44 protein-coding genes and 1 pseudogene (1 of these 45 cut by a window edge) are annotated in these 44,952 nt (G+C 56.5%); 11 read left to right on the top strand and 34 right to left on the bottom strand.

Annotated elements, in window-relative coordinates:
• The 7 genes and pseudogenes from DOU50_RS23590 to DOU50_RS23560 all read right to left on the bottom strand — a co-directional run.
• Positions 1–320, bottom strand: a pseudogene (locus tag DOU50_RS23590) (o-succinylbenzoate synthase); the annotation flags it as partial.
• Positions 320–1,177 (bottom strand): 1,4-dihydroxy-2-naphthoyl-CoA synthase, encoded by an 858-nt coding sequence (menB, locus tag DOU50_RS23585; protein ID WP_148770491.1) that lies wholly within the window; start codon positions 1,175–1,177, stop codon positions 320–322. The gene menB and the pseudogene DOU50_RS23590, both read right to left, overlap by 1 nt.
• Positions 1,174–1,950 carry a 2-succinyl-6-hydroxy-2,4-cyclohexadiene-1-carboxylate synthase gene (menH, locus tag DOU50_RS23580; RefSeq protein WP_148770489.1) on the bottom strand — a complete coding sequence of 259 codons (777 nt, stop codon included), beginning with the start codon at positions 1,948–1,950 and terminating at the stop codon, positions 1,174–1,176. Before menH ends, menB begins: the two co-directional genes overlap by 4 nt.
• Positions 1,947–3,617 carry a 2-succinyl-5-enolpyruvyl-6-hydroxy-3-cyclohexene-1-carboxylic-acid synthase gene (gene menD, locus DOU50_RS23575; RefSeq protein WP_148770486.1) on the bottom strand — a complete coding sequence of 557 codons (1,671 nt, stop codon included), beginning with the start codon at positions 3,615–3,617 and terminating at the stop codon, positions 1,947–1,949. The genes menH and menD overlap by 4 nt, the downstream gene beginning before the upstream one ends.
• A gap of 88 nt (positions 3,618–3,705) precedes the next feature.
• A complete protein-coding gene (gene menF, locus DOU50_RS23570) occupies positions 3,706–5,001 on the bottom strand; it encodes an isochorismate synthase MenF (protein ID WP_148770484.1) in 1,296 nt (431 codons plus the stop codon).
• A gap of 86 nt (positions 5,002–5,087) precedes the next feature.
• Positions 5,088–5,393 carry a stress response protein ElaB gene (gene elaB, locus DOU50_RS23565; RefSeq protein WP_008500219.1) on the bottom strand — a complete coding sequence of 102 codons (306 nt, stop codon included), beginning with the start codon at positions 5,391–5,393 and terminating at the stop codon, positions 5,088–5,090.
• 53 nt (positions 5,394–5,446) lie between these two features.
• On the bottom strand, positions 5,447–5,908 hold the full coding sequence (locus DOU50_RS23560) for a GNAT family N-acetyltransferase (RefSeq protein WP_148770482.1): 462 nt from the start codon (positions 5,906–5,908) through the stop codon (positions 5,447–5,449).
• Positions 5,909–5,979: 71 nt separating this feature from the next.
• Here DOU50_RS23560 and rbn point away from each other — a divergent pair, with 71 nt between their 5' ends.
• Together rbn and DOU50_RS23550 are read left to right on the top strand one after the other, a co-directional pair.
• Positions 5,980–6,897 carry a ribonuclease BN gene (gene rbn, locus DOU50_RS23555; protein ID WP_148770480.1) on the top strand — a complete coding sequence of 306 codons (918 nt, stop codon included), beginning with the start codon at positions 5,980–5,982 and terminating at the stop codon, positions 6,895–6,897.
• 64 nt (positions 6,898–6,961) lie between these two features.
• Entirely contained in the window at positions 6,962–7,966 is a 1,005-nt protein-coding gene (locus DOU50_RS23550) for a chemotaxis protein (RefSeq protein ID WP_024908219.1), read from the top strand.
• A gap of 92 nt (positions 7,967–8,058) precedes the next feature.
• On the opposite strand, the gene nuoN is transcribed toward DOU50_RS23550, so the two are convergent.
• From nuoN to lrhA, 14 genes are all read right to left on the bottom strand, one after another.
• Positions 8,059–9,516, bottom strand: coding sequence for an NADH-quinone oxidoreductase subunit NuoN (gene nuoN / locus DOU50_RS23545; RefSeq protein WP_061714719.1), 1,458 nt, complete (start codon positions 9,514–9,516; stop codon positions 8,059–8,061).
• A 6-nt stretch (positions 9,517–9,522) separates the two neighbouring features.
• Positions 9,523–11,052: an NADH-quinone oxidoreductase subunit M gene (gene nuoM / locus DOU50_RS23540; RefSeq protein ID WP_024908970.1), complete on the bottom strand. Its 1,530-nt coding sequence runs from the start codon at positions 11,050–11,052 to the stop codon at positions 9,523–9,525.
• A gap of 76 nt (positions 11,053–11,128) precedes the next feature.
• Positions 11,129–12,970: an NADH-quinone oxidoreductase subunit L gene (nuoL, locus tag DOU50_RS23535; protein WP_148770478.1), complete on the bottom strand. Its 1,842-nt coding sequence runs from the start codon at positions 12,968–12,970 to the stop codon at positions 11,129–11,131.
• Positions 12,967–13,269 carry an NADH-quinone oxidoreductase subunit NuoK gene (nuoK, locus tag DOU50_RS23530; RefSeq protein WP_003861496.1) on the bottom strand — a complete coding sequence of 101 codons (303 nt, stop codon included), beginning with the start codon at positions 13,267–13,269 and terminating at the stop codon, positions 12,967–12,969. The genes nuoL and nuoK overlap by 4 nt, the downstream gene beginning before the upstream one ends.
• Positions 13,266–13,820, bottom strand: coding sequence for an NADH-quinone oxidoreductase subunit J (nuoJ, locus tag DOU50_RS23525; protein ID WP_008500212.1), 555 nt, complete (start codon positions 13,818–13,820; stop codon positions 13,266–13,268). Before nuoJ ends, nuoK begins: the two co-directional genes overlap by 4 nt.
• A gap of 10 nt (positions 13,821–13,830) precedes the next feature.
• Positions 13,831–14,373: an NADH-quinone oxidoreductase subunit NuoI gene (gene nuoI / locus DOU50_RS23520; protein ID WP_003861491.1), complete on the bottom strand. Its 543-nt coding sequence runs from the start codon at positions 14,371–14,373 to the stop codon at positions 13,831–13,833.
• A gap of 13 nt (positions 14,374–14,386) precedes the next feature.
• Positions 14,387–15,364: an NADH-quinone oxidoreductase subunit NuoH gene (nuoH, locus tag DOU50_RS23515; protein WP_008500211.1), complete on the bottom strand. Its 978-nt coding sequence runs from the start codon at positions 15,362–15,364 to the stop codon at positions 14,387–14,389.
• Positions 15,361–18,084, bottom strand: coding sequence for an NADH-quinone oxidoreductase subunit NuoG (gene nuoG, locus DOU50_RS23510; RefSeq protein ID WP_148770476.1), 2,724 nt, complete (start codon positions 18,082–18,084; stop codon positions 15,361–15,363). The genes nuoH and nuoG overlap by 4 nt, the downstream gene beginning before the upstream one ends.
• A 55-nt stretch (positions 18,085–18,139) precedes the next feature.
• Positions 18,140–19,477: an NADH-quinone oxidoreductase subunit NuoF gene (gene nuoF / locus DOU50_RS23505; protein WP_148770474.1), complete on the bottom strand. Its 1,338-nt coding sequence runs from the start codon at positions 19,475–19,477 to the stop codon at positions 18,140–18,142.
• Entirely contained in the window at positions 19,474–19,974 is a 501-nt protein-coding gene (gene nuoE / locus DOU50_RS23500) for an NADH-quinone oxidoreductase subunit NuoE (RefSeq protein WP_006176513.1), read from the bottom strand. Before nuoE ends, nuoF begins: the two co-directional genes overlap by 4 nt.
• Before the next feature lie 2 nt (positions 19,975–19,976).
• On the bottom strand, positions 19,977–21,779 hold the full coding sequence (gene nuoC, locus DOU50_RS23495) for an NADH-quinone oxidoreductase subunit C/D (protein WP_023312537.1): 1,803 nt from the start codon (positions 21,777–21,779) through the stop codon (positions 19,977–19,979).
• An 89-nt stretch (positions 21,780–21,868) separates the two neighbouring features.
• Positions 21,869–22,543, bottom strand: a complete 675-nt coding sequence (gene nuoB, locus DOU50_RS23490) for an NADH-quinone oxidoreductase subunit NuoB (RefSeq protein WP_003861482.1) — start codon at positions 22,541–22,543, stop codon at positions 21,869–21,871.
• Positions 22,544–22,558: 15 nt separating this feature from the next.
• Positions 22,559–22,999, bottom strand: coding sequence for an NADH-quinone oxidoreductase subunit NuoA (gene nuoA, locus DOU50_RS23485; protein WP_006176516.1), 441 nt, complete (start codon positions 22,997–22,999; stop codon positions 22,559–22,561).
• Positions 23,000–23,628: 629 nt separating this feature from the next.
• Positions 23,629–24,567 (bottom strand): transcriptional regulator LrhA, encoded by a 939-nt coding sequence (gene lrhA, locus DOU50_RS23480; protein WP_021241557.1) that lies wholly within the window; start codon positions 24,565–24,567, stop codon positions 23,629–23,631.
• Between the two features lie 938 nt (positions 24,568–25,505).
• Between lrhA and alaA the strand changes: the two genes are divergently transcribed.
• Positions 25,506–26,720, top strand: a complete 1,215-nt coding sequence (alaA, locus tag DOU50_RS23475) for an alanine transaminase AlaA (RefSeq protein ID WP_008500204.1) — start codon at positions 25,506–25,508, stop codon at positions 26,718–26,720.
• A 94-nt stretch (positions 26,721–26,814) separates the two neighbouring features.
• Positions 26,815–27,414: a 5'-deoxynucleotidase gene (gene yfbR / locus DOU50_RS23470; protein WP_024908967.1), complete on the top strand. Its 600-nt coding sequence runs from the start codon at positions 26,815–26,817 to the stop codon at positions 27,412–27,414.
• A gap of 80 nt (positions 27,415–27,494) precedes the next feature.
• Here the strand turns inward: yfbR and DOU50_RS23465 are convergent, their stop codons facing one another.
• The 4 genes from DOU50_RS23465 to yfbV all read right to left on the bottom strand — a co-directional run bounded on the left by DOU50_RS23465 (position 27,495) and on the right by yfbV (position 31,115).
• Positions 27,495–29,327, bottom strand: a complete 1,833-nt coding sequence (locus DOU50_RS23465) for an SLC13 family permease (protein WP_061714714.1) — start codon at positions 29,325–29,327, stop codon at positions 27,495–27,497.
• Positions 29,328–29,402: 75 nt separating this feature from the next.
• Positions 29,403–30,062, bottom strand: a complete 660-nt coding sequence (locus tag DOU50_RS23460; RefSeq protein ID WP_148770472.1) for a sugar phosphatase — start codon at positions 30,060–30,062, stop codon at positions 29,403–29,405.
• Between the two features lie 11 nt (positions 30,063–30,073).
• Positions 30,074–30,568 carry a YfbU family protein gene (locus tag DOU50_RS23455; RefSeq protein WP_008502874.1) on the bottom strand — a complete coding sequence of 165 codons (495 nt, stop codon included), beginning with the start codon at positions 30,566–30,568 and terminating at the stop codon, positions 30,074–30,076.
• Positions 30,569–30,659: 91 nt separating this feature from the next.
• Entirely contained in the window at positions 30,660–31,115 is a 456-nt protein-coding gene (yfbV, locus tag DOU50_RS23450) for a terminus macrodomain insulation protein YfbV (protein ID WP_008502875.1), read from the bottom strand.
• A 337-nt stretch (positions 31,116–31,452) separates the two neighbouring features.
• Here yfbV and ackA point away from each other — a divergent pair, with 337 nt between their 5' ends.
• Both ackA and pta read left to right on the top strand, forming a co-directional pair.
• Positions 31,453–32,655: an acetate kinase gene (ackA, locus tag DOU50_RS23445; RefSeq protein ID WP_024908964.1), complete on the top strand. Its 1,203-nt coding sequence runs from the start codon at positions 31,453–31,455 to the stop codon at positions 32,653–32,655.
• 76 nt (positions 32,656–32,731) lie between these two features.
• Positions 32,732–34,873, top strand: a complete 2,142-nt coding sequence (gene pta, locus DOU50_RS23440) for a phosphate acetyltransferase (protein WP_032646614.1) — start codon at positions 32,732–32,734, stop codon at positions 34,871–34,873.
• A gap of 111 nt (positions 34,874–34,984) precedes the next feature.
• Here pta and DOU50_RS23435 read toward each other — a convergent pair whose 3' ends face one another.
• The 5 genes from DOU50_RS23435 to DOU50_RS23415 form a co-directional block, all read right to left on the bottom strand.
• Positions 34,985–35,938 carry a transketolase family protein gene (locus tag DOU50_RS23435; RefSeq protein WP_090419965.1) on the bottom strand — a complete coding sequence of 318 codons (954 nt, stop codon included), beginning with the start codon at positions 35,936–35,938 and terminating at the stop codon, positions 34,985–34,987.
• Positions 35,931–36,761 carry a transketolase gene (locus DOU50_RS23430; protein ID WP_048992664.1) on the bottom strand — a complete coding sequence of 277 codons (831 nt, stop codon included), beginning with the start codon at positions 36,759–36,761 and terminating at the stop codon, positions 35,931–35,933. Before DOU50_RS23430 ends, DOU50_RS23435 begins: the two co-directional genes overlap by 8 nt.
• The gene (locus DOU50_RS23425) at positions 36,758–38,149 is read right to left on the bottom strand and encodes a PTS ascorbate transporter subunit IIC (RefSeq protein WP_023312548.1); all 1,392 of its coding nucleotides are present in this window, start codon (positions 38,147–38,149) and stop codon (positions 36,758–36,760) included. Before DOU50_RS23425 ends, DOU50_RS23430 begins: the two co-directional genes overlap by 4 nt.
• A gap of 21 nt (positions 38,150–38,170) precedes the next feature.
• The gene (locus DOU50_RS23420; protein ID WP_148770470.1) at positions 38,171–38,443 is read right to left on the bottom strand and encodes a PTS sugar transporter subunit IIB; all 273 of its coding nucleotides are present in this window, start codon (positions 38,441–38,443) and stop codon (positions 38,171–38,173) included.
• 80 nt (positions 38,444–38,523) lie between these two features.
• Positions 38,524–38,967, bottom strand: a complete 444-nt coding sequence (locus DOU50_RS23415) for a PTS sugar transporter subunit IIA (protein ID WP_024908959.1) — start codon at positions 38,965–38,967, stop codon at positions 38,524–38,526.
• 234 nt (positions 38,968–39,201) lie between these two features.
• On the opposite strand from DOU50_RS23415, the gene DOU50_RS23410 reads away from it, so the two are divergent.
• Positions 39,202–40,221 (top strand): LacI family DNA-binding transcriptional regulator, encoded by a 1,020-nt coding sequence (locus DOU50_RS23410; RefSeq protein WP_024908958.1) that lies wholly within the window; start codon positions 39,202–39,204, stop codon positions 40,219–40,221.
• 3 nt (positions 40,222–40,224) lie between these two features.
• On the opposite strand, the gene yfcD is transcribed toward DOU50_RS23410, so the two are convergent.
• From yfcD to yfcF, 3 genes are read right to left on the bottom strand one after another with little or no spacing between them, the layout of a single operon-like run.
• Positions 40,225–40,779: an NUDIX hydrolase YfcD gene (yfcD, locus tag DOU50_RS23405; protein WP_148770468.1), complete on the bottom strand. Its 555-nt coding sequence runs from the start codon at positions 40,777–40,779 to the stop codon at positions 40,225–40,227.
• Between the two features lie 55 nt (positions 40,780–40,834).
• Positions 40,835–41,386 carry a phosphodiesterase gene (gene yfcE, locus DOU50_RS23400; RefSeq protein ID WP_148770466.1) on the bottom strand — a complete coding sequence of 184 codons (552 nt, stop codon included), beginning with the start codon at positions 41,384–41,386 and terminating at the stop codon, positions 40,835–40,837.
• A gap of 56 nt (positions 41,387–41,442) precedes the next feature.
• Positions 41,443–42,087: a glutathione transferase gene (gene yfcF / locus DOU50_RS23395; protein WP_032646620.1), complete on the bottom strand. Its 645-nt coding sequence runs from the start codon at positions 42,085–42,087 to the stop codon at positions 41,443–41,445.
• Between the two features lie 140 nt (positions 42,088–42,227).
• Between yfcF and yfcG the strand changes: the two genes are divergently transcribed.
• From yfcG to DOU50_RS23375, 4 genes are all read left to right on the top strand, one after another.
• Complete coding sequence (gene yfcG / locus DOU50_RS23390) at positions 42,228–42,857, top strand: GSH-dependent disulfide bond oxidoreductase (RefSeq protein WP_032646621.1); 630 nt, start codon at positions 42,228–42,230, stop codon at positions 42,855–42,857.
• A 75-nt stretch (positions 42,858–42,932) separates the two neighbouring features.
• Complete coding sequence (gene folX, locus DOU50_RS23385; RefSeq protein WP_023312555.1) at positions 42,933–43,301, top strand: dihydroneopterin triphosphate 2'-epimerase; 369 nt, start codon at positions 42,933–42,935, stop codon at positions 43,299–43,301.
• 13 nt (positions 43,302–43,314) lie between these two features.
• Positions 43,315–44,208: a TIGR01777 family oxidoreductase gene (locus DOU50_RS23380; RefSeq protein ID WP_045908733.1), complete on the top strand. Its 894-nt coding sequence runs from the start codon at positions 43,315–43,317 to the stop codon at positions 44,206–44,208.
• A 44-nt stretch (positions 44,209–44,252) separates the two neighbouring features.
• On the top strand, positions 44,253–44,771 hold the full coding sequence (locus tag DOU50_RS23375; protein ID WP_048992660.1) for a GNAT family N-acetyltransferase: 519 nt from the start codon (positions 44,253–44,255) through the stop codon (positions 44,769–44,771).
• Between the two features lie 97 nt (positions 44,772–44,868).
• Here DOU50_RS23375 and hisP read toward each other — a convergent pair whose 3' ends face one another.
• On the bottom strand, positions 44,869–44,952 hold the end of the coding sequence (gene hisP, locus DOU50_RS23370; protein WP_010433274.1) for a histidine ABC transporter ATP-binding protein HisP. 690 nt of this gene lie beyond the right edge of the window; the window shows 84 of its 774 coding nt (coding positions 691–774); its start codon lies beyond the right edge, outside the window — the gene reads right to left on this strand; it ends in the stop codon at positions 44,869–44,871.

The following is a 44,952-nucleotide window of genomic DNA, read 5'->3' as shown; positions in this document are numbered from 1 at the left end:
GCGCGGTAATTCCCCGCTTCCGGCAGGCTGCCGTCCAGCTCCGCCAGCGCGCAGCTGATACCAAAGGCCGCGGAAGGCACCTCCGGCAGCACCGGATCCGCCCCCCCGCGCCACGCGTCCGCCCAAGCCAGCAAGGCCGTCTGCGCGTCATCCAGTGACTCCTGGCTAAAGCCCGGCAGAGGCGAAATCTCGCCCCAGCCTTCCCGCTCGCCCTGCTGCAGATGCACGAAGAAGCCGTCACGGGTTTTTAACCGCCGTTCACGCAGCACCACGCCCGCGTCCATCGGTATCTGCCAGCGGTAAACCTGCGCGCGACGCATTACGGATTCCGTTTGTATTTGCTGAAGTCTGGCTGGCGTTTTTCGTTAAACGCGTTGCGCCCTTCCTGACCCTCTTCGGTCATGTAGAACAGCATGGTGGCGTTGCCCGCCAGCTCCTGCAGACCCGCCTGACCGTCGCAGTCGGCATTGAGCGCGGCCTTCAGGCAGCGCAGCGCCATCGGGCTGTTTTGCAGCATTTCACGGCACCAGCGAACGGTCTCTTTTTCGAGATCGGCAATCGGTACCACGGTATTCACCAGGCCCATATCCAGCGCTTCCTGCGCATTGTACTGACGGCACAGGAACCAGATTTCGCGGGCTTTTTTCTGCCCGACGATGCGCGCCATGTAGGAGGCACCCCAGCCGCCGTCGAAGGATCCTACTTTCGGGCCGGTCTGGCCGAAGATGGCGTTATCGGCGGCAATGGTCAGGTCACACATCATGTGCAGGACGTGGCCGCCGCCGATAGAGTAGCCCGCCACCATCGCCACCACCGGTTTTGGACAGGTGCGGATCTGACGCTGGAAATCGAGGACGTTCAGGTGATGCGTACCCGCGTCGTCCTGGTATCCGCCGTAGTCACCGCGCACTTTCTGATCGCCACCGGAGCAGAACGCTTTCTCGCCTTCGCCGGTCAGGACAATCACGCCGATGTTATCGTCGTAGCGCGCATCCGCCAGGGCCTGAATCATCTCTTTCACGGTCAGCGGGCGGAAGGCGTTACGCACCTGCGGGCGGTTGATGGTGATTTTGGCAATGCCGTCGGTGGATTTGTGGTAACGAATGTCGGTGTAGCCTTCGGAGCAGTCCTGCCATTCAACCGGGGCGTAAAGCATGTTTTCATCAGGGTAGATCATAGAGTGTCCTTTATTCGAAGACGCAGTATCTGAGCCAGACTTGCCGCAACCGCATCGGGATTTTCCCGGTGGGCGTTGTGTCCGGCGTTGGGAATTGCATGGCGAACGGCGTTCACTTCCGCGGCAAGGGCCGCGAACTTCTCATCACGTTCACCATAGAGATAATCAAAAGAGAAATCGCGCGCGCTCAGGGCAGTACGCAGGTCGGGCTGCACGGCCAGCGAGGTTGCCTCGAGCATCATCGCCAGCATCGCGCCGTCGTTCTGGCTGCGCAGGGTAATCAGCGCCTCGCGCTGGGCGTCAGTCAGGGAGGCAAACACAGGCTGTTGGTACCAGTCAGCGAATACGTTATCCAGCGGTTCGCTGCGAAAACGTGCTGCCCAGCGGCGGTCGGATGCCAGCCGCGCCTGTCGCGCATCGGCATCCTGCAGGCCCGGATGTCCCCCTTCTACCGTCAGGCCCAACAGCCCCTTTGGCTGCTGGCAGGCATGGAACATCGCAATGCGGCCGCCGAGGGAGTACCCGACGAGCCAGAATTTCAGTATGTTGTAACTAATCAGAGTTCGGGTGAGCAACGCGCTCATCTCGTCGAAGCCCTCGACGCCCAGGTGCCGGGATCCACCGTGACCCGGCAGATCCAGATACAGCCGGGGGTAGTCACGGAGTCGCTCCCCAACACCCTGCCACTCGCGACAATCGCCGGAAAAACCGTGCAAAAAGACCAGCCAGGGATAGCCTGGTTTTCCGGCCTGCTGCACGCCCGAGAGGATCACAGCTGGCTCACCTGCGCCAGCAGGCTTTGCAGGGCCTGCGCACCGTCAGCATCGTTTACCACCAGCTCAATCAGCGTCGCACCCGGCTGCTTCCAGGCGCTGCTTAACGCCGCGTCCAGCTGTTCCCAGCTTTCCGGGCGATGGTATTTCAGGCTAAACATCGCCGCGGCGTGTTCGAACTGCACGTTCTGCGGCATCAGATAGAAACGCTCGCGCTCGCTCTGCGGCGTAGGCAGCAGGGAGAAAATCTGCCCACCGTTGTTGTTGACCACAATCAGCACAAACGGGGCTGACGCCTGACGCAGCAGCGCCAGCGCGTTGAGATCGTAGAGCGCGGAGAGATCGCCCACGATCGCCAGCGTTGATTTCGCGCTGGCGCGCTGCACGCCCGCCGCCGTGGAGATCAGCCCGTCGATACCGCTGGCGCCACGGTTGCTGTACACCGGGTAGCCCGCGGGCAGCTTCGAAAAAGCGTCAATCAGGCGAACCACCAGGCTGTTGCCGACAAACAATTGCCCCTGTTCAGGCAGGCACTGGCGAATACGGTGCGCCAGCCCGGCCTCGCTAAACGCCTCACAGTGCGCTTTGGTCAGTTCCCACGCCTGGCGCGAAAGGTCCGGGATGGCCACCGCCCAGGGCTTGCGTTTTTCAGCCGGATGAAGCGTGAGCCAGGCGTCGATACGGCTGACCAGACGACGTCCGCGGTGGTGCGCCGGGTCAAGCCGCCCTTCCAGCGCGTCCACCAGCCAGTACTCTTCCGGCGTGCAGGTGGCCTGCCACTGCAGTAACCGTTTGCCGGTCAAACTCGATCCAAGCTGAACCACAATCTGCGCCTGCGCCAGCTCGGTGACCGCTTTGGCATTACCCAGCCAGAGGTCGGCGCACGGCAGCGGCTGACCGGTCTGGGAAAGCACGTCGCCTATCAGCGGCCAGCCCAGGGTTTGCGCCCATTCGGCGACCAGCTTGCCTTCGGCGGCGCTCATGCGCCCGGCAATCACCACGCCGCGCTTCTGCCGCCAGAAGAACCAGTCGCGCTGCTTCGCGCTCTCAAGGTGCGTCTGCTCGCGAAGCCACGGTTTTTCACTCTCCCACCAGTCGCCAAGGGATTGCTGCCAGTCAAGACCCGTATCGTCCAGCTCGCCGTACAGCGGCTCGGCAAACGGGCAGTTAATATGCAGCGCCCCGCTGCGCAACGTTTCCATGGCATGATCGATGGTGGAGACCAGCCAGCTTGCCGGAATATCCTGGGTGGGACGGGGCAGCGAAATCGTCTGCGAAGGATGCGAAGCAAAGAGCCCCGGCTGACGGATGGCCTGATTGGCGCCGCAGTCGATAAGCTCAGGGGGGCGGTCGGCCGTCAGTAAGATCAGTTTTTCACCGGTTAACCCGGCTTCAATCAGAGCCGGATAGAGGTTCGCCACGGCGGTACCGGAAGTGACAATCACCGCCACGGGCTCTTTGCTGACCTTCGCCAGACCCAGCGCGAGATGCCCGAGGCCACGCTCATCAAAGTGGGTGTGGTGAATCAACGCCCGGTTTTCAGCGGCCGCCAGCGTAAGCGGCGTTGAGCGAGAGCCCGGTGCAATACACACGTGCCTGACGCCATGGCGCGTCAGGGCTTCAAGGATCACCGCCGCCCAGCGTCGGTTAAAAGAACTTACTGACATGAGATTGTCCGGTATCAAGAATGCGACACAGTATAAATAATAGAAAAAATTGGAATTTTGATATGAATCGGGATTGCGCGATTCAGTATTAATCCCTTAGGAGCAGAGAGCGCAATCCGGCGGCTTTGTTTTCGATCTCCTGCCACTCCTGTTCCGGGTCAGACCCGCTGACAATGCCGGCACCGGCATAGAGCCGCAGGGAGTCATCCTGGACGCGCGCGGAGCGCAACGCCACGCAGAACTCACTCTGATCGGGGGATAAATACCCGGCAGAACCGGCGTACCACTCGCGGTTAAAGGGCTCAACCTTCTGGATAAACTCGCGCGCAGGCTGTCGGGGTAATCCGGCTACGGCCGCGGTCGGCTGTAGCATGAGCAGACACTGCTCATCATCGGCCTGTTTGAGCTCGGTCCAGATACAGCGGCGCAAATGCTGTACTTTACGCAGGCGCACCACCTGAGGGGGCAGTACCTCAAGCGTCTGCGTGTAGTGCTGAAGACGCTGGCAGATATCTTCCACGACCAGCATATTTTCGCGCTGGTTTTTATCGTCGTTAAGCAACCACTCGCCGAGACGCTGCGCCTGGCTATCATCGGTATGGCTGGCAACGGTGCCCGCCAGCGCTTCCGTGCGCAGCAGCGTGCCGCGCCGCCGCCAGAGACGCTCGGGCGTCGAGCCAAGAAACGCGTTGCTGGCGTTGAATACCATGCAGAAATGGTAGCAGTGTAAATTCAGGGCGCGGCTGGCCGCCATCAGCGCGACAGGGTTAACGCGCTGTGTAACCTGAATATCGGTTGCCCGGGCGAGAACCACTTTTTCAAAATCACCGCGCGCGATGGTCTCTGTCGCCATGCGGATAAGCGTCATCCATTCGGCCTGCTGCGGCTGATGGGTTTCGTGCTCAACCTGAACGGACAGCGGACGGATAGATCTCGCAGGACGGAGCTGCTGTAAAAAATCCAGCGCGGCGCGGGCATCTTCCTGAAGTGAATAATCACTCCACAGCTGCAGACGCAGCGTAGCGGTGCCGGCGGTACGTCGCCAGAGCAGCCGCGGTAAAAAGAGGCTGCCCTGCTCCGGAGTAAAGGCGTTCAGGCCGCAGATACGGGTATCACCTGCTGCGTTTTGCTCGCGCAAAAACTGCGAGGCTAACGCCAGAGAGGAAAAAGGGATAACTGCTCCCAGCGCAGCCAGCTCTTCATCGCCGTTACGCTGCTGCCAGTAAAACTGCGGATAACACTGCTGCTCGCCCAGCCAGGCGAGGGGATCGAAGGCGTCGTTTAACGGGAAAGATACGTCGAAATGACGTATGCCGGGTGCTGCGGGTAACGCTTGCGATAGCTGGGTACGCAGTTGCTCCAGCGCGAGGAAAATCGAATTCACGCGAACCTCTCCCTGTTAAAGCCTCGTATTATACGGGGTACTGACCATAAATAGCAGTACCCACGTATAGGGAGTGGTTAAACGGCTTAACGACGGGCTAACAGCAGCCCCAGCACCAGGCCTACGGCAGCACCCACTCCAATGCCCTGCCACGGTTTTTCATGCACGTAATCATCGGCACGGTACACCGCTTTTTTGGCACGATAGTAGTAGGTATCAGACGCATGGCTGACGCGGTTTTTCACTTCATGCAGCGCCTGCTCGGCGCGGGCTTTTAGCTCAATATATTTCTGATCGGCAGGGTCGCCCGAGGAACGTAACACCTCTTCCAGCGTTTCGCTCAGTAAGGCCAGGTCGTCGTCGATACGGGTATCCCAGGATTGAAATGACATATTTTTCTCCATGTTAGTACACCAGTGCGCTAACTATAGCCAACGACTCGTCATTACGCCTGCTTCGCTTCCCGCGCCATGCCGATGTGGGGAATGCCGTCTTCATCGTACACCTCGGTGACGGGCACGAAACCAAAGTGGCCGTAGAAGGGCTGCAGGTGCGCCTGCGCACCCAGGTATAACGCCTTGTTCGGCCACTGTTTCTGGCACGCCTCCAGCGTTTTTTCCATCAGCTGATAGCCGAGTTTTTCACCACGCGCTTTGCCGCTGATGATGACGCGGCCAATGACGACAGGCTCAAAATCGTCTTCGCTTTTCAGAATCCTCGCATACGCCACCAGCTCGTTATTCCGCCAGCCGAGGATATGGCGGTTCTCGCCGACGAGGTCATCGCCGTCGATGTCCTGATACGGGCAGGTCTGTTCAACCACGAACACTTCGCAGCGCAGTTTCAGCACAGCGTAAAGTGAATGAACGGTGAGGTCACTATGGTGTAAATCTTGCCACTGGATCATGTCAGTCTCCTTCCTGGGGTTCATCACGTTATACTAAACCCCTCCCCGTTCGGCAAAGGGCTGATTGCGTTATGGAACTGATTTTTCTGGGTACGTCCGCTGGCGTGCCAACCCGCTCACGGAACGTGACGGCGATCCTGCTGGATCTTAAACACCCCACCCGCGGCGGGCTGTGGCTGTTTGACTGTGGTGAAGGGACGCAGCATCAGCTGTTACACACCGCTTATCACCCCGGCAAGCTGGATAAAATTTTTATCACCCATCTGCATGGCGACCATCTGTTTGGCCTTCCCGGCCTGCTGTGCAGCCGCTCGATGGCCGGTAACGCCAACCCGCTGACGATTTACGGGCCTGCGGGTATTCGTGAATTTATTGAAACCACGCTGCGCCTGAGCGGGTCATGGACCGATTATCCGCTGGAGGTCGTTGAGATTACCAAAGGCCTGGTATTCGATGACGGGGATTATCGGGTTACTGCTCAACCACTTAATCATCCAGTGGAATGCTATGGCTACCGTATTGAAGCGCATGACAAACCCGGCGCGTTGGACGCCGCCGCACTGATGGCCGATGGCGTAAAACCTGGACCGCTGTTCCAGCGCCTGAAGCACGGTGAGACCGTCACGCTGGAGGACGGGCGCGTCATCAACGGTCAGGATTATCTCGCCGCACCGCAGCCGGGCAAAAAAATAGCTATTTTTGGCGATACGGCCCCGTGCCCGGCGGCGCTCACGCTGGCCCAGGGCGTGGACGTGATGGTGCATGAAGCGACGCTTGAAACGGCGATGGAAGAGAAAGCCAACAGTCGGGGCCATAGCTCCACGCGTCAGGCGGCGCAGCTTGCCCGTGATGCGGGCGTCGGGAGGCTCATCGTCACCCACGTCAGCTCGCGCTACGACGCGCGGGGATGCGCAAGCCTGCTAGCAGAGTGCCGCACGCTGTTTCCGGAATGTGAGCTGGCCGAAGATTTCGCTCAGGTCAGCGTTTAGTCCTTCATTTTTCCCTCAGGATGCCGATAACGATTAAAAGGTCAGCATTTCTCTCGAGGGTAGAATGGATAATTTCCAGAAAGATATTGATGACAGGGCGAATCTGACCCTGTCGAACCGTTTTGAACTGTTGCTGTTCCGTCTTGGCACCTCTCTGAACGAAAATAAATCTGAGCTGTTTGGCATTAACGTCTTTAAGCTGCGTGAAATTGTGCCGATGCCGGAGTTCACGAAACCCGCCGGGATGAAGTCACCGCTGATGGGAATGGTCAATATTCGCGATCAGGTGATCCCGGTGATTGACCTGGCCGCCGTGGCGGGCTGTAAGCCCACCACCGGGCTGAACATTCTGCTGATCACCGAATATGCGCGCAGCGTGCAGGCGTTTGCCGTGGAATCGGTTGAGAACATCATGCGTCTGGACTGGAAGCAGGTGCACGCGGCGGAAACCGCCGTCAGCGGCCGCTACATCACCAGTATCGCGTGTCTTGACGAGAAGACCGATACCAACGATCTGGCGATGGTGCTGGACGTTGAGCAGATCCTGTATGACATCACCCCGGCCAATCACGATCTGCACGCCACGAACCTGAAGACCACCAAATTCCATATCAAGCCAGGCGCTGTCGCCATCGTCGCGGAAGACTCCAAAGTGGCGCGCTCGATGCTGGAGAAAGGTCTGCAGGCAATGGAGATCCCGGCCCAGCTGCATATCACCGGCAAAGAAGCGTGGGAGAAAATTGGCGTGCTGGCGGCACAGGCCCAGGCTGAAGGGGTTCCCATCACCGATAAGATCGCGCTGGTGCTGACCGACCTCGAAATGCCAGAAATGGACGGCTTTACGCTGACGCGCAAAATCAAAACCGACCCGGTACTGAAAGATATTCCGGTGGTGATCCACTCTTCCCTTTCCGGCAACGCCAACGAAGACCATATTCGTAAGGTGAAAGCGGACGGGTATGTGGCGAAGTTTGAGCTGAACGAGCTGTCGTCAGTGATTGAGGAAGTGCTGGACCGCTCGATGAAGAAGATTGACGGGCCGTTGATTAGCCGGAAGCAGCTGGCTTAAGCATGGTGCGGGCTGGTGCCCTCACCCCGGCCCTCTCCCACGGGGAGAGGGAGAAAACCATAAAAAAACCCGCCGAGGCGGGTTTTTTGTCTTTACATTAATGGCATTGCTCGCTGCACGATCTCAATCAGCGGTTGCGGATAGATACCGAAGATGAGCACCAGCAGCGCGGAGATAAGCACTACGATACCACCGGCGCTGTACTGCCAGTTGGTTGGGGCATCGCGGTTGAGCTGCTGAGGCGCGCTCAGGTACAGGCTCACGGCCACGCGCAGGTAGTAGTAGAGACCAATCGCGGAGCCGATCACCACGCCCGCAGTCAGCCACCACAGGTGCGCCTGCACACCGACGGCCAGCACGTAGAACTTACCGATAAAGCCGAGCGTCATCGGAATACCTGCCAGAGAGAGCATCATCACCGTCATCACTGCGGACAGGATCGGACGGTGCCAGAACAGACCACGGTAGGAGAACAGTGAATCGGCATCCGGACCACGATACGGGCTGGACATCAGGCTCACCACGCCGAAGGCGCCGAGGCTGCTGAACAGGTAGCCGGCCAGATAGACGCCCACGGCTTCCATCGACATCTCACCGCTCTGCAGCGCAATCAGCGCCACCATCAGGTAGCCCAGATGAGAGATAGACGAGTAGCCCAGCAGACGCTTGATGTTGGTCTGGCTCAGCGCCATCAGGTTACCGAAGATGATGGAGACGAACGCGATAATGCCCAGCACCACGCGAACCGCTTCGCTGTCACCTACCGGTGCGTACAGGAACAGACGCATGACCACACCGAAGATAGCGATTTTGCTCGCCGTCGCCAGGAAGGTCGACACCGGAGCCGGAGCGCCCTGGTAGACGTCTGGCGTCCACAGGTGGAACGGCACCAGAGAGAGTTTAAAGCCGAGACCAACGATCATCATGCCCAGACCCGCCAGCAGCAGCGGCTCATGCAGCATGCCGTCACCGAGGCTCTTGCCGAGCGCCATGAAGGAGAGGTTACCGGACTGTGCATACACCAGCGCAATACCAAACAGCAGGAACGAGGACGCCGCCGCAGACAGGATGGTGTACTTGATGCTTGCTTCCAGGGAGCGCTTCTGGCGGAAGGCGTAACCAATCAGACCGAACAGCGGCAGAGAGATCAGCTCAATGCCGAGGAACAGCGCGGCCAGGTGGTTCGCATTCGCCAGCAGAATGCCGCCCAGCGCGGCAATCAGAACCAGCAGGTAAAACTCTTCTTTGTTGTCGTTGTAGCCTTCGAGCCACGGGTACGCAAAGGTACAGGTTGCCAGGCTCGCCAGCAGCACCAGACCGGTATACAGCATGGCGTAACCGTCAACGCGCATCAGCGGGGTGACGTCCATCGCCCCACCCTGGCCAACAAACCAGAGGGAGACTAACGCGGCGTTCAGGCCGATGACCGACAGCGTGGCATTCAGGAAGTGATTGCGTCGCCACGCAATGGAGAGCATCACAACCACCACCGTCAATCCGACGATCAGCAGCGGTAACAGCGCGATCAGTTGTTGTGGAGTTATTGTCATGGCGAATTACGGCCTTGTAGTAGAAACAGAATTAACAAACCACTGCTGGATATTGCCCATCGCGCTGTGCGAGGTATCCAGAATCGGCTGCGGGAAGAAGCCCAGCAGCACCAGCAGTACGACCAGCAGCAGGATGATGAACAGCTCACGCAGCGACATCCCCGGCAGTTCTTGTGCAGCAATTTCGCTCTTCGCTTTACCGAAGTACGCGCGGTGCAGCATCGCCAGCGAGTAGACGGAAGCGAACACCAGACCAAAGGTGGAGATCACGGTAATCACCGGTACCACTTTGAAGCTGCCGAACAGAATCATAAATTCGCCGACGAAGTTACCGGTGCCAGGCATCCCCAGAGTCGCCACCGCGAAGAACATGGAGAGCGCTGGCAGCCACTTAATTTTGCTCCACAGGCCGCCCATCATGCGCATGTCGCGGGTGTGCAGACGTTCATACAGCTGGCCGCACAGGATGAAGAGGCCGGCTGCGGACAGACCGTGCGCAATCATCTGGATCACCGCCCCCTGGTACGCCAGCTGGCTGCCGGTGTAGATAGCAATCAGCACGAAGCCCATGTGGGAAACGGAGGTGTAGGCAATCAGACGCTTGATGTCGTACTGCGTGAAGGCCATCCAGGCACCGTAGAAGATACCGATCACACCCAGCCACATGGCAATCGGTGCGAATTCTGCGGAGGCGTTCGGGAACAGCGGCAGAGCGAAACGCAGCAGACCGTAGGCCGCCGTTTTCAGCAAGATGCCCGCCAGGTCAACGGAACCCGCCGTTGGTGCCTGAGAGTGCGCGTCTGGCAGCCAGCCGTGCAGCGGAACCACCGGCATTTTCACCGCGAAGGCGATGAAGAAGCCCAGCATCAGCAGGTATTCAACGCCGTGGGACATTGGCGTCTTCAACAGTTCTTCGTAGTTGAAGGTCCAGGTTCCGGTCGCGTTATGGTGAACAAACACCAGCGCCAGAATGGCAATCAACATCACCAGACCACTCGCCTGGGTATAGATGAAGAACTTGGTTGCCGCCGTGATACGCGTTTTACCGTCGGACGCCTTGTGGCCCCACAGCGCGATCAGGAAGTACATCGGCACCAGCATCATCTCCCAGAAGAAGAAGAACAGGAACATGTCGATGGCAAGGAACACGCCGATCACGCCGCCCAGGATCCACATTAGGTTCAGGTGGAAGAAGCCCTGGTATTTTTCGATTTCTCGCCAGGAGCAAAGTACCGCCAGAACGCCGAGCAGACCGGTCAGCACCACCATCAGCAGCGACAGACCGTCAATCGCCAGGTGGATCGTAATGCCGAAACGCGGGATCCACGGCAGGATGAACTCAGACTGCCACTGCGGAATGCCCGCAGACTGGGTCAGTGAGTAACCGCCCTGCAACCACAGTTGCAGGCCAAGCGCGAGCGTCAATCCCATGGTGATCAGCGCAATCCAGCGCGGCATCTTCACGCCAAAGCGTTCAGTCTGCCAGCACAGGAAGCCGCCGATGAAGGGAATTAATATTAGCCAGGGTAGTAACATGGCGATTTACATTCCTTTTTAAGGCCCCCAGCAGGGGCCTGATTTTCAACGAATTCGAATAAAATTCACTTAACGATCAACGCAACACCATCAGCAGCGCCAGCACGACAACCGCACCGATGCTCATGGACGCCACATACCAGCGCAGGTAACCGTTCTCGCTGTACAGCAGGCCTTTACCTGCAAAGCGGGAGAGGATCGCCGGGATATTCATCAGGCTGTTCAGTGGGTCGCGCTTCACCAGCCACGCAATGCCCAGGAACGGCTTAACGAAGATCATGTCGTACAGCCAGTCGAAGCCCCACGCGTTGTACCACCAGGTGCCCAGCAGGCGGCCTGGCGCACTGTTGGCAACGGCAGTCACCAGCGTACGTTTGCCCAGCCACAGCCATGCAGCGATCAGGATGCCCGCGATAGCGACCACACCGGAGGTGATTTCAAGCGTCAGAACGCGACCGTGCTCAAGCTCAGTGGTGTCTGGCAGTACGCCCTGCAGCGGCGGCACAATCATCGCGCCAACGAAGGTGGACAGTACCAGCAGCACAATCAGCGGCAGGTGATGGGTAATCCCCTTCCCTGCGTGAGCGTGAATTTGTTCTTTACCGTGGAATACGATGAAAATCATACGGAAGGTATACAGGGAGGTCATGAACGCACCGACCAGACCCGCAACCATCAGATTGATATGACCATTCGCCATGGCACCCGCAAGGATTTCGTCCTTACTGAAGAAGCCCGCGGTGATCAGCGGCAGTGCCGCCAGCGCCGCGCCGCCCACCAGGAAGCAGACATAAACCAGCGGAATGGACTTACGCAGTCCGCCCATTTTGAAGATGTTCTGCTCGTGGTGGCAGGCCAGGATCACCGAACCGGATGAGAGGAACAGCAGCGCTTTAAAGAACGCGTGCGTCATCAGGTGGAAAATGGCCGCGTCCCACGCCTGAACGCCCAGAGCGAGGAACATGTAACCAATCTGGCTCATGGTTGAGTACGCGAGAACGCGTTTGATGTCGGTCTGCACCAGCGCGGCAAAGCCTGCCAGCACCAGCGTGACCGCACCGACGATACCCACCAGATGCAGAATTTCCGGGGTCATCAGGAACAGGCCATGGGTACGCGCAATCAGGTAGACACCGGCGGTGACCATGGTCGCAGCGTGGATCAGCGCGGAGACAGGGGTTGGACCCGCCATCGCGTCGGCCAGCCATGTCTGCAACGGCAGCTGTGCGGATTTACCCACGGCACCACCCAGCAGCATCAGCGTTGCCCACCACAGCATGTTGTTGCCTGCGGCGAAGTGCGCTGGCGCCAGTTCCACCATTTCGCGGAAGTTCAGCGTGCCCAGTTCGTTGTAAAGAATGAACAGCGCGAAAGCGAGGAAGACATCACCCACGCGGGTCACGACGAAGGCTTTCATGGCCGCTGCGCCATTCTTCGGATCGGTATAGTAGAAACCGATCAGCAGGTAAGAACACAGACCCACGCCTTCCCAGCCCAGATACATCAGCAGCAGGTTATCGGCCAGGACCAGAACCACCATGCTGGCGATAAACAGGTTGGTGTAGGCGAAGAAGCGGGAGTAACCCTCTTCACCGCGCATATACCAGGAGGCGAACATGTGGATCAGGAAGCCGACGCCGGTGACCACGGAGAGCATGGTCAGAGAGAGACCATCCAGCACCAGGTTGAAACCGATGTTGAAATCACCGACCGACATCCAGGTCCACAGCGGCACGCTGAAAGGCTGACGCCCGTTGTTAAAGAAGTCGATACCCGCATACGCTGTCACCAGCGCGGCCAGGCCAACAGAGCCCATGCCGACGGTTGCAGACAGATTCTCAGACCAGCGGCCGCGAGAAAACGCCAGCAGCACGAAGCCAATCAGCGGAAAAATAATGGTTAAGGCAAGCATGTTCATCCACGCAACTCACTTACTGAATCGATGTTCAGATTCTGGCGGCGACGATGGAGCTGCAGCAACAGCGCCAGGCCAATACTCGCTTCGGCAGCCGCGAGGCTGATGGCGAGAATGTACATCACCTGACCATCGGTCTGGCCCCAGTAGCTTCCGGCGACCACGAAGGCCAGCGCGGAGGCGTTAATCATGATTTCCAGCCCGATCAGCATAAACAGCAGATTGCGGCGGATAACCAGACCGGTCAGACCCAGAACGAATAAAATCGCAGCGAGGATCAGTCCATGTGTTAAGGGGATCATGCGCGCTCCTCCGTTTTTCTTTTCGCGCGGTCGTCAGTGCGGTTGCTCAGCACCTCGCCAGCACGCTCTTCGCGGCCAACGTGGAAAGCCACAACCAGACCTGCCAGCAGCAGCATTGAGGCCAGTTCCACTGCCAGAACGTATGGGCCAAAGAGCGTGATACCCACCTCTTTCGCGCCAATCGGCGTACCGTCGATGCCCTGATCGTTAACACCCAGAATGGCGTAAACGATCACCACCAGCATGATGGCCGACAAAATTGCCGGGCCGATCCACACCTGCGGTTTTAACCACTGACGTTCCTGCTCAATTTCAGAGCCGCCCAGGTTCAGCATCATCACCACGAACACGAACAGCACCATGATGGCCCCGGCGTAGACGATGATTTCCAGCGCACCGGCGAAGTGCGCGCCCAGTGCGAAGAACACCCCGGAAATGGCCAGCAGCGAGATGATTAAGTACAGCAGCGCATGCACCGGATTGGTGTGCGTGATCACTCGCAGCGTAGCCAGGATGGCGATAAGGCCACAGATATAAAAAGCGAATTCCATTGCCCTCTCCTTACGGTAACAGGCTCTTGACGTCGATAGGCTTAGCTTCGTTCTCTGCTTCGCCCTTATCTTTGCCGTCGATTGCCATACCCGCCATCCGGTAGAAGTTATATTCCGGGTATTTGCCCGGACCGGAAATCAGCAGATCCTCTTTCTCGTACACCAGGTCCTGACGCTTGTACTCACCCAGCTCGAAGTCTGGAGTCAGCTGAATCGCCGTGGTTGGGCACGCTTCTTCACACAGACCGCAGAAGATGCAGCGTGAGAAGTTGATGCGGAAGAACTCAGGGTACCAGCGGCCGTCTACCGTCTCGGCTTTCTGCAGAGAGATACAGCCGACCGGGCACGCTACCGCACACAGGTTACAGGCGACGCAGCGCTCGGAACCGTCCGGGTCGCGCGTCAGCACGATACGGCCACGGTAGCGCGGCGGCAGATATACCGGCTCTTCCGGGTACATCCGGGTTTCGCGTTTGGCAAACGCGTGCAGGCCGATCATCCAGATACTGCGTACCTGGGTACCGAAGCCTACCAGTAATTCTTTTAAGGTCATGGTCTATTGCCCCTTATGGCTGCTGCCAGAGAATGACAGCGGCCGTTACCAACAAGTTGACGAGCGTCAGCGGCAGGCACACTTTCCAGCCGAAGGACATTACCTGGTCATAACGCGGACGCGGTAACGCTGCGCGAATCAAAATGAACATCATCATGAAGAACGCGGTTTTCAGCGCGAACCAGATGAACGGCGGTAAGAACGGGCCATGCCAGCCACCGAAGAACAGCGTTACCATCAACGCGGAAATGGTGACGATACCGATGTACTCGCCCACGAAGAACAGACCGAATTTCATACCGGAATATTCGATGTGGTAACCGTCGGCCAGTTCCTGTTCGGCTTCTGGCTGGTCAAACGGGTGACGGTGACACACTGCCACGCCCGCGATGGCAAAGGTAATAAACCCAAAGAACTGCGGAATAACGTTCCAGATGTCGGCCTGGTTGTTGACGATGTCGGTCATGTTGAATGAACCGGCCTGCGCCACCACGCCCATCAGGGAGAGACCCAGGAACACTTCGTAGCTCAGGGTCTGCGCGGAAGCACGCATCGCACCCAGCAGCGAGTATTTGTTGTTACTGGACCAGCCTGCGAACAGGACCGCGTAAACCGCGAGGCCTGCCATCATCAGGAAGAACAGAATGCCGATGTTCAGGTCAGCGACCACCCAGGTCGGGCTGACCGGCACGATAGCAAACGCCAGCAGCAGCGAGGTGAAGGCGATCATCGGTGCCAGAGTAAAGATCACGCGATCCGAGAAGCGCGGGATCCAGTCCTCTTTAAAGAACATCTTGATCATGTCCGCGACCAGCTGGAGTGAACCACCCCAGCCCACGCGGTTCGGTCCGTAACGGTTCTGGAACAGACCGAGCAGACGACGTTCACCAAAGCTCATGAACGCACCGCAGGTGACCACCACCAGCAGGATAACAATCGCTTTCAGAATGCTCAGCAGGATGTCGATAAGATCCGGCGTTAACCAACTCATGCTTTTGCCTCCTGCAGATTATCAAGACGCGCACCCGCCAGAACCGGCGCGATGCCAGGCATACCCATCGGCAGACCGACCTGCCCTGCTGTCAGGCTTTCGGAGATAATCAGCGGCAGGCTGATGGTCTGGCCGTCATAGCTAAAGGCGATGTTCGCACCCGCGTTAACGCCAAGCTTCGCGGCATCCGCCGGGTTAAGCTTGATGTACGGCTGCGGCATACGGGTCTGGAAGACCGGTGAACGCTGGGACAGCTCGTCGCTACCGAACAGGTGGTAGTACGGCGCAATACGCCAGCTACCGTCCTGCGCCTGGAAGCTCGCCGGTACGGTGGTGAAGAAGTCCAGACCGGTTTCGGAAGCTTCAATCAGACGCACGCCCGGATCGCCGTGGCGCAGGGAGCCGCCCACTTCAGCCTGGAACTTGTTCCATGCCTGCGGGGAGTTCCAGCCCGGTGCCCATGCGAACGGGATTTGCGAACGCGGTGCAGACGGCTGGTTGTTCCCTTCCATGGAGAAGGCAAACATGGTGTCTTTATCCTGCGGCTGGCGCGGTTCGTGCACGCTGATATTGGCGCGCATTGCGGTACGGCCGCTGTAACGGTGCGGTTCACGCGCCAGTTTCTGGCCGCGAATGCGGAAGCTGGCTTCAGGCGCGGCATCTTTAATGCCTGCCAACTGAGGCAGTTTTTCCACCACCGCGTCGATAACGTGGTCGAGCTGCGTCCAGTCCACTTCACGGCTCTGCACGGTGCTGTGCAGGGAGTGCAGCCAGCGCCAGCTTTCCAGCATCACGGTGTTGCTGTCGTAGTACGCCGGGTCATAAACCTGGAAGAAACGCTGTGCGCGGCCTTCGTTGTTAATAACCGTACCGTCGCTTTCTGCGAAGCTTGCCGCAGAGAGCACCAGGTGCGCTTTGTCCATAATCGCGGTGCGCTGATGGTCAATGACCATCACCAGCGGCGCTTTGGAGAGCGCGGCGTCAACGCGAGCGGCAGAGGCGTGGCGATGCAGGTCGTTTTCCAGCACCACAACGGCGTCAGCAGAACCGGATTCCAGTTCGCTTAACGCAGCTTCCAGCGAGCCGCCGCCGATCATGCCCAGACCAATGCTGTTCACCGCACGGGCAATCATGGTCACGCCGACGTCCGCACCGCGGCCTTTCAGGGCTTTGGCCACGTTGGCTGCCGCCTGAATGATCTCCGCGCTGCCGGCGTTGGTCCCGGAAATAATCAGCGGTTTCTTCGCACCTGCCAGGGCCTGAACAATCACGTCGACCTTGTTCTGCAGGTCGCGATCCAGTTCTACCGCCGGAGAGTTGCTGTCCAGCGCGTGGGCAATGGCAAAGCCAAGGCGCGCCTGATCTTCAACCGGTGCGCAGTAGGTCCACGCCGCGATGTCGTCCAGACGGGTGTTGTCGACGTTGGTCACAAACAGAGGATGCTTCGCGCGCTGGCCGATGTTCAGGATCGCCGCAATCTGCCAGTCAGCCACTTTCTGCGCCGCTGCCATTTCACGTGCTTTACCCTTCACCGCCTGACGAACCGCCAGAGCCGCGCGGGCGCCGGTCTGGGTCAGGTCTTCACCCAGCACCAGGACCGCATCATAGGATTCGATTTCGCGCAGCGCAGGGGTATGGATACCGCCTTCACGCAGCACTTTCAGTACCAGCTGCAGACGTTCCTGCTCGCCCTGAGCGATACCGGTATAGAAGTTTTCCGCCCCAACCAGCTCGCGCAGCGCGAAGTTGCTTTCGATGCTGGCGCGCGGGGAGCCGATACCGATCACTTTCTTCGACTGGCGCAGAATATCTGCCGCGCCCTGCATCGCCTGTTCAGCGTTCAGGGTAATGAAGTCGTCGCCACGGCGCTGAACCGGCTGACGCGGACGGTCTTTCAGGTTCACATAGCCATAGCCGAAACGACCGCGGTCGCACAGGAAGTAGTGGTTAACGGTACCGTTGTAACGGTTTTCGATACGGCGCAGTTCGCCGTAGCGCTCACCCGGGCTGGTGTTACAGCCGAGGGAACACTGCTGGCAGATGCTTGGCGCAAACTGCATGTCCCATTTACGGTTGTAACGCTCGGAGTGGGTTTTATCCGTGAATACGCCGGTCGGGCAGATTTCTATCAGGTTACCGGAGAATTCGCTCTCCAGCACGCCGTCTTCTGGACGACCGAAGTAGACGTTGTCATGCGCGCCATACACGCCCAGATCCTGACCGTCTGCATAGTCTTTGTAGTAACGCACGCAGCGGTAGCAGGCGATGCAGCGGTTCATTTCGTGAGAGATGAACGGCCCCAGGTCCTGGTTACGGTGGGTACGCTTGGTAAAGCGATAGCGACGGAAGCTGTGACCGGTCATCACGGTCATATCCTGAAGGTGGCAGTTACCGCCCTCTTCACAAACCGGACAGTCGTGCGGGTGGTTGGTCATCAACCACTCCACCACGCTTTCGCGGAACTGTTTGGCTTCTTCGTCATCAATCGAAATAAAGGTGCCTTCGGTGGCTGGCGTCATACAGGACATCACCAGGCGACCACGCGTGTCTTCCGCGTTTTGATATTGCTTCACCGCACACTGGCGGCAAGCACCGACGCTGCCCAGCGCCGGATGCCAGCAAAAGTACGGAATATCGAGGCCAAGAGACAGACAAGCTTCCAGCAGGTTGTCCGCCCCGTTGACTTCGTATTCTTTGCCGTCTACATGAATCGTAGCCATTAGCATGCTTCCAGTTGGCTCGGTCGAAACCGAGCGTTAATCAAAATTCTTGTCGTTACCAGCGCGCTTTAAGCAGGTTCGGCTGAATCCCATTGATCGCATGGGTATTGCTGAACGGCTGCTTGATGCCTGCTTCGAACTCGTCGCGGAAATATTTGATCGCGCTCTGCAGAGGTTCGACGGCACCCGGTGCGTGGGCACAGAAGGTTTTACCCGGGCCTAAGAATCGACACAGTTGCTCAAGCGTCTCGATATCCCCAGGCTGGCCTTCGCCACGTTCGATTGCACGCAGGATCTTCACGCTCCACGGCAGACCATCACGGCACGGTGTACACCAGCCGCAGGACTCGCGGGCGAAGAACTCTTCCAGGTTACGCACCAGCGAGACCATGCCGATCTCGTGGTCGACGGCCATCGCCAGCGCCGTACCCAGACGGCTGCCTGCTTTACCAATGCTTTCGAATTCCATCGGCAGGTCAAGGTGGGCTTCGGTCAGGAAGTCAGTCCCTGCCCCACCCGGCTGCCAGGCTTTGAATTTCAGGCCATCGCGCATGCCGCCCGCGTAGTCTTCAAGAATTTCACGTGCGGTAGTACCGAACGGCAGTTCCCAGACGCCAGGATTTTTAACGCGACCGGAGAAGCCCATCAGCTTGGTACCGGCATCTTTGCTTAAGGAGATGCCCTGATACCACTCCACGCCGTTGGCGAGGATAGCCGGAACGTTACACAGGGTTTCGACGTTGTTTACGCAGGTCGGTTTACCCCATACGCCGGAGCTTGCCGGGAACGGTGGCTTGGAACGCGGGTTCGCGCGGCGGCCTTCCAGGGAGTTAATCAGCGCCGTTTCTTCACCGCAGATATAACGCCCGGCACCGGTGTGCACGAACAGTTCGAAGTCAAAGCCGGTGCCCAGGATGTTTTTACCGAGCAGGCCCGCTTCGGTGGCTTCGGCAATCGCGCGACGCAGGTTTTCCGCCGCTTCGATGTACTCACCGCGCAAGAAGATGTAGCCACGGTACGCTTTCAGCGCAAACGCGGAGATCAGCATGCCTTCCACCAGCAGGTGCGGCAGTTGTTCCATCAGCAGGCGGTCTTTATAGGTGCCCGGCTCCATTTCATCGGCGTTACACAGCAGGTAACGGATATTCATGGATTCGTCTTTTGGCATCAGGCTCCACTTCAGACCGGTGGAGAAGCCCGCGCCGCCGCGGCCTTTCAGGCCAGACTCTTTTACCGCGTTAACGATGTCGTCCGGCGCCATGCCGCCAAGGGCTTTACGCGCGCCGGCATAGCCGTTTTTGCTCTGGTATTCGTCGAGCCATACCGGCTGTTTGTCATCGCGCAGACGCCAGGTCAGCGGATGCGTCTCAGCAGTACGAATTACAGTTTTCATTTGTACTGCTCCAGCAGGTCAGGAATCGCTTCCGGCGTCAGATGGCTGTGAGTGTCCTCATCAATCATCATGGTCGGCCCCTTGTCGCAGTTACCCAGGCAGCAGGTTGGCAGCAGAGTAAAGCGTCCATCGAACGTGGTCTGGCCCGGCTTGATATTGAGCTTCTTCTCAATCGCAGCCTGAATGCCCTGATAACCGGTGATGTGGCAGACTACACTGTCACAGTAGCGGATCACATGGCGGCCTACCGGCTGACGGAAGATCTGGCTGTAGAACGTGGCTACGCCTTCTACGTCACTTGCCGGAATACCCAGCACTTTCGCGATCTCATAGATCGCCCCATCCGGCACCCAACCACGCTGTTTCTGTACGATTTTCAGCGCTTCAATGGACGCCGCACGCGGGTCTTCGTAGTGGTGCATCTCGTGCTCAATAGCGGCACGTTCTGCTTCACTCAGCTCAAAAGCCTCGGTTTGTGGTTGTTGATTCTCGTGCATAATTAGCGGTCCACATCTGACATAACAAAATCGATACTACCCAGATACACAATCAGGTCGGAGACCAGACTGCCGCGGATGGCGGACGGGATCTGCTGCAGGTGCGCAAAGCTCGGCGTACGCACGCGGGTACGGTAGCTCATGGTGCTGCCGTCACTGGTCAGGTAGTAACTGTTAATACCCTTGGTCGCTTCAATCATCTGGAAGGATTCTTGCGCCGGCATGACCGGACCCCAGGAAACCTGCAGGAAGTGGGTGATCAGGGTTTCGATATGTTGCAGCGTGCGCTCTTTCGGTGGCGGCGTCGTCAGCGGGTGATCCGCCTTGAACGGGCCTTCCGGCATGTTGTTGAGGCACTGCTCAAGGATGCGCAGACTCTGGCGCAGCTCTTCTACTTTCAGCATCACGCGGGTGTAGCAGTCGGAAACACCGCCGCCCACCGGGACTTCAAAGTCGAAGTTCTCGTAGCCAGAGTAAGGACGGGCTTTACGCACGTCGAAATCAATACCGGTCGCACGCAGACCTGCACCTGTCGTCCCCCACTCCAGCGCTTCTTTCGCGCCGTAGGCAGCAACGCCCTGGGAACGGCCTTTCAGGATGGTATTGCGCAGCGCGGCTTTCTCGTAAGAGGCCAGACGTTTTGGCATCCAGTCAAGGAATTCACGCAGCAGACGGTCCCAGCCGCGCGGCAGATCGTGTGCCACACCGCCGATACGGAACCAGGCCGGGTGCATACGGAAACCGGTAATCGCTTCCACCAGATCGTAGATTTTCTGACGGTCGGTGAAGGCGAAGAAGACCGGGGTCATCGCGCCGACGTCCTGAATGAAGGTGGAGATATACAGCAGGTGGCTGTTGATACGGAACAGCTCTGACAGCATGACGCGAATCACGTTAACGCGATCCGGCGTAACGATACCCGCCAGTTTCTCAACGGCCAGCACGTATGGCATCTCGTTGACGCAGCCGCCGAGGTACTCAATACGGTCGGTATACGGAATGTAGCTGTGCCAGGACTGACGCTCGCCCATCTTCTCAGCACCACGGTGGTGGTAACCGATGTCAGGTACGCAGTCGACAATCTCTTCGCCATCAAGCTGAAGAATAATACGGAATGCACCGTGCGCAGACGGGTGGTTCGGACCGAGGTTAAGGAACATGAAGTCCTCGTTGTCGGTACCGCGCTTCATGCCCCAGTCTTCCGGTTTGAAGGTCAGCGCTTCCATCTCCAGATCCTGCTTGGCTTTGGTCAGCTCAAACGGATCGAATTCGGTGGCACGTGCCGGGTAGTCTTTACGCAGCGGGTGGCCTGTCCAGGTCTGCGGCATCATGATGCGCGTCAGGTGCGGGTGGCCGTCAAAGGTCATGCCGAACATTTCCCAGGTTTCACGCTCGTACCAGTTGGCGTTCGGGAAAAGTTTGGTGATCGTCGGCAGATGCATGTCGTTTTCAGACAATGCCACCTTGAGCATGATATCCGTATTACGGTCTATTGAGATCAGGTGGTAGAAAACGGAAAAATCCGCAGCAGGGAGACCCTGGCGGTGGGTACGCAGACGTTCATCCATGCCGTGTAAGTCAAACAGCATGACGTACGGTTTTGGCAATTTCTTGAGGAAATCGACAACTTCCAGCAATTGCTCACGCTTCACCCAAACAACGGGTACCCCGGTGCGGGTAGCCTGAACAGTAAAGGCATCCGGCCCAAAACGGTTGCGCAGTTCGCCAATGACTGGGTCATCCAGATGATCCCGGGTCTGCCAGGCGGCTTCTTGCGCGGTTAAGTCGGTCATATTGTTCACCATTGCAAATGGTCCGTGGTGACTGTTGAGCCTGGCTTCGCGCTATTTGAGTAGTGATATGCGAAGGTGTTCTCCAGGCCTACAGGCGCAAATTAAATTTCGTCAGGCGTACGCAGATTGGTGACGGCAATACGTTCACCACGTTTACGCTCGCGCTCAGACTGCATGTTCGCGCGATACACACCCTGATCGCCAACAACCCACGACAGTGGGCGACGTTCTTTACCGATAGACTCCTGCAGCAGCATCAGCGCCTGCATGTAAGCTTCCGGACGTGGCGGACAACCCGGGATGTACACATCCACTGGGATAAATTTATCTACGCCCTGCACGACGGAATAGATGTCGTACATACCGCCAGAGTTTGCACATGCGCCCATGGAGATAACCCATTTAGGCTCCAGCATCTGGTCATAAAGACGCTGAATAACAGGTGCCATCTTGGTAAAGCAGGTACCGGCTACCACCATCAGGTCAGCCTGACGTGGTGAAGCACGCAGTACCTCGGCCCCAAAACGCGCAACGTCATGCACCGCAGTGAATGACGTCACCATTTCAACGTAGCAGCAAGAAAGGCCAAAGTTGTACGGCCAGATGGAGTTCTTACGACCCCAGTTGACCATATCGTGCATGGCATGTTCGAGTTTGCCCATGTACACGCTTTTATTGACTTCTTGCTCCAGGGGGTCGGTTACGATCTCCTGTTTTTGCAGGGGGTAACGGTCATTCTCACCGTTAGGATCTATGCGGGTGAGCGTATAATCCATCTTATTGCCTCGCTGTTACTGCTGACGATTAGAGATACTGTTTTCCGGATTGATGTGTTCACGACGTGAACGCGCAGGCGTCCAGTCAAGCGCGCCAATACGCACCAGATAAACCAGACCGGCCAGTAGCACTAAAATGAAAATTGCGGCCTCGACAAAGCCCACCCAACCACTTTCGCGGATGGAAGTTGACCATGCGAAAAGGTAAAGCGCTTCCACGTCGAAGATGACGAAGAACATGGCTACCAGATAGAACTTGGCAGACAGGCGTAAGCGAGCGGTACCTACTGAATCAATACCTGATTCGAAAGGTGTGTTTTTGTGCCTTGCACGGGCGCGACCGCCCAGGAACCAGCCGCCGACTAACATCAGGCAGCACAGGCCAATGGCTACAATAAGAAAGATTGCGAATGCCCAGTGATGAGCGATGACTTCTGTGGATGTTGACATACTCATTGCTTACTCATCAAAAGTGATACCAACGACACTGCTCTTGCTGGCAGATGGGCATCACATCGATTCATGGGGAGGAACAAATAACCTTACACTAACTGTCAGAAATGAGACGTAGACAGCAAAATGATGGGGTTTTTTACTCCTTTCTATAACCTATTGTCAACTTTAACAAAGGTTTCTTCACATTAAATTACATCGAGCGATTCTCATTAACATTTGGTGCCCTTTAACCCTGGTGGGTGCATGACTTTCCGTCAAATGTATGTTGTTGAATCGTGTCCGTTTCGGAAGTAAAAAAAATAACCCTCCTATTTTGACAGGATTTGCCAACGATTCCTCCCCCCAAATAGGAGTATTTTCTTGATCTGTGACACGCTTTTGTTAATTCAACCAGGAAAACGGCAACATATTTCCTGTTTTTTTAACATGGGAGGGATGTGGTTGAAGTTAGAACGGAAAACGGACAAGTTTTAAGCAAAAGCATTTAGCATGTTGATAAATATGAAGTATCCTGAAAATCCATACGCCATAAGCGGATATTTTTGCTAAAAAAAAGCCACTGCATGTGAAAATCACACGAGTGGCTTTTTTTACACTTACATTTTGTTACCAGAATTTTGAGCTATCGATCACTCGAAATCCCCTTCAACGATCAGGGAATCATCCCCCCCTTCGGAGGTAACGCGTTCGAACTGCCACGGGTTATGGTAGTTTTCCATCGCCTCGAACACCACTTTGGCCAACTCGTTATGGCTGGACGAATTGTGGCAGAGCAGATACTCCGTATCCGGCAGCGCAGGAAGACCATCGGATTTTCCCAGGACGCGCAGATCGGGGCTCATCATCTCAACCGGACGGGCCGTCACACCCAGACCGGCCTTCACGGCAGCACGGACCGCTGGCAGCGTGGAAGCCACATACGCCAGACGCCACGGAATGTTGGCCTCATTCAGTGCCGTGAGCACCATATCGCGGAACGGGCTCGGGTCATCCAGTAAGACCAGTGGAACCGGCTCCCCTTTTTGCAGCACATATTCGGCCGCGCAATACCAGTGCGTAGGCGATGTACGCAGCGTCAGGCAGTCAAACTGCCCGGGACGATGCGTGGTGACCACCAGGTCAACTTTATTCTCATTTAACATCTCAACCATAAAGGCATTACGCTTTACGCTAACGTCCAGCGCAAGCTTCGGATAAACCGAACTAATACGATTGAGTAGAAACGGCAATATAGTATCCGCTGACTCATCAGATGCGCCTAACGTTAGCACCCCTTGAAGGTTGCTAAACATTAATGACATACATGCTTCATCATTAAAGCGAAGAATTTTCCTGGCATAACCCAGAAGCTGAATACCGTGTTCCGTTAAGAGCTTATTACGCCCATGACGCGCAAAAAGCTCTTTACCAACCAGTTGCTCCAGCCGCTGCATTTGCTGGCTGACGGCAGACTGAGTTCGGCAAACGGCGGCAGCAGCGGCTGCAAAAGTGTTGAGATCGGCGACCGCAACAAACGTTCTCAGCAGATCGAGGTCGAGATTCATTATCGGACGATTTGCATTTATCATATCTATTCACTTTCAGGTTGCTCGTGCGGAGCTGCCCGGGTTGAAGCTGTGTGTGTACAGTTAAGCAATTCCCTCTGAAGATTTTCCCTCGCATCCCGGCCCGGCAGACTGCCTGACAGATAGTTATTGTGCTGCTTTATATCAACAGTCAGAAAGCACGTTTCATGACGTTATTTTTATTCTCTTAAACGTTCAGGATATTTAGATGTTCGCAGGTTTATGTAAATTACATTAAAGGTATAACACCTTTTCTGCCATCTGTATCGCAGCGCTGTCAACGTAGCAGGAGATGTTCGACACATTCCAGCCAGAGATAACTCCAACAATAACAATCAATTAATGAGGAAAACCAGTCACAGATATACAAAAAACGTGTATCTGCACTCTGCTTTCCTGGAAGACATCTTAACCCAAATCCACTTTATTTATAAGTCTTATTGCAATATTGAGGATTAAAGAAGAATGTTAAGCTTCTAAACTAATTTTATTAGAATTAACTAAAGTTGCATTTTTTAGGTTAATAATAAATAAATTTTAATTTAGATTAAGACCATTCATTAATGGCACTTAACATTAATTTCACATGAGTAACTTTTAGCCACAGCATGCTATTACAGAAACAGGTATCAAGCATTCAGGTTTAACGAAATGTCACTCAGGGTGATTGCCACCTTTGTCCTGCTTCCCACCTATTTTTACCAGCACAATATACACAATTTTGACAAATGAATAGCACATTTAACCCAATATGGCACCATGCGCACAACTTTAAGCCAGCATAAAAGCATACACCCAGAGAAAAAGATTTATCAAAATTTTGCTCCCGGCACAAAATCTTCTACTGCACACCCTTCAAAACGAAGCGAGGGGGGAGTACATTATTCCGTGCTGACTTCCACGGCAGGGAGTGGCAATCATAGCGAAAAGGTTAAAGGTTCATGTCCCCTATCGAAAAATCCAGCAAGCTAGATAACGTCTGTTATGACATCCGCGGCCCGGTTCTAAAAGAGGCAAAACGCCTTGAAGAAGAAGGCAACAAGGTTCTGAAACTCAACATTGGTAACCCAGCGCCATTTGGTTTTGAAGCGCCGGATGAAATTCTGGTTGATGTGATCCGCAACCTTCCGACTGCACAAGGCTATTGCGATTCAAAAGGACTTTACTCCGCACGTAAAGCCATCATGCAGCACTACCAGGCACGCGGTATGCGTGATGTTACCGTTGAAGATATCTATATCGGCAACGGCGTCTCCGAACTGATCGTGCAGGCGATGCAGGCACTGCTGAACAGCGGTGACGAAATGCTGGTACCCGCGCCGGACTATCCGCTGTGGACGGCAGCCGTGTCACTGTCCAGCGGTAAAGCGGTGCACTACCTGTGCGACGAGTCCTCTGACTGGTTCCCGGACCTCGATGATATTCGCGCGAAAATTACGCCCCGCACGCGCGGCATCGTGATCATTAACCCGAACAACCCAACGGGCGCGGTATACTCGAAAGAGCTGCTGATGGAGATCGTCGAGCTGGCCCGTCAGCACAACCTGATCATTTTCGCCGACGAAATCTACGACAAGATCCTGTACGACGCGGCACAGCACCACTCAATCGCTGCGCTGGCCCCGGATCTGCTGACCGTCACCTTTAACGGCCTGTCTAAAACCTATCGCGTGGCCGGTTTCCGTCAGGGCTGGATGGTACTGAACGGTCCGAAAAAGCACGCCAAAGGCTATATTGAAGGGCTGGAGATGCTGGCCTCCATGCGTTTATGCGCCAACGTTCCGGCGCAGCACGCGATCCAGACGGCGCTGGGTGGCTATCAGAGCATTAGCGAGTTCATCGTTCCCGGTGGTCGCCTGTACGAACAGCGCAACCGTGCGTGGGAACTGATCAACGATATTCCTGGCGTCTCCTGCGTGAAGCCGAATGGCGCGCTCTACATGTTCCCGAAAATTGACGCGAAGCGCTTTAATATTCATGACGACCAGAAAATGGTGCTCGATTTCCTGCTCCAGGAAAAAGTGCTGCTGGTTCAGGGTACGGCGTTTAACTGGCCGTGGCCGGATCACGTGCGTATCGTGACGCTGCCGCGCGAAGATGATCTGGAAATGGCCATCAGCCGCTTCGGGCGCTTCCTCTCCGGATACCATCAGTAATCTTAAAATCAGGCTACTTCGGTAGCCTGATTTGCATCTTCCCTCCCCTCCCCGCACAATGAACGCCTGTCGCAGTGAAGACAAAAGGTACCCTATGAGTCAGAGTCATTTCTTTGCCCACCTCTCCCGCCTGAAACTCATCAACCGCTGGCCGCTGATGCGCAATGTCCGCACGGAAAATGTGTCAGAGCACAGCCTGCAGGTTGCGATGGTTGCTCACGCACTGGCCGCCATTAAAAACCGCAAATTCAACGGTCAGGTCAATCCAGAGCGCATTGCCCTGCTGGCGATGTACCACGATGCGTCAGAAGTGCTGACCGGCGATCTGCCTACGCCGGTAAAGTATTTCAACTCGCAGATTGCGCAGGAATATAAGGCCATCGAGAAAATTGCCCAGCAGAAGCTGATTGACATGGTGCCTGAAGAACTGCGCGACATCTTTGAGCCGCTCATCGATGAGCATCAGTACACGGAAGATGAAAAGTCGCTGGTCAAACAGGCCGACGCGCTCTGCGCCTACCTCAAGTGTCTGGAAGAGTTGTCCGCGGGGAATAACGAATTTTTACTGGCAAAAACGCGTCTGGAAAAAACGCTGGAATCCCGCCGCAGCGAAGAGATGGATTACTTTATGCAGGTGTTTGTACCGAGCTTCCATCTGTCGCTGGATGAGATTAGCCAGGATTCGCCACTCTGATTTTCGCCCAGCGGCGCTGCGCTTGCAGGGCCTACGGGATTGTAGGCCGGGTAAGGCGTAGCCGCCACCCGGCAAAATGCTCAGAACGGGAACAGAACCGGTATCAATATCACGCATACCACCATCACCAGCACGGTGAACGGCACGCCCAGCTTCACGAAATCACTGAATGTGTAGTTCCCCGGCCCCAGCACCAGCGTGTTCACAGGTGAAGAAACTGGCGTCATAAATGCCGCTGAGGCCGCCATTGCGACCATCATCGCAAAAGGATACGGCGACACGCCCATGGATTTGGCCATCGCCAGCGCAATCGGCGCCATCAGTACCGCCGTCGCGGTATTGGAGATAAACAGACCGATAGTGGCGCACATGATAAACAGGCAGACCATCATCATATAAGGCCCATACCCGCCGCCCACGTCCATTAAGCCTTTAACGATCAGATCCACCCCGCCGGTTTTTTGCAGCGCCAGGGCGAAGGGCATCATCCCGACAATGAGAATAATGCTCGGCCAGTGAATGGCTTTATAGGCGCTTTCGGCGTCAATACAGCGGAATTTGCCCATCAACAGGCAGGCAATAATTGCCGCGACCGGATTGGGGATCTCATCGGTCAGCATCAGCGCCACCATCAGCACCAGACAGAAAATTGCGTGCGGGGCCTGGCTGTGGGCCGGGGAGGCGTCGCTCTCCTCAACAGGCATGTTGAGCACCACAAAATCACGCCCTTTTTGCCCGAGCTGGCTTATCAGCTTCCAGTTACCGACGACGAGAAAAATATCGCCCAGCAGGATCGGTTCATCCACCACTGCACCTTCCATCGCTACGCCATCGCGCTTCAGCCCCACGACGTTCAGGCCATAGCGGGTTCGGAACCCCATTTCCCGCACGGTTTTGCCCAACAGTTCCGATTCAGGGATGAGCGATACTTCGGCCATGCCAACATCCAGCGCCTGATCGGAGAAATACTCCCCGCGCAACACCATTGGTTCCAGCAGCTGTTCGCTGCAAAACTCGCGCAGATCCACGTCCGCGGTGGACATATCAATCAGGAGGACGTCCCGTGCGCGGAATTCCGACACCCCGTTGACGTTGACAATCACCCGGCGAAAACGACGCCAGCGCTCTACGCCGATCACATTCGCGCCATAGCGCTCACGCAGCTTCAGGTCATCCAGCCGCTGCCCCACCATCGGCGAGCCAGGACGAATAGCCAGACGGCGCGCGCGCCCGGTAAGGCGGTACTCTTTAATCAAATCGCGGAAGGTGCGTCGCTTCCACCCTTCCTTATTTTTTTCCTGTTTTTCACCTTTCAGGGCAAACCGGGTCAGCAGCATGTAGACCACGCCCAATACCAGAATGACCAGCCCCAGCGGGGTGACGCTGAAAAAGCTGAAGCCCTCAAATCCTTCGCGGATCAGTTCGCTGTTGACGACCAGGTTCGGCGGCGTTGCCACCAGCGTCATCATGCCGCTGATCAAACCGGCAAAACTCAGAGGCATCATCAGGCGTGACGGCGAGCTCTGCATCCGCATGGAGACGCTCAGCACCACCGGGATAAAGATGGCGACCACGCCCGTGGAGCTCATAAACGCCCCCAGCCCGGCGACGGTCACCATCAGGTAGATCAGCATTTTGGTTTCGCTGTTGCCCGCCACCTTCACCAGCCACGACCCCATGATGGTCGCCACACCGGTGCGCACCAGCCCATCGCCGATGATAAACAGGGCAGCAATCAGGATAACGTTGGGATCGCTAAATCCGGAGAAGGCTTCCGGTAGCGTGAGCGTACCGCTCAGCACAAACGCGACGATGACAAACAGGGCGACGGCGTCCATGCGTACCTTGCCCGTTGCAAAAAGAAGGATGGCGATTAAAAGCAGGCTCAGGACCCAAATCAGTTCACCGTTCACAACTTATCCTTGTCAGTGGAAGATGAGGAATTTTGCCATAAAAAAGCCCCAGCAATGTGGGGCCATATCATGGGATTACACTTTTAGCGAGACGGTTACAACTCCGTCAGAGGCTTTTGAAACAGACAGGGCCGTCAGTGAATCCAGCACCAAATCTGCCTCGTCCAGCCGGGGGGATCCGGCCGGAACGTTAACAGCGATGACGTGACTTCCTGCGTTCAGCCCGGCCAGTACGCCAGCGGCAGCGTCTTCCACCACCACACACTCTGCGGGGTCGAGGCCCAGCAGTTCAGCCCCCAGTAAAAATGCATCGGGTTCAGGTTTGCCGCGCTTAACGCGCTCCGCGGTGATAAACACTTCCGGTTTCGGTAAACCTGCTGCCTTATGACGGGCGTGGGCAACCGGAATGGAGCCTGAGGTGACGATAGCCCACGGGATCTGCGCCTCGTTCAGATGCTCAAGCAGCTCGCGCGCGCCCGGTAACGCAGTAATGCCGTCCGTATCCGTGGCTTCAATGTGTTCCAGGTATTTGAACTCCGCCTGAATTTCTTCCTCAGAACGTCCGGCCAGGAAGTGCCGTAACGAGGTAATGGCCTGTTTGCCATGGATAAAATTCAGCACCTCCTGATGGTCGATGCCATGTCTGTCAGCCCAATGGCACCAGGAACGCTCCACAACCGGCAGCGAATCCACCAGCGTACCGTCCAGATCAAACAGAAAACCTCTACACTGCACACGCACCTCCGTCAGGCATTAATGATTTGTTGAATTTCGTTGCTGCTTAAATGGTACTGACGCGGGCAGGCATGCCACGCGCTCAGCATACGCTGATATTTATCCCACATCGGAGTCTGCGCGTTGAAGCCGTGGGTGCCCGCGTCAAAGTGGGTATAGCGCCCTTCCGTATTCACCATAAAGCGAACATAGCTCAGATAACGCGCTTCCGTTGCGGCATCAAAGCCTAAGAAGGTCACGCGGCGCTCGTCAATGGACTGCTGATCTTTGAGATTCGTCCAGGAGACGTGCAGGGCGTGATACATCTCCATAATGTCGATCACGATGCGGCAGGTTTCTTCTTTCAGCTCGCCAAACTCGCGGTCCAGTTCGCGCATTTGCAAACCAAAACCGCGTTCGACGATGGTCTGCAGGCGGCTGTAGCGCGCAGCGTTATCGGGATCAAGCATAGTCATCATTTTGTACTGATTGGACAAAATCAGACGTTGAGCATGGGTCATTTCCATCTTTCGACTCCTGTAGCGCATTGCACTTAAAAAAAAGACACGGTAACTGATTGTTACTGTGCCCTCTTTTCGTCGTCGTTTCGATGATCAATCACAAGTCATCGAGGAATGTTTTATCGAGTTGCTTAAAAGCACGCTTTAACGTGTCCGCCAGCGCCTGGTAATCCGGCTTGCCTTCCACCGGGGCGAGCGCCTGCCCGGCCTCCTCCAGTTTTCCGCGCACTTCATAAAACCAGTGTAAAATAGAAGGGGGAAGCGGGGTGATGGACCGTTTACCTAACCACCACAGTCCCTGCATCGGCAGGCTTAATGCGAAGAGCGCCGTGGCGACCGCAGGTCCAAGCTGCCCACCCAACGCAATCTGCCAGCACAGCGTAAAGATAGCGACAGGCGGCATAAAGCGAATCGCATAGCGCGTGGCGCGGATGGTGCGATTCTCAATAAACATAGGCGCAAGGCGCTTTTCCATCGGCCACGTCTTTGCGTAATGCTGTCCCCGACGAAACAGACTAAAGAAATTTACGGACGGGTTCTCTGGTGTCGACATGGCTGTACCTCAACTTCACATATAAAAATTAAAATTTTCGTGCAAAACCACAACAAGCTATGACAACGTTCAAAATATTTTGTCATCTCTACCCCGTATCGGGTATCCTGTGCCAGCCTGATAGGGCCATAGACGAGAATCATTAACTCGTCAAATTATTGCATATTATGCCATTGGCTGAAAATTGTGCAAAATGGCATAAAATCATAGTTATTTCTTCCATCATGCCACAATGTTCGTTTGGCATGATGTTAATCATAAATGTCTGAGTCATCATGCGTTACGCTGTTAGACTCACTGACGTTTTTTTAGCCACGTATCAATAATAGGTACTTCCATGTCGAGTAAGTTAGTACTGGTTCTGAACTGCGGTAGCTCCTCACTGAAATTCGCCATCATCGATGCGCTCAACGGTGACGAATACCTCTCTGGTTTGGCCGAATGTTTCCATCTGCCTGAAGCACGTATCAAGTGGAAGATGGACGGCAGCAAACAAGAAGCGGCTTTAGGTGCAGGCGCCGCTCACAGTGAAGCGCTGAACTTTATCGTTAACACTATTCTGGCACAAAAACCAGAACTGTCTGCTCAGCTGACTGCGATTGGTCACCGTATCGTCCACGGCGGCGAAAAATACACCAGCTCTGTCGTTATCGACGAGTCTGTGATTCAGGGTATCAAAGACTCTGCATCCTTCGCACCGCTGCACAACCCGGCTCACCTGATCGGTATCGCTGAAGCGCTGAAATCCTTCCCGAATCTGAAAGACAAAAACGTGGCCGTGTTCGACACCGCGTTCCATCAGACCATGCCGGAAGAATCTTACCTCTATGCCCTGCCGTACAGCCTGTACAAAGAACACGGCGTACGTCGTTATGGCGCACACGGCACCAGCCACTTCTATGTAACTCAGGAAGCGGCAAAAGTGCTGAACAAGCCGGTTGAAGAAGTGAACATCATCACTTGCCACCTGGGCAACGGCGGTTCTGTTTCTGCTATCCGTAACGGTAAATGTGTTGATACCTCCATGGGTCTGACCCCGCTGGAAGGTCTGGTGATGGGTACGCGTTCCGGTGACATCGACCCGGCGATCATCTTCCACCTGCACGACACCCTGGGCATGAGCATTGACCAGATCAACAAAATGCTGACCAAAGAGTCTGGCCTGCTGGGTCTGACCGAAGTCACCAGCGACTGCCGTTATGTTGAAGACAACTACGCAGACAAAGAAGACGCTAAACGTGCAATGGACGTTTACTGCCACCGTCTGGCGAAGTACATCGGTTCTTATACTGCGCTGATGGAAGGCCGTCTGGACGCGGTTATCTTCACCGGTGGTATCGGTGAGAACGCAGCGATGGTTCGTGAACTGTCCCTGGGTAAACTTGGCGTTCTGGGCTTCGAAGTTGATCACGAGCGTAACCTGGCTGCCCGCTTCGGCAAGTCTGGCTTCATCAACAAAGAAGGCACCCGCCCGGCTATCGTTATCCCAACTAACGAAGAGCTGGTCATTGCGCAAGACGCGCACCGCCTGACTGCCTGATTCCACACCGCCAGCAATGCTGGCGGTGCTGTTTTGTAACCCGCTACATTTGGGCGGTAACGAAAGAGGATAAACCGTGTCCCGTACTATTATGCTGATCCCTACCGGAACCAGCGTCGGCCTGACCAGCGTCAGCCTTGGCGTTATCCGTGCTATGGAACGCAAAGGCGTTCGTCTGAGCGTCTTTAAGCCAATCGCCCAGCCACGTGCCGGTGGCGATGCGCCAGACCAGACCACCACCATCGTTCGCAAGAATTCCAATCTGCCAGCGGCTGAACCGCTGAAGATGAGCCACGTTGAGTCTCTGCTGTCCAGCAACCAGAAAGATGTGCTGATGGAAGAGATCATCGCCAACTACCATGCTAACGCGCAAGACGCGGAAGTGGTGCTGGTTGAAGGCCTGGTCCCGACGCGCAAACACCAGTTCGCCCAGTCTCTGAACTTTGAAATCGCGAAAACCCTGAACGCAGAGATCGTTTTCGTGATGTCTCAGGGCACTGATACCCCAGAGCAGCTGAACGAGCGTATCGAACTGACGCGCAGCAGCTTCGGCGGCGCGAAAAACACCAACATCACCGGCGTGATCGTGAACAAACTGAACGCACCGGTGGATGAGCAGGGTCGTACTCGCCCTGACCTGTCCGAGATCTTCGACGACTCGTCCAAAGCGAAAGTCATCAAAGTTGACCCGGCTAAGCTGCAGGAATCCAGCCCGCTGCCAGTACTGGGCGCGGTGCCATGGAGCTTCGATCTGATTGCCACCCGTGCAATCGATATGGCGCGTCACCTGAACGCCACCGTGGTTAACGAAGGCGACATCAACACCCGCCGCGTGAAGTCCGTGACCTTCTGTGCGCGCAGCATTCCGCACATGCTGGAACACTTCCGCGCAGGTTCCCTGCTGGTGACTTCCGCAGACCGCCCTGACGTGCTGGTTGCAGCCTGCCTGGCCGCGATGAACGGCGTGGAAATCGGTGCGATCCTGCTGACCGGTGCCTACGAGATGGACCCACGCGTCAGCAAGCTGTGCGAACGCGCGTTCGCCACCGGCCTGCCGGTCTTCATGGTGAACACCAACACCTGGCAGACCTCCCTGAGCCTGCAGAGCTTCAACCTCGAAGTGCCGGTTGATGACCACGAGCGTATTGAGAAAGTTCAGGAATACGTTGCAGGCTACATCAACGCAGATTGGGTCGAATCCCTGACTGCGACCTCCGAGCGCAGCCGCCGTCTGTCTCCTCCAGCATTCCGTTACCAGCTGACCGAGCTGGCGCGTAAAGCAGGCAAACGCGTTGTTCTGCCAGAAGGCGACGAACCACGTACCGTTAAAGCGGCGGCTATCTGTGCAGAGCGCGGCATCGCGACCTGTGTGCTGCTGGGTAACCCGGATGAGATCACCCGTGTTGCGGCGTCTCAGGGCGTTGAGCTGGGCGCTGGCATCGAAATCGTTGACCCGGAAGTGGTTCGTGAAAGCTACGTTGCCCGTCTGGTTGAGCTGCGTAAGAGCAAGGGCATGACCGAAGCCGTTGCGCGCGAACAGCTGGAAGACAACGTGGTGCTGGGCACGCTGATGCTGGAGCAGGACGAAGTTGACGGTCTGGTTTCCGGTGCGGTTCACACCACGGCGAACACCATCCGTCCACCGCTGCAGCTGATCAAAACCGCACCGGGCAGTTCTCTGGTTTCTTCCGTGTTCTTCATGCTGCTGCCTGAACAGGTTTACGTTTACGGTGACTGCGCGATCAACCCGGATCCAACCGCAGAGCAGCTGGCAGAAATCGCTATCCAGTCCGCGGACTCTGCGATTGCCTTCGGTATCGAACCGCGCGTAGCGATGCTCTCCTACTCCACCGGCACCTCGGGTGCAGGTAGCGACGTAGAGAAAGTGCGTGAAGCGACCCGTATTGCTCAGGAAAAACGTCCTGATCTGATGATCGACGGCCCGCTGCAGTACGACGCCGCGGTTATGGCTGACGTTGCGAAATCCAAAGCGCCGAACTCGCCGGTTGCAGGTCGCGCTACCGTGTTCATCTTCCCGGATCTGAACACCGGTAACACCACCTACAAAGCGGTACAGCGTTCTGCAGACCTGATCTCCATCGGGCCGATGCTGCAAGGGATGCGCAAACCTGTGAACGACCTGTCTCGTGGCGCACTGGTAGACGATATCGTTTACACCATCGCGCTGACGGCGATCCAGTCTTCGCAGCAGCAGTAATGTTAAAAAGCCCGGTGGCGCTAGCGCTTACCGGGCCTACGGTTTTGTAGGCCGGATAAGCGAAGCGCCATCCGGCAAGAAAGGCGACCACTTAACCGGTCGCTTTTTTATTTACAGCAGCTCGCGCGCCGCCGACACAATGTCATGTGCCGTCAGGCCATACTCCTTCTGCAGGAAATCCTGCGTCCCTACCTGACCGTAGCGCTCCTTGACGCCCACCCGCCGCATCGGTACCGGGCAGGTTTCCACCAGCACTTCCGCCACCGCCGACCCCAGGCCGTTGTGAATGCTGTGGTTTTCACAGGTGACGATGCGTCCGGTTTTCTCGGCGTAGTTTTTCACCAGCATCCGGTCGATGGGCTTCAGGGTAAACATGTCGATGACCGCCGCGCTGACGCCCTCTTGCTCCAGCTGGCGCGCCGCTTCCAGCGCTTCCGCCACCATGATGCCGTTGGCAATCAGCGTAATATCGGTTCCTTCACGCAGCACGTTGCCTTTGCCGATGGTGAAGGTGGAACCCGGGGCATACACGCTCGGCGCCTGCTTACGGATGGTCCGCACCCAGTAGAAGCCTTCGAGGTCGATAAGCTGGCGCAGCACGTCCTCGAACATCACCGCGTCGGTCACCTCCAGCACCACCGAATGCGCCAGACCGCGTACGATGCCCATATCCTCAAACGACATATGCGTTCCGCCGTTGTGGCAGGCCGTCACGCCCGCGTCCGAGGCAATCACCTTCACATTGTTGCGCTGATAGTCCAGGGACATAAACAGCTGGTCAAAGCAGCGACGGCTGGCAAACGCGGTGAAGGTGTGCACGAACGGCTTGCGTCCGGTCAGCGACAGCCCCGCCGCGGTGCCAATGACGTTGGCCTCCATAATGCCGCAGTTAATCACGTGCTGCGGATAATCGCGCGCCACGCCGTCCATCGCCATCGAGCTCATCAGGTCTGCTTCGAGCGCAATGATGTCACTTCCGGCCTCAATCTGCTTTGCCACGAAGCCAGCGTAAACTTTACGCATCTCAACGGCGTCTTTCTGTCCTGCCGGTGCAACCTTAATCATGTGAAGCCTCCAGTTGGCGAATCGTCTCGTTGAGGGCCGCTTTGCTCTCCGCGGTCAATCGCAGGTGGTGCGAGTTGCCGAGCTGCTCCAGATACGGCACACCCTGCCCTTTGATACTGTCGAGGATGACGACTAACGGACGCGCATCAGCAGCCGGAACCCGCGACGTCACCTCCAGCAGCACAGGAATGTCGTCCCCCTTCACCGTCACCACATCAAAGCCAAAGGCGCGGAATTTGCCCTCCAGGTCAAACGCGCTGATGATCTCGTCCAGCTCGCCGTCGAGCTGCTGTTTGTTCCAGTCGACAAATACCGTCAGGTTGTTCAGGCGATGGTGGGCGATAAACTGGAACGCCTCCCAGCACTGCCCTTCGTTCAGCTCGCCGTCGCCGACGATGCAGAAGACCCGATTCGGTCGCCCGGCCAGCCTGTGCGACAGCGCCATGCCGCCCGCGATGGAGATCCCCTGCCCCAGCGAACCGGTGGTGGCATCCACGCCGCGCGTTTTCAGGCGGTCCGGGTGGCTCGGCAGGCGCGTGCCGTTCTGGTTCAGCGTGCTCAGCTCTTCTGTCGGGAAGTAGCCCTTGATCGCCAGGGTGCTGTAGAGCGCCGGGCCCGCATGGCCTTTCGACAGGACAAAGTAGTCTCGCTCCGGCCAGTCCGGATCCGCCGGGTCGATTTTCATCACCGCACCGTACAGCACGGCCAGGGTTTCTACCACCGACATGCTGCCCCCGTAGTGGCCAAAGCCCAGTTGCGTCAGGGATTTCAGCGTCTCAAGACGAATCTGACGCGCGAGTTCGGTTATCTCTTTCTCATTCATGATTTGGCTCCGGTGTTTTCCTGCGCGTTACCGCCCGCAGGTTTGTTTTTCGCGAAGACGTTGTACGCCACCAGCAGCGCGAACAGCGCCACGACCAGCCCGGTGATGGCAAGCGGCGACAGGAAGCGCGCCAGGTTGCCGAGGACAATCCCGACCGCGCCGAAGTCGGCGTCAGAGAAGGTGGTGTTGGCAAAGCCAATGGCGCCCAGTACCGGCAGCAGCAGGACCGGCAGGAAGGTAATCAGCAGGCCGTTGGCAAAAGCGCCAATCATCGCCCCGCGCCGTCCGCCGGTGGCGTTACCAAACACGCCCGCCGTTGCGCCGGTGAAGAAGTGCGGCACGACGCCCGGGAGGATCAGCACCCAGCTAAACTGACCGCAGATGAACAACCCCACAATCCCACCAAGGAAGCTGAACAGGAAGCCAATCAGCACCGCATTTGGCGCATACGGATAGACCACCGGGCAGTCCAGCGCAGGACGCGCATTGGGTACCAGCTTTTCCGAGAAGCCGGTAAAGGCAGGAACGATTTCCGCCAGAATCAGGCGTACGCCCTGCAGGATGATGAACACGCCTGCCGCAAAGGTAATCGCCATGATGATGGCGTAGACCAGGTAGTTCTGACCGCCGCTGAAGGTGGCCTCCACGTACTCGCGCCCGGCGCTCACCGCCATGATCAGGTAGATAATCATCATGGTCAGGGAGATGGAGATCGAGCTGTCGCGCAGGAAACTCAGGTTCTTCGGCAGGTTCATCTCTTCCGTTGAGCGGGAGCCTTTGCCGACCTTGCTGCCAATCCAGCCGGACAGCACGTAGCCCAGCGTGCCGAAGTGACCGAAGGCAATCTCATCATTGCCGGTAATGCGCTTCATGTAGCGCTGGGCAATCGCCGGGAAGAAGGCCATGATCAGGCCGAGGATCAGCGAGCCGGTAAAGACCAGCCCCACGCCCTCAAAGCCTGCGACCGTCAGGATCACGCCAATCATGCACGCCATATAAAACGTGTGGTGTCCGGTCAGGAAGATATACTTCAGGCGGGTAAAGCGAGCGACGATAATATTCGCCACCATGCCGAAAGCCATAATCAACGCGGTCGCTGCACCGTATTTTTCCAGCGCAATGGACACTATCGCTTCATTGTTTGGAATAATGCCCTGGATAGTAAAGGCGTGTTCAAACATCCCGCCTAATGGATTTAATGACCCCACCAGCACCGTGGCACCGCCGCCCAGCACAATAAAGCCCAGGATAGTTTTAATTGTTCCTTTCACCACGTCGGAAAACGCTTTTTTCTGCGCAACCAGACCGATTAACGCGATTAAACCGACCAGCACCGAAGGGACTTTTAAAATATCAACAACGAAATTCAGCGTTTCAAGGATAAACATATCCACCTCGCCTTATCAGGGTTATTGTCTTTCGAACCAGCCGCGCAGCTGCGCTTCAAGTTCGTTAATGTCGATGATGTTGTTGATCACCACCAGCTGGCTTTCCGGCAAGCTGGCGCTGGCGGCAATGTCTTTTGCCATCACGAACAGATCGGCCGCGCCCGGCGTGGCCGAGGAGAGATCGGAGTGTTCAACCTCAGCTTCAATCTCCAGCTTTTTGAGCACCTTTTTAATATTCATTTCGACCATAAAACTACTGCCCAGGCCAGAACCACAAATAGCCATGATTTTCATTGTTGTCCCCTTATTTTGAGTAGAGTACGCCCCATCACGCTGACGCGTAATGTTGTGAAAAACCGGATTAAAGAATTAAATCAGAAGCGGTTAATAATCGTTTTAATTTCCTCCAGGGTATTCACCTGATGCAGTTCGTCCATATCGGTATCGCTGGAAAATAACTCTGCCAGCGACGAGATCATCTCGATATGGCTATTTTTGTCGGGTGCCGCGAGCATAATAATGACGTCGACAGGGTCAAACTCACCGGCACCAAACGAGACGCCCTGTTTTAGTTTTAATAACGACAACCCCAGTCCTTTGGCGCCTTCCTCCGGCCGCGCATGCGGCATCGCCAGCCCTGGTGCCAGCACATAATAGGGTCCTAACGTGTGGTGCTGCTGGATGATGGCCGTGACGTATTCAGGCTCAATCACCTGCAAATCCAGCAGCGGCTTCGCGCACAGCTCCAGCGCCTGCGGCCAGCCTTCCACGCTCTCCTGCAGCGTGATGGTTGTATCATATATCCATTTTTTGAGCACTTTTCACTCCCGCGACACGCTTTAGATGAGCAAACTTTATTCAACGCATCAGTGATTGACTGCGATCGCGATCACAAAGATAGCGCTACCAATCGTTATCGTGCAGAAATGTGATAGCGCTATCAAATTGCAATCACGTTGCTAAATCACAGCAAAAAAAGGGATTTAAGGCGTATACTGCCTGTCACGTGAAACGAAGGAAAAGAAGAACGCGTCTGGTCAGCAGGAAGGTGTATGTCTCTAACCCGAAAACGGCGCAGTACTGGTAAAGTGACACTCGCCGATGTCGCACAGCTTGCCGGTGTGGGCACGATGACCGTGTCCCGTGCGCTTCGCACGCCCGAGCAGGTTTCCGATAAACTACGAGAAAAAATTGAAGCTGCCGTGCAGGAGCTGGGTTATATGCCTAATCTTGCCGCCAGTGCCCTGGCCTCGGCGTCGTCCTGGACGATAGCCATGGTGGTGCCCAACCTCTCCGAAGCAGGCTGCTCGGAGATGTTCGCCGGGCTACAGCAGGTGCTGCAACCTGCCGGGTATCAGATCATGCTGGCTGAGTCCCAGCATCGTCTTGAGCAGGAGGAGAAACTGCTGGAGACGCTGCTGGCGTCGAACATTGCCGCCGCTATCCTGCTCAGCGTTGAACATACCGACACTGTTCGCCACTGGCTGAAAAACGCCTCAATTCCGGTGATGGAGATGGGCGCCATGCGCGCCGATCCGATTGATATGAATATCGGGATTGATAACGTGGCGGCCATGTATGAGCTCACGGAGATGGTCATTAAGCGCGGCTATCAAAATATTGGCCTACTGTGTGCCAATCAGGAGCAGTGGATTTTCCAGCAGCATCTGCAGGGCTGGTACAAAGCCATGCTTCGCCACCATATGTCGCCGAACCGGGTCATTAACGCGGCGATGCCGCCGAGCTTCTCGACCGGCGCGGCGCAACTGCCCGAGTTCCTGCTGGCCTGGCCGGAGCTGGATGCGCTGGTGTGCGTCTCTGACGAGCTGGCCTGTGGCGCGCTGTACGAGTGCCAGCGCAGGCGAATCAAAGTGCCGGACGATCTGGCGGTGGTAGGTTTTGGCGATAGCGACGTGAGCCGCGTCTGTCAGCCGCCGCTGACGACCATGGCGGTGCCGCATCGTAAGATTGGAATTGAAGCCGGGAAAGCGTTACTGGAGCGCCTGAATGGCGGAGACTGGCGCGATCAAAAGCCCATCGCGTCCAGTCTGTGTCTGAGAGAGAGTTGCTGAAGCTTACTCAGCCTCTTCCTCTTTCTCTGATTTGGTCGATTCGTTATTGGCGTTGCGGCTCATCCAGAGCGCCAGCGCTTTTAACGAATCCGGCGTGAACTCGTCGCAGCGCGCGGTGATCTCCTCCGGCGTCATCCAGTTCACTTCGCTGACTTCGTCTTCCTGCAGGGCGAACGGGCCGTGAGAGACGCAACTAAACAGCCCGCCCCAGACGCGACAGTGTTCATCCTCGAAATAGAACTGCCCGTGCTCGGCAAACGGCACACCGGCAATGCCTAACTCTTCTTCCGCTTCACGACGCGCGGAATCCAGCAGCACTTCATCCGCCTGGACGACGCCACCTGCAGTAGCATCCAGCATACCCGGGAGAAAATCTTTCGTGTCCGTGCGGCGCTGAACCAGAATTTTACCCATACCGTCATGCACAACGATATATGTCGCACGGTGACGCAGGCGCTCCGCACGCATTTGCTCGCGGCTGGCCTGCGCGATCACTTCATTCTCTTCGTTGACAATGTCAACCCACTCTGTACTTGCCAAATGACTCTGCTCCACCATCGGGAAACCTTCTCTTCTAAGCGCTCTTTCGGCGCGTTTGCAGTTGAGGTGTAACTTACGGATTAATCGCTACCTGCGCAATAACTTGCTGATCATTAAGTGCGATAACGCTCAGGGTATTTCCTTCCAGCATGCCGTAGCTCGCAGGATATCCGCCTTTTGGGATGCTGACCGAGCCCGGATTAAAGTGATAAATCTCACCGCGCTTTTCAGCAACCGGAATATGAGTATGACCGTAAACCAGGACATCGCCAGCCGCGAGCGCCGGAAGATTATCCGGGCTAAAAAGATGCCCATGGGTCAGAAACAGTCGGCTTTGTTCCAGCAGCACCTGCTGCCACGGCGCAGTAAGGGGAAAATGCAGCAGCATCTGGTCCACTTCGCTGTCGCAGTTGCCGCGAACGGCGATGATGCGCGAGGCATACGGGTTGAGCTTTTCCGCGACCTGCGCAGGGGCGTAGCCTTCCGGCAGCGCGTTGCGCGGGCCGTGATTGAGCACGTCGCCCAGAATAATCAGCCACTGCGCGCCGCTTTGTGCAAACAGGGAGAGGACACGCTCGGTAGCGGGCAGCGATCCATGGATATCCGACGCAAACATCAGTTTCATCAGTCACTCCTCGGGAAAACAGACTGCCCCCATCATACCTGAAGCGTCAGGGCTTATCAGCCCGCACGCTTAGCCGAGAGTGCCACATAGCGCTGCACGGAGGCACGCTGCCACTGAAACGCGGCATAATCCACCAGCAGCTGCGGCACCTCATCGCCGTTGAGGATCAGGCGGTTTAGCATCAACGCCAGATCGGCATCAGCAATGCACCACTCGCCGAACAGGTTCGGGTTGCCGTGTGCGAGGAGCGAGGTGGCGGTTTCAATGAGTTTTTGCGCGCTTTCTGCACCTTCTGCGCTGAGAGCTGGTTTTTTCACCCCGGCAAACACGACGTCCGTGGAGCGTTCGACGCGAATCGGTACCAGATCGCTTCGCAACCACGCCTGGATCTGCCGCGCCCGGGCGCGTTTTTGCAGGTCGTGAGGATAGATGCGCTCCCACTCCGGCGGCGCGAACCGATCTTCCAGATATTCATCAATCGCCGAGGATTCGCTCAGGGCAAAACCGTCAATCTCCAGCACCGGCACGCGTCGGGTCAGGTCGTAACCCTGCCACTGCGGTTTAAGATGTTCACCGCCGTCGAGATCAACGGTCTTCAGCGTAAACGTGAGCCCTTTTTCGGCCAGCGCAACGTATACGCTCATAACATAGGGAGAAAAGAAATTCGCATCGGACCACAACGTGATGACGGGCTGGTTCATAACATCCTCATAGGCTGATCGGTTTTTACTCAACATATAATCTCTTTGCCTCGCTGTCACTTGATGAAAACTCACGATTTACAACAACCACCTATACTCATTTGTCATGGCACCACTCTTCGCATGGACAGGAGTTGAGAATGATCGACCTTTATTACGCCCCTACCCCAAACGGCCATAAGATCACCCTCTTTCTTGAAGAAGCCGAGCTGGATTACAGGATCATTCGCGTGGATATCAGCAAGGGCGAACAGTTCAGCCCTCTCTTTCTGGCTATCTCGCCGAATAATAAAATCCCGGCCATTATTGATAACCAGCCGGCGGACGGGGGCAGACCGTTGAGCCTGTTTGAATCCGGTGAAATTTTGCTCTATCTGGCAGAGAAAACCGGCAAGTTGCTGAGCGGCGAGCTGCGAGAGCGTCACCATACCCTGCAGTGGCTCTTCTGGCAGGCGAGCGGGCTGGGGCCCATGCTGGGTCAAAACCATCACTTTACTGCTTACGCCCCGCAGCCCATTCCCTATGCGATAGAACGCTATCAGGTCGAGACGCAGCGGCTCTATGACGTTCTGAACCGTCGGCTGAAGAAAACGCCGTGGCTCGGGGGGGATCATTACAGCATTGCCGATATCGCCTGCTGGCCATGGGTGAATACGCATGAAAAACACCGAATTGACCTGGCCTCTTACCCGGCGGTGAACAACTGGTTTGAGCGCATCCGGACCCGCCCGGCGACCGAGCGGGCGATGCAAAAAATCCAGCAGATTTAACCCTCTATGAGGCTGGGTGCCTGCGAGCCTCTCATGTATTATGAGCAGGAAATACTGACACGGAGAAGACCTGCAATGTCACAGCCAGACGCCATTATTCGTATAAAAAATTTACGCTTGCGTACCTTCATCGGTATCAAAGAGGAAGAGATCGCCAACCGTCAGGATATTGTCATTAACGTGGTGATTCACTACCCCGCAGATAAAGCGCGGGCCAGCGAAGACATCAACGACGCGCTTAACTACCGCACAATAACCAAAAACATCATTCAGTACGTGGAGAATAACCGCTTCTCCCTGCTGGAAAAATTAACTCAGGATGTGCTCGATATCGCACGCGAACATCACTGGGTCACTTATGCTGAAGTTGAGATCGATAAACTTCACGCCCTGCGCTACGCCGATTCCGTCTCCATGACGTTAAGCTGGCGGCGCCAGGCGTAAACCTGGAGGTTGTATGAAGATTTTGCTGACCGGCGGTACAGGCCTGATTGGTCGTCACCTCATTGCGCGTCTGCAGGCCTTGCATCACGACATCACCGTGGTCACGCGCAGCCCGGAGAAAGCGCGTCAGGTGCTGGGGGCGGGTGTCGATATCTGGAAAAATCTGGCCGATCAGCAAAATCTGGACGGCTTCGACGCCGTCATTAACCTCGCGGGTGAACCCATCGCCGATAAGCGCTGGACGGAAGAGCAAAAACAGCTGTTATGCAGCAGCCGGTGGAACATCACCGAAAAGCTGGTCGAGCTGATCCGCAACAGCCACACGCCGCCTTCCGTGCTGATTTCGGGTTCCGCCGTGGGCTACTACGGCGATCTTGGCGAGGTGGTGGTGACCGAGGAAGAGCCGCCCCATAACGAGTTTACCCACAAACTCTGCGCCCAGTGGGAGCGTATCGCCAGTGCGGCGCAAAGCGATCGAACCCGCGTCTGCCTGCTGCGGACCGGTGTCGTTCTGGCACCGAAAGGCGGCATCCTGGCGAAGATGCTTCCCCCTTTCAGGCTCGGACTCGGGGGCCCCATTGGTAATGGCCGTCAGTATATGGCCTGGATCCACATCGACGATATGGTCAACGGTATTCTCTGGCTGCTGGATAACGATCTGCGCGGGCCGTTCAATATGGTTGCGCCATATCCGGTGCGTAATGAACAGTTTGCTCACGCGCTGGGGCATGCCCTGCACCGTCCGGCAATTTTGCGCGTGCCTGCCACGGTCATTCGTCTGCTGATGGGTGAAGCGTCTGTTCTGGTATTAGGCGGACAGAGAGCGCTGCCAAAACGACTGGAAGCGGCCGGCTTTGCGTTCCGCTGGTATGAATTAGAAGAGGCGCTGGGGGATGTGGTGCGGTGAATATGTTACAGTGACAGGCCATGTTCCGAAAATATGGCGTCACAATGGCAACGATCACCACTCCCCGGCTTTACCTCACCCCTTTCGAACCCACTGACTGGGCCTTCTTCCGCTCGCTGCGTGAAGATCGCCGCATCATGCGCTACATGGCCGCCATCGCGCCAGAAAAAGAGACCCGACGCGTGTTTGCCGCGCGACTCGCTGCTGCTCATGTGTTTGTCATTCGCGCCCGGGATGATGATACGCCGCTTGGCGATATTGGCCTGCAAATCAGCCCTGAGAATCGTGAGGAGGCCGATATCGGCTATACGGTTGTACCTGCCGCGCAAGGGAAAGGTATCGCCAGCGAGGCGCTGCGCGCGGTGTGTGATTATGCGTTCAACCAGACCGGCGTGAAGGCGATTAACGCGTACGTGCTGGCGGACAACGGCGGATCGGTGCGCGTGCTGGAGAAAGCCGGGTTTGTGCGTACGCAGGTGCTGGAAAAGGCGTATGAAATTGACGGCGTGCGCTATGACGATTGGGTCTATCGGCTGGAGTATGCCGGCCAGCAACAGAATTAGTAGGCCCGGTAAGCGAAGCGCCACCGGGCGATTGGGCTGTACTGCGGCCTGATGCCCTCACCTCGCCCCTCTCCCACAGGGAGAGGGAGAAGCAAACCTACTTCAACGACCCCTTCAGGAACTGCTGCAAACGCGGGCTTTGCGGGTTCGCCAGCACCTCGTCCGGATGCCCCTGCTCTTC

The organism is Enterobacter sp. C6 (assembly GCF_008122455.1).
Taxonomy (GTDB): domain Bacteria; phylum Pseudomonadota; class Gammaproteobacteria; order Enterobacterales; family Enterobacteriaceae; genus Enterobacter; species Enterobacter pseudoroggenkampii.
Note: the sequence above shows the minus strand (reverse complement) of the source record. Positions and strands in the feature narration are given on the sequence as shown.

Excerpts from the sequence above, each read along its gene's own strand:
- DOU50_RS23435 (WP_090419965.1), bottom strand. The coding sequence starts at position 35,938 with ATGATTAAGGTTGCACCGGCAGGACAGAAAGACGCCGTTGAGATGCGT.
- yfcF (WP_032646620.1), bottom strand. The coding sequence starts at position 42,087 with ATGAACCAGCCCGTCATCACGTTGTGGTCCGATGCGAATTTCTTTTCT.
- DOU50_RS23425 (WP_023312548.1), bottom strand. The coding sequence starts at position 38,149 with ATGTTTATCCTTGAAACGCTGAATTTCGTTGTTGATATTTTAAAAGTC.
- DOU50_RS23375 (WP_048992660.1), top strand. The coding sequence starts at position 44,253 with ATGGCAACGATCACCACTCCCCGGCTTTACCTCACCCCTTTCGAACCC.
- nuoN (WP_061714719.1), bottom strand. The coding sequence starts at position 9,516 with ATGACAATAACTCCACAACAACTGATCGCGCTGTTACCGCTGCTGATC.
- yfbR (WP_024908967.1), top strand. The coding sequence starts at position 26,815 with ATGAGTCAGAGTCATTTCTTTGCCCACCTCTCCCGCCTGAAACTCATC.
- menB (WP_148770491.1), bottom strand. The coding sequence starts at position 1,177 with ATGATCTACCCTGATGAAAACATGCTTTACGCCCCGGTTGAATGGCAG.
- DOU50_RS23380 (WP_045908733.1), top strand. The coding sequence starts at position 43,315 with ATGAAGATTTTGCTGACCGGCGGTACAGGCCTGATTGGTCGTCACCTC.
- nuoM (WP_024908970.1), bottom strand. The coding sequence starts at position 11,052 with ATGTTACTACCCTGGCTAATATTAATTCCCTTCATCGGCGGCTTCCTG.
- yfcD (WP_148770468.1), bottom strand. The coding sequence starts at position 40,779 with ATGGTGGAGCAGAGTCATTTGGCAAGTACAGAGTGGGTTGACATTGTC.
- nuoI (WP_003861491.1), bottom strand. The coding sequence starts at position 14,373 with ATGACCTTAAAAGAATTACTGGTAGGCTTCGGTACCCAGGTACGCAGT.
- nuoB (WP_003861482.1), bottom strand. The coding sequence starts at position 22,543 with ATGGATTATACGCTCACCCGCATAGATCCTAACGGTGAGAATGACCGT.
- rbn (WP_148770480.1), top strand. The coding sequence starts at position 5,980 with ATGGAACTGATTTTTCTGGGTACGTCCGCTGGCGTGCCAACCCGCTCA.
- DOU50_RS23550 (WP_024908219.1), top strand. The coding sequence starts at position 6,962 with ATGGATAATTTCCAGAAAGATATTGATGACAGGGCGAATCTGACCCTG.
- nuoJ (WP_008500212.1), bottom strand. The coding sequence starts at position 13,820 with ATGGAATTCGCTTTTTATATCTGTGGCCTTATCGCCATCCTGGCTACG.
- nuoL (WP_148770478.1), bottom strand. The coding sequence starts at position 12,970 with ATGAACATGCTTGCCTTAACCATTATTTTTCCGCTGATTGGCTTCGTG.
- DOU50_RS23430 (WP_048992664.1), bottom strand. The coding sequence starts at position 36,761 with ATGAATGAGAAAGAGATAACCGAACTCGCGCGTCAGATTCGTCTTGAG.
- DOU50_RS23455 (WP_008502874.1), bottom strand. The coding sequence starts at position 30,568 with ATGGAAATGACCCATGCTCAACGTCTGATTTTGTCCAATCAGTACAAA.
- ackA (WP_024908964.1), top strand. The coding sequence starts at position 31,453 with ATGTCGAGTAAGTTAGTACTGGTTCTGAACTGCGGTAGCTCCTCACTG.
- nuoA (WP_006176516.1), bottom strand. The coding sequence starts at position 22,999 with ATGAGTATGTCAACATCCACAGAAGTCATCGCTCATCACTGGGCATTC.
- nuoK (WP_003861496.1), bottom strand. The coding sequence starts at position 13,269 with ATGATCCCCTTAACACATGGACTGATCCTCGCTGCGATTTTATTCGTT.
- folX (WP_023312555.1), top strand. The coding sequence starts at position 42,933 with ATGTCACAGCCAGACGCCATTATTCGTATAAAAAATTTACGCTTGCGT.
- nuoC (WP_023312537.1), bottom strand. The coding sequence starts at position 21,779 with ATGGTGAACAATATGACCGACTTAACCGCGCAAGAAGCCGCCTGGCAG.
- nuoF (WP_148770474.1), bottom strand. The coding sequence starts at position 19,477 with ATGAAAACTGTAATTCGTACTGCTGAGACGCATCCGCTGACCTGGCGT.
- alaA (WP_008500204.1), top strand. The coding sequence starts at position 25,506 with ATGTCCCCTATCGAAAAATCCAGCAAGCTAGATAACGTCTGTTATGAC.
- nuoH (WP_008500211.1), bottom strand. The coding sequence starts at position 15,364 with ATGAGTTGGTTAACGCCGGATCTTATCGACATCCTGCTGAGCATTCTG.
- yfcE (WP_148770466.1), bottom strand. The coding sequence starts at position 41,386 with ATGAAACTGATGTTTGCGTCGGATATCCATGGATCGCTGCCCGCTACC.
- DOU50_RS23560 (WP_148770482.1), bottom strand. The coding sequence starts at position 5,908 with ATGATCCAGTGGCAAGATTTACACCATAGTGACCTCACCGTTCATTCA.
- DOU50_RS23410 (WP_024908958.1), top strand. The coding sequence starts at position 39,202 with ATGTCTCTAACCCGAAAACGGCGCAGTACTGGTAAAGTGACACTCGCC.
- nuoE (WP_006176513.1), bottom strand. The coding sequence starts at position 19,974 with ATGCACGAGAATCAACAACCACAAACCGAGGCTTTTGAGCTGAGTGAA.
- DOU50_RS23420 (WP_148770470.1), bottom strand. The coding sequence starts at position 38,443 with ATGAAAATCATGGCTATTTGTGGTTCTGGCCTGGGCAGTAGTTTTATG.
- yfcG (WP_032646621.1), top strand. The coding sequence starts at position 42,228 with ATGATCGACCTTTATTACGCCCCTACCCCAAACGGCCATAAGATCACC.
- lrhA (WP_021241557.1), bottom strand. The coding sequence starts at position 24,567 with ATGATAAATGCAAATCGTCCGATAATGAATCTCGACCTCGATCTGCTG.
- nuoG (WP_148770476.1), bottom strand. The coding sequence starts at position 18,084 with ATGGCTACGATTCATGTAGACGGCAAAGAATACGAAGTCAACGGGGCG.
- menD (WP_148770486.1), bottom strand. The coding sequence starts at position 3,617 with ATGTCAGTAAGTTCTTTTAACCGACGCTGGGCGGCGGTGATCCTTGAA.
- yfbV (WP_008502875.1), bottom strand. The coding sequence starts at position 31,115 with ATGTCGACACCAGAGAACCCGTCCGTAAATTTCTTTAGTCTGTTTCGT.
- elaB (WP_008500219.1), bottom strand. The coding sequence starts at position 5,393 with ATGTCATTTCAATCCTGGGATACCCGTATCGACGACGACCTGGCCTTA.